The organism is Synechococcus sp. CBW1004 (assembly GCF_015840715.1).
Lineage (GTDB): Bacteria > Cyanobacteriota > Cyanobacteriia > PCC-6307 > Cyanobiaceae > Cyanobium.
The window spans coordinates 2,024,015-2,081,685 of record NZ_CP060397.1; the positions used below are offsets into that span (position 1 = coordinate 2,024,015).

At 67.6% G+C, this 57,671-nt stretch carries 44 protein-coding genes and 1 pseudogene (2 of these 45 running past the window's edge); 18 read left to right on the forward strand and 27 right to left on the reverse strand.

What is annotated here, in order from left to right; genetic code table 11:
* The 6 genes from H8F25_RS09725 to H8F25_RS09750 form a co-directional block, all read right to left on the reverse strand.
* On the reverse strand, window positions 1-340 hold the 5' portion of the coding sequence (locus H8F25_RS09725) for a GGDEF domain-containing protein (protein ID WP_197210248.1). Its footprint begins 266 nt before the window's first position; only the first 340 of its 606 coding nucleotides appear in the window; it begins with the start codon at window positions 338-340; its stop codon lies off the left edge, out of view.
* 128 nt (window positions 341-468) lie between these two features.
* On the reverse strand, window positions 469-1,980 hold the full coding sequence (locus tag H8F25_RS09730; protein ID WP_197210249.1) for an IS66 family transposase: 1,512 nt from the start codon (window positions 1,978-1,980) through the stop codon (window positions 469-471).
* A gap of 45 nt (window positions 1,981-2,025) precedes the next feature.
* On the reverse strand, window positions 2,026-3,054 hold the full coding sequence (locus H8F25_RS09735; protein WP_197210250.1) for a PAS domain S-box protein: 1,029 nt from the start codon (window positions 3,052-3,054) through the stop codon (window positions 2,026-2,028).
* 23 nt (window positions 3,055-3,077) lie between these two features.
* Window positions 3,078-6,140, reverse strand: a complete 3,063-nt coding sequence (locus H8F25_RS09740; protein ID WP_197210251.1) for an EAL domain-containing protein — start codon at window positions 6,138-6,140, stop codon at window positions 3,078-3,080.
* Window positions 6,141-6,421: 281 nt separating this feature from the next.
* A complete protein-coding gene (locus H8F25_RS09745; protein WP_197210252.1) occupies window positions 6,422-7,048 on the reverse strand; it encodes an HD-GYP domain-containing protein in 627 nt (208 codons plus the stop codon).
* 47 nt (window positions 7,049-7,095) lie between these two features.
* On the reverse strand, window positions 7,096-7,623 hold the full coding sequence (locus H8F25_RS09750; RefSeq protein ID WP_197210253.1) for a GAF domain-containing protein: 528 nt from the start codon (window positions 7,621-7,623) through the stop codon (window positions 7,096-7,098).
* Between the two features lie 906 nt (window positions 7,624-8,529).
* Here H8F25_RS09750 and H8F25_RS09755 point away from each other — a divergent pair.
* The 3 genes from H8F25_RS09755 to H8F25_RS09765 all read left to right on the forward strand — a co-directional run bounded on the left by H8F25_RS09755 (window position 8,530) and on the right by H8F25_RS09765 (window position 16,887).
* Window positions 8,530-11,307: an HAD-IIIC family phosphatase gene (locus H8F25_RS09755; RefSeq protein ID WP_231596743.1), complete on the forward strand. Its 2,778-nt coding sequence runs from the start codon at window positions 8,530-8,532 to the stop codon at window positions 11,305-11,307.
* A gap of 119 nt (window positions 11,308-11,426) precedes the next feature.
* On the forward strand, window positions 11,427-16,361 hold the full coding sequence (locus tag H8F25_RS09760; protein ID WP_197210255.1) for a thioester reductase domain-containing protein: 4,935 nt from the start codon (window positions 11,427-11,429) through the stop codon (window positions 16,359-16,361).
* Complete coding sequence (locus tag H8F25_RS09765) at window positions 16,354-16,887, forward strand: beta-ketoacyl synthase N-terminal-like domain-containing protein (RefSeq protein ID WP_197210256.1); 534 nt, start codon at window positions 16,354-16,356, stop codon at window positions 16,885-16,887. The genes H8F25_RS09760 and H8F25_RS09765 overlap by 8 nt, the downstream gene beginning before the upstream one ends.
* A 178-nt stretch (window positions 16,888-17,065) precedes the next feature.
* On the opposite strand, the gene H8F25_RS09770 is transcribed toward H8F25_RS09765, so the two are convergent.
* Complete coding sequence (locus tag H8F25_RS09770; protein WP_197210200.1) at window positions 17,066-18,049, reverse strand: IS5 family transposase; 984 nt, start codon at window positions 18,047-18,049, stop codon at window positions 17,066-17,068.
* Here H8F25_RS09770 and H8F25_RS09775 point away from each other — a divergent pair.
* The gene (locus H8F25_RS09775) at window positions 18,021-24,098 is read left to right on the forward strand and encodes a type I polyketide synthase (RefSeq protein WP_197210257.1); all 6,078 of its coding nucleotides are present in this window, start codon (window positions 18,021-18,023) and stop codon (window positions 24,096-24,098) included. The two genes, H8F25_RS09770 and H8F25_RS09775, sit on opposite strands and share 29 nt — an antisense overlap.
* A gap of 24 nt (window positions 24,099-24,122) precedes the next feature.
* On the opposite strand, the gene H8F25_RS09780 is transcribed toward H8F25_RS09775, so the two are convergent.
* From H8F25_RS09780 to H8F25_RS09790, 3 genes are read right to left on the reverse strand one after another with little or no spacing between them, the layout of a single operon-like run.
* Complete coding sequence (locus H8F25_RS09780; RefSeq protein ID WP_197210258.1) at window positions 24,123-24,809, reverse strand: ABC transporter ATP-binding protein; 687 nt, start codon at window positions 24,807-24,809, stop codon at window positions 24,123-24,125.
* A gap of 42 nt (window positions 24,810-24,851) precedes the next feature.
* Window positions 24,852-26,036, reverse strand: a complete 1,185-nt coding sequence (devC, locus tag H8F25_RS09785; protein WP_197210259.1) for an ABC transporter permease DevC — start codon at window positions 26,034-26,036, stop codon at window positions 24,852-24,854.
* Window positions 26,033-27,043, reverse strand: coding sequence for an efflux RND transporter periplasmic adaptor subunit (locus H8F25_RS09790; protein ID WP_231596744.1), 1,011 nt, complete (start codon window positions 27,041-27,043; stop codon window positions 26,033-26,035). Before H8F25_RS09790 ends, devC begins: the two co-directional genes overlap by 4 nt.
* Window positions 27,044-27,159: 116 nt before the next feature.
* On the opposite strand from H8F25_RS09790, the gene H8F25_RS09795 reads away from it, so the two are divergent.
* Together H8F25_RS09795 and H8F25_RS09800 are read left to right on the forward strand one after the other, a co-directional pair.
* Entirely contained in the window at window positions 27,160-28,602 is a 1,443-nt protein-coding gene (locus H8F25_RS09795) for a hypothetical protein (RefSeq protein WP_197210261.1), read from the forward strand.
* Between the two features lie 57 nt (window positions 28,603-28,659).
* Entirely contained in the window at window positions 28,660-29,751 is a 1,092-nt protein-coding gene (locus tag H8F25_RS09800) for an IS630 family transposase (RefSeq protein ID WP_197210262.1), read from the forward strand.
* 74 nt (window positions 29,752-29,825) lie between these two features.
* Here H8F25_RS09800 and H8F25_RS09805 read toward each other — a convergent pair whose 3' ends face one another.
* Window positions 29,826-30,035, reverse strand: coding sequence for a transposase (locus H8F25_RS09805; protein ID WP_197210263.1), 210 nt, complete (start codon window positions 30,033-30,035; stop codon window positions 29,826-29,828).
* A 238-nt stretch (window positions 30,036-30,273) separates the two neighbouring features.
* Here H8F25_RS09805 and H8F25_RS09810 point away from each other — a divergent pair, with 238 nt between their 5' ends.
* Window positions 30,274-31,785 (forward strand): IS66 family transposase, encoded by a 1,512-nt coding sequence (locus tag H8F25_RS09810; RefSeq protein ID WP_197210264.1) that lies wholly within the window; start codon window positions 30,274-30,276, stop codon window positions 31,783-31,785.
* Between the two features lie 608 nt (window positions 31,786-32,393).
* Here H8F25_RS09810 and H8F25_RS09815 read toward each other — a convergent pair.
* The 4 genes from H8F25_RS09815 to H8F25_RS09830 form a co-directional block, all read right to left on the reverse strand.
* On the reverse strand, window positions 32,394-33,287 hold the full coding sequence (locus H8F25_RS09815; protein WP_370525714.1) for an ABC transporter substrate-binding protein: 894 nt from the start codon (window positions 33,285-33,287) through the stop codon (window positions 32,394-32,396).
* 360 nt (window positions 33,288-33,647) lie between these two features.
* Entirely contained in the window at window positions 33,648-34,124 is a 477-nt protein-coding gene (locus H8F25_RS09820; RefSeq protein ID WP_197213686.1) for a redox protein, read from the reverse strand.
* A 324-nt stretch (window positions 34,125-34,448) separates the two neighbouring features.
* Window positions 34,449-35,726, reverse strand: a complete 1,278-nt coding sequence (locus H8F25_RS09825; protein WP_197210266.1) for a diguanylate cyclase — start codon at window positions 35,724-35,726, stop codon at window positions 34,449-34,451.
* On the reverse strand, window positions 35,723-36,730 hold the full coding sequence (locus H8F25_RS09830; protein WP_197210267.1) for an ABC transporter substrate-binding protein: 1,008 nt from the start codon (window positions 36,728-36,730) through the stop codon (window positions 35,723-35,725). Before H8F25_RS09830 ends, H8F25_RS09825 begins: the two co-directional genes overlap by 4 nt.
* A 298-nt stretch (window positions 36,731-37,028) precedes the next feature.
* On the opposite strand from H8F25_RS09830, the gene H8F25_RS09835 reads away from it, so the two are divergent.
* Both H8F25_RS09835 and H8F25_RS09840 read left to right on the forward strand, forming a co-directional pair.
* Entirely contained in the window at window positions 37,029-38,888 is a 1,860-nt protein-coding gene (locus H8F25_RS09835; RefSeq protein WP_197210268.1) for a GGDEF domain-containing protein, read from the forward strand.
* A 108-nt stretch (window positions 38,889-38,996) separates the two neighbouring features.
* Window positions 38,997-39,863 (forward strand): CsgG/HfaB family protein, encoded by an 867-nt coding sequence (locus H8F25_RS09840; RefSeq protein WP_231596745.1) that lies wholly within the window; start codon window positions 38,997-38,999, stop codon window positions 39,861-39,863.
* Between the two features lie 22 nt (window positions 39,864-39,885).
* Here H8F25_RS09840 and cobA read toward each other — a convergent pair whose 3' ends face one another.
* From cobA to H8F25_RS09855, 3 genes are all read right to left on the reverse strand, one after another.
* Window positions 39,886-40,686: a uroporphyrinogen-III C-methyltransferase gene (cobA, locus tag H8F25_RS09845; RefSeq protein ID WP_197213688.1), complete on the reverse strand. Its 801-nt coding sequence runs from the start codon at window positions 40,684-40,686 to the stop codon at window positions 39,886-39,888.
* A gap of 485 nt (window positions 40,687-41,171) precedes the next feature.
* Window positions 41,172-41,933, reverse strand: a complete 762-nt coding sequence (bchM, locus tag H8F25_RS09850; RefSeq protein ID WP_197210270.1) for a magnesium protoporphyrin IX methyltransferase — start codon at window positions 41,931-41,933, stop codon at window positions 41,172-41,174.
* An 81-nt stretch (window positions 41,934-42,014) separates the two neighbouring features.
* Entirely contained in the window at window positions 42,015-43,811 is a 1,797-nt protein-coding gene (locus H8F25_RS09855; protein ID WP_197210271.1) for a glycosyltransferase family 39 protein, read from the reverse strand.
* Between the two features lie 154 nt (window positions 43,812-43,965).
* Here H8F25_RS09855 and H8F25_RS09860 point away from each other — a divergent pair, with 154 nt between their 5' ends.
* Window positions 43,966-44,280, forward strand: coding sequence for a hypothetical protein (locus H8F25_RS09860; protein ID WP_197210272.1), 315 nt, complete (start codon window positions 43,966-43,968; stop codon window positions 44,278-44,280).
* Window positions 44,281-44,361: 81 nt separating this feature from the next.
* On the opposite strand, the gene H8F25_RS09865 is transcribed toward H8F25_RS09860, so the two are convergent.
* The 3 genes from H8F25_RS09865 to H8F25_RS09875 are packed head-to-tail and all read right to left on the reverse strand — an operon-like array spanning window position 44,362 to window position 46,074.
* Window positions 44,362-44,574 carry a hypothetical protein gene (locus H8F25_RS09865; RefSeq protein ID WP_197210273.1) on the reverse strand — a complete coding sequence of 71 codons (213 nt, stop codon included), beginning with the start codon at window positions 44,572-44,574 and terminating at the stop codon, window positions 44,362-44,364.
* A complete protein-coding gene (locus tag H8F25_RS09870) occupies window positions 44,571-44,831 on the reverse strand; it encodes a type II toxin-antitoxin system Phd/YefM family antitoxin (protein ID WP_231596746.1) in 261 nt (86 codons plus the stop codon). Before H8F25_RS09870 ends, H8F25_RS09865 begins: the two co-directional genes overlap by 4 nt.
* 46 nt (window positions 44,832-44,877) lie before the next feature.
* A complete protein-coding gene (locus H8F25_RS09875; RefSeq protein WP_370525715.1) occupies window positions 44,878-46,074 on the reverse strand; it encodes an N-acetylglucosamine-6-phosphate deacetylase in 1,197 nt (398 codons plus the stop codon).
* A 192-nt stretch (window positions 46,075-46,266) separates the two neighbouring features.
* On the opposite strand from H8F25_RS09875, the gene purE reads away from it, so the two are divergent.
* From purE to H8F25_RS09895, 4 genes are all read left to right on the forward strand, one after another.
* Window positions 46,267-46,761: a 5-(carboxyamino)imidazole ribonucleotide mutase gene (gene purE / locus H8F25_RS09880; RefSeq protein WP_197213694.1), complete on the forward strand. Its 495-nt coding sequence runs from the start codon at window positions 46,267-46,269 to the stop codon at window positions 46,759-46,761.
* Window positions 46,762-46,927: 166 nt separating this feature from the next.
* Window positions 46,928-47,323 (forward strand): HEPN domain-containing protein, encoded by a 396-nt coding sequence (locus tag H8F25_RS09885; protein WP_231596747.1) that lies wholly within the window; start codon window positions 46,928-46,930, stop codon window positions 47,321-47,323.
* Window positions 47,223-47,618 carry a nucleotidyltransferase domain-containing protein gene (locus H8F25_RS09890; protein WP_231597352.1) on the forward strand — a complete coding sequence of 132 codons (396 nt, stop codon included), beginning with the start codon at window positions 47,223-47,225 and terminating at the stop codon, window positions 47,616-47,618. Before H8F25_RS09885 ends, H8F25_RS09890 begins: the two co-directional genes overlap by 101 nt.
* A gap of 192 nt (window positions 47,619-47,810) precedes the next feature.
* Window positions 47,811-48,890 (forward strand): AI-2E family transporter, encoded by a 1,080-nt coding sequence (locus H8F25_RS09895; protein WP_197210274.1) that lies wholly within the window; start codon window positions 47,811-47,813, stop codon window positions 48,888-48,890.
* Window positions 48,891-48,958: 68 nt separating this feature from the next.
* Here the strand turns inward: H8F25_RS09895 and H8F25_RS09900 are convergent, their stop codons facing one another.
* The 3 genes from H8F25_RS09900 to H8F25_RS09910 form a co-directional block, all read right to left on the reverse strand.
* A complete protein-coding gene (locus H8F25_RS09900) occupies window positions 48,959-50,065 on the reverse strand; it encodes a hypothetical protein (RefSeq protein WP_197210275.1) in 1,107 nt (368 codons plus the stop codon).
* 95 nt (window positions 50,066-50,160) lie between these two features.
* On the reverse strand, window positions 50,161-50,823 hold the full coding sequence (gene cysC / locus H8F25_RS09905) for an adenylyl-sulfate kinase (protein WP_197210276.1): 663 nt from the start codon (window positions 50,821-50,823) through the stop codon (window positions 50,161-50,163).
* A complete protein-coding gene (locus H8F25_RS09910) occupies window positions 50,820-52,298 on the reverse strand; it encodes a ChaN family lipoprotein (RefSeq protein ID WP_197210277.1) in 1,479 nt (492 codons plus the stop codon). Before H8F25_RS09910 ends, cysC begins: the two co-directional genes overlap by 4 nt.
* A 281-nt stretch (window positions 52,299-52,579) precedes the next feature.
* Here H8F25_RS09910 and H8F25_RS09915 point away from each other — a divergent pair, with 281 nt between their 5' ends.
* Window positions 52,580-53,245 carry an SDR family oxidoreductase gene (locus H8F25_RS09915; RefSeq protein ID WP_197210278.1) on the forward strand — a complete coding sequence of 222 codons (666 nt, stop codon included), beginning with the start codon at window positions 52,580-52,582 and terminating at the stop codon, window positions 53,243-53,245.
* Between the two features lie 67 nt (window positions 53,246-53,312).
* Here the strand turns inward: H8F25_RS09915 and H8F25_RS09920 are convergent, their stop codons facing one another.
* The 3 genes and pseudogenes from H8F25_RS09920 to H8F25_RS09925 all read right to left on the reverse strand — a co-directional run bounded on the left by H8F25_RS09920 (window position 53,313) and on the right by H8F25_RS09925 (window position 54,817).
* Window positions 53,313-53,648 (reverse strand): translation initiation factor, encoded by a 336-nt coding sequence (locus H8F25_RS09920; RefSeq protein ID WP_197213700.1) that lies wholly within the window; start codon window positions 53,646-53,648, stop codon window positions 53,313-53,315.
* Window positions 53,649-53,753: 105 nt separating this feature from the next.
* Window positions 53,754-53,813 (reverse strand): annotated as a pseudogene (locus H8F25_RS18155) (hypothetical protein); the annotation flags it as partial.
* Window positions 53,810-54,817, reverse strand: coding sequence for a methyltransferase (locus H8F25_RS09925; protein WP_197210279.1), 1,008 nt, complete (start codon window positions 54,815-54,817; stop codon window positions 53,810-53,812). The pseudogene H8F25_RS18155 and the gene H8F25_RS09925, both read right to left, overlap by 4 nt.
* Window positions 54,818-55,067: 250 nt before the next feature.
* Here H8F25_RS09925 and H8F25_RS09930 point away from each other — a divergent pair, with 250 nt between their 5' ends.
* The 3 genes from H8F25_RS09930 to trpB form a co-directional block, all read left to right on the forward strand.
* Window positions 55,068-56,918 (forward strand): iron uptake porin, encoded by a 1,851-nt coding sequence (locus tag H8F25_RS09930; protein ID WP_231596748.1) that lies wholly within the window; start codon window positions 55,068-55,070, stop codon window positions 56,916-56,918.
* The gene (locus H8F25_RS09935; RefSeq protein WP_197210281.1) at window positions 56,813-57,286 is read left to right on the forward strand and encodes a hypothetical protein; all 474 of its coding nucleotides are present in this window, start codon (window positions 56,813-56,815) and stop codon (window positions 57,284-57,286) included. Before H8F25_RS09930 ends, H8F25_RS09935 begins: the two co-directional genes overlap by 106 nt.
* 61 nt (window positions 57,287-57,347) lie before the next feature.
* On the forward strand, window positions 57,348-57,671 hold the 5' portion of the coding sequence (gene trpB, locus H8F25_RS09940) for a tryptophan synthase subunit beta (RefSeq protein WP_197210282.1). The gene runs 951 nt beyond the window's last position; only the first 324 of its 1,275 coding nucleotides appear in the window; its start codon is at window positions 57,348-57,350; its stop codon lies beyond the right edge, outside the window.

A 57,671-nucleotide genomic window follows, 5' to 3' on the forward strand; every position in this document is an offset into this window, starting at 1 on the left:
GCAGCGTCTGCCCGATGCGCCGACAGAACTCGATCAGCACCTGATCGCCCACCGGATGGCCGTAGCGATCATTGATGCTCTTGAATCCGTCGAGATCGCAGAGGATCAGGCTGAGCGGTTCGCCATAGCGACTGGATCGCTCGATCGACGCCTGGATCACGGTCTCCAGGTGACGGCGGTTCCAGATCCCTGTCAGACCATCGGTGGTGGCGAGCTGCTCAAGCTGCTGATTGGCGGCCATCAACTGGCGTTCAAAACGCTTGCGTTCGCTGATGTCGCGGCTCACGCCGAGCAGCCGTTCAAAGCGCCCGTCGCGATCGAACAGGGGCAGCGCATTCACCTCGGTCCAGATGGTGGAGCCATCTTTGCAGGTAAGCGTTCAGGGGTCGGGACACCCCAGTGCGTCAGTCAATCTCCGATCTCTCCTCTGAGAGGGGCCATCTGTTCCTTCCACGTGTGATCGCTGCCTCAGCGATCCGGCACCAGCGATGGCATCACGCCGCCGAGGCGATGGGCAATCCAGGCCTGCTCCAGGAATTGCCAGACATCGCGGCCCTGCTGCCGCAGGGTGGCGGTGACGGTGAGCAACCGGCTGCGGCAGATGGCGCCGCCGGAGGACTGGACGCCATGGCTGATCTTGCGGTGAATCACCGATTGCCGCAGTGCCCGCTCGGCAGCGTTGTTGGTGGGCTCGATCCCTGGCGTTTCCAGAAAAGTCCAGAGCGCCTGCTTGCGCTGCAGCAACTGGCGACAGGTTCGCACCGTCTGGGCCCAGGGCGTTTGCTCGCCCCGCTCACAGCCCAGATCCACCACCCGCTGCAGCGTGGCCTCGAACGCCAAGCGGAGGGGGTGGCATCGATGCAGGAGCTGGGGCCGGTCGATCGCTCCGCTCTTCCACTGGTGCCAGTGAGCGAACAGATGCTGCTGCAGAGCCAGCATCTGGGCTCCGATCTCCCTGCTGGCGCCCTGGCGTTCAGCGATGGCCGCCAGATCCCGGATCAGGTGGGCCCAGCACAGCTGCCGCTGCTCCACGGGCAGGTGGTTGTAGGCCGAGAAGCGATCACTCACCACGATCCCTGCAAAGGTATGGCCCAGAAGCTCCATTGCCGCTGCACTTGAGCGGCTCAGGCCCTGCAGGAACACCGTAACCAGTGGTGTGACCATGACCCACTGCCAGCCGCGCCTGCCAGCAGGATTACAACCGTCGGCGTTGCCGGTGGGGGCGCCGGTTTCATCCACGTAGGCCACCGGCTGCTGCCGGGCCACCTCCAGGGCTTCCTCCACCGCCTGCTGCAGGGCTGCGCTCAGACGTGCCCGGATGGTGGCGATAGCGCCGCGGCTGATTTCCACACCCAGCAGCTGATCCAGCAGCGCCTGGGTTCGGCCGAAACTCAGGGGAAAGGCGCTGCCCAGCAGTCCCACCAGGCCGCTCAGGCGTGGGCCGTAGCGGCTGGGCTCCACATCCGCCGGCAGCTCGGCGCAGGTGCTGGTGGAGCAGCAGGGGCAGACCAGACGGTGCAGACGGTGTTCGATCACCACCGGGCTGATCGGTGGAATCTCGATCACCTGATGGCGCAGCGGCTCCGCATCCTCCCCCTGTAGCAGGGTGCCGCAGCGGCGGCAGGCGTCCGGGTGGTGCTCGAGCACCTCATCCACACGCGCGATCGGCAGCAGCTCCGGCCCTGCTCCCGGGTGCCCCTGCTGACCACCCCGCTTGCGACCAGTGCCTTTGCAGCGGGTGGGCGGCTTAAAACCCGTGCCGTCACTGGAGGGCGGCTTGGAGGAGTTGCGGGAGTTGCGGCCGATCCGCTCGCGCAGGCTGGCCAGTTCCGTCGCCAGGTCGGTGAGCTGCGCTCGGAGCTGGTCGTTCTCCTGCTGTTGTCTCTGGAGCTGTGCAAGAACCTCAAGGAAGCCAGCCCTCACGCCCACCGGAGTGGAAGCCCAGTCCGCTTCTGAAATCCCGGCCGGAGGGGTGGTCATCGCAGGAAGTCTCTGCCTGAGATGCAACCGGGATTCAAGCCGACGTCAAGGGTTCAGTCGTATCGATGTTCGCGATGAGCTGTCCCGCCCCCCTGAATGGGTACCTATGCAGTAATACTCGAGCTCGCCCCGAAAGGTCTGCGGTGTCCGGCCGGCGGCGATGTCCTCCTGCAGCTGCTGGAAGAAGGCGCGGGAGCGTCGCAGCGAATCGGGGGGATGAATCTGCTCGAGGGGATGGACGATCGCCTCTTCGGGCGTGTAGCCGCGCAGCAGCTGGATCGAGGGGCTGACATAGCTGATGCTGCCGTCGGGCTCCATCGTCCAGATCACATCGCGGGCGTTTTCGGCGAGGAGCCGATAGCGCTGTTCGCTGATCCGCAGCCGTTTTTCGGCCGCCATCTCCTCGTCGATGACGCGGAAACTGGCGACGATGCCGTCGATCTCTCCGCGGGCGTTGCGGTAGGGGCCGGCGTGGGTCTCGACCCAGTGGACGCTGCCGTCCCGGGCGAGCACCTGATCGCGGGCCACGGTCGTCTCCTCTCCCTGGCGCAGCCTCTGCAGGTTCTGCTGGTAGTGATCCGCCTCGCCGCGGTGAAGCAGGAACCTGGTGCCCGGCTGGCCGATCCACTCCTCGGGCCGCCAGCCCAGCGCATGGGTCAGTGAGGGGGACACCCAGAGCACGCGGCCGTCCTCCGCCAGCCGGAACACCACGTCGCTGGAGTTCTCGGCCAGCAGCCTGAAGTGTTCTTCCGAAGCCTCCAGGTCGGCGAGGGTCCGGCGCAGGGTGGTGATCTCGGTGGAGAAGCCGATCAGGCAGTCCTCCTGTCCGCGCTGGTGGAAGAGCAGCTTTCTGGAGAGGAAGATGCGGTCGCTGCCGTCGGCCTGGGGAAGGCGCTCCTCGCGCAGCAGCGGTCCTCCCTGCTCGAACACCTGCTCGTCGACCTCCTGGATCATTCGCGCCGTGTCCGGCGGCAGCAGCTCGGCGTCGGTGCGGCCGATGACGCCGTCCTGGCCACCAAGCAGCTGTTCAGTGCTGGCATTGGCGTAGAGATAGCGACCCTGCCGGTCTTTCATGTAGACACTGGCATCGATATGCGTCAGGCCGTGTTCAGCAGGGTGCGTTCTTTCTCCAGCTGCAGCAGTGCCTCTTTCTGCGCCGTGATGTCGATCAGTACCCCCTCCCAGACGGTGCTGCCATCGGGAAGATCGCGCGGCACCGATTCGGCGCTGATCCAGCGGACCTCGCCCTCAGCCACGACGCGGCACTCGCCGTAGAACGGCTTCTTGCGTTCAAAGGTCTCGACATTGAGCTGAACCCAGGCGTCGTAATCATCGGGATGCACACAGGCGAAGGCCTGCAGCGGATCGGCGGCCGCCGCCTCCCGCTCGAGCCCGCAGATCTGCAGGAAGCGATCGCTCATGAACGAGAACGACGCCAGACCCCCGTCCGGCGGCTGCACCATGGTGTACGTGCCGACAGGAATGGCGGCGGTGATCGCCAGGGCGGAGTCCGCCAGGGAGGCCCGCGCCGCCGCCAGCTCCCGCTCGGTCTGCCGCAGGGATGTGATGTCGAGCACGGAGATCACCATCTCGTCGCCCAGCAGCACGGCGCTGAACAGCGCATCCCGCTCGCGCCCATCGCCGGTGGTGATCCTGGCCTCGAGCGGTTCGATGACGCCATCGCTCTGGCGGGCCCGGGCGAGGCTGTTGTCCCACGCCTGAAAGACCCGCTCCCGCTGCCCGGGATCGGGATAGGCCAGCCGGGCCCAGTCGGAGAGGTGGGGGATGGTGGTCAGGTCGTAGCCCAGGCTGCGGACGAACTGCTGATTCACGAAGGTGATCCGCGGGTCGTCCTCGCGCAGCTCCTGGATCGCGATGGCGATCGGGGCTTCATCGAGCAGGCGGCGCAGGTGCAGTTCCTGCCGCTTGCGGGCGGTGATGTCGCTCATCACCCCCTGCCAGATCCGGCTGCCGTCGGCCTGCTGCAGCGGCGACGCCTCCACCAGAACCCAGCTGTTTTCCCCATCGCCCTGCAGCCGTCCCTCCCAGCTCAGGGGCTGGTCGAGGTGTGCGTGCCGCCGCCACAGCCGGATCAGGCCGCGGCGATCGCGCGGGTCCAGGCGCGACAGCAACAGAGTCGGATCACCCATCACCTGTTCGCGCTCCAGCTGCACCATCTCCAGCCAGCGGCGGCTGACGAACTGCAGCTCCGGAGGTCCGGCCGGGGGCAGGCGCAGCGCGAACAGCCCCACCGGCACGTTGTCGGTGACGGCCAGGGCCCAGCTGCTGCGGCTGGCGGGGGCCTGCAGGGTCGCCGCGCCGATCGCCGGACCGGGACGTGCTGCCCCCGGGAGGTATCTGCCTTCCGGGGGGGGCGAGCTCTGCCAGTGGCTGAGCGGAGCGGCCCGACCGAAGTGGTAGCCCTGTCCGCAGCGCCAGCCCAGATCGCGAAGGGAGGCGGCTTCCTCCGCCGCCTCGATGCCTTCGGCCACCGTCTCCAGCCCCAGGCCTTCGGCCAGGCCGCCGAGGGCCTGGGCCAGCCGCACGCTCTTCTGGTCGCCATGGCGCAGCCCCTCGCTGAATGAGCGGTCCAGCTTCAGGCCGTGGATCGGCAGGTCCCGCAGGTGACTGATCGAGGAGAAGCCGGTGCCGAAGTCATCGACCACCCAGCGCACGCCCAGCTCGGACAGCTCCTGGATCGTGGCGGTCACCCGCGGCTCCAGGTTGAGCAGCGCCGTTTCGGTGATCTCCAGATGCAGGCGCTGGGGTGACACGCCCGCCTGCGACAGCCATTTCCCCACCTGTTCCACCAGGCCGCCCTGGCTGAGGGTGTCGGCGCTGAGGTTGGCGCTGACACACAGGCCGGCGGGCAGCTGGGCCAGGGCCGCGATGCTCCGGCCCAGGACCAGCAGGTCGATCTCCCGGGCCAGGCCCGCGCTGCGGGCGATCGGTAGAAAGGCGTCGGGCTGCTCCAGCGCGCCATCGGGCCGTCGCCAGCGCACCAGCGCTTCGTAGCCATGCAGCTGGCCCCCGCTGAGCGTCACCAGCGGCATGAACCAGCTCTCCAGCTCGCCGTTCTCCAGGGCGCCGCGCAGCTCCTCCTGCAGCACCAGCCGCTTCCGGGCGCTGACCGCCAGGTGCGGGTCGGAGAAGGCGAAGCGATCGCGCCCCTGGCTGGTGGCCTTTCGCATGGCGAGGGTGGCATCGCGCAGCAGTTCATCCGCCGTCACGCCCTCCATGGCGGGGAATGCGGGTGCCACCTGGCTGGTGGGCGACTCTTCCGGAGCTGGCGGGGCGATCGCCACACCGATGCTCACCGACGGCTCGATCGCTTGGCCGCCGTAGGTGATCGTGCCCTTGACGGCCAGCCGCAACCGTTCGGCGATGGCGCCCGCCTGTTCCGCCGTCTCCAGTGGATCGAGCAGCACGATGAAGGTGTCGCCGGTGCCCCGGGCGGCCAGCTCGGGCTGCTCCAGGGCCTGCACCAGCCGTTCGGCGACGCTGGCGAGCAGCTGGTCGCCGGCCTGGTGCGTGAGGGCATGGTTCACCGCGGAGAGACGGTCGATGCCGATGCTCAGCAGGGCCGTGACCCCCTGTCGGTCACGCCGTGTCAGGGCTGCGTTGATGCGGCTGAGGATGGCGGCGCGGCTGGCCAGGCCGGTGAGCGGATCGGTGTGCAGAGCCTGGTCGAGCCGACTGACCACGTCGGCGGCGTTCTCGGCCAGCAGGCGGACCTGCTGCTCCTGCTCGGCCAGGGCCAGGCGCTGACGCCGGGCCTCGCTGATGTCGACGATCTGGACGATGAACAGGCACTCCGCACCGCGGCGCAGGCAGGACACCGAGACCTGCCCCCAGATCAGGTGGCCGTCGGCGTGGACGTAGCGCTTCTCCCGTTGGAAGGGCTCGCGGCTGCCGCTGAGGATCTCCCCGACCAGGTGCAGGCTCTCGGCGAGGTCGTCGGGGTGGGTGATGTCGCGCAGCAGGAGCTGCCGCAGCGTCGCTTCGTCGCGGCCCAGCATCCGGCAGAGGGCGGCGTTCACCTCCAGGAAGACGCCTTCGGCGGTGACCAGGGCCATGCCGATGGCGGCGTGGCGCATCGCCTGCTCGAACAGTCCCTGATCCCTCAGGGCTCCCGGTCCTGGTTGTTGGGAGGACGCCAAGCGGAAAGGGCGGAACGCGGCAAACAACAAATCTAGGCCGTTGTCCTGCGTTTTCCGTGGGTCTTGCGCTGCCGCTCCTCCTGCCAGGCGGTCGCTCCGTCCGTAGGCCCTCGGTCCGGGTTCGCACGGATTCCTGGAGCTCAGTCCCGCTTCCTTGGAGCCGATTCTCTAGAGCCAATCTCCCCTGCCCTGCTGGTGAACCGAAGGCCATGGATGCGGCTGCAGATCCGCGGTGCGGTGGCCTTGCGGGTGGCGGGAGTGATGGAGCGTGGGGCGTCTGCCTAAGTCCGGCTCACATGCAGATCGGGCCGCGGGCCGACGCCTTCCTCGCTGGCCCACCAGGCCCCCGCTCCCTGGAGGAACGGATCGATGTAGGCGGCGGCGATCGCCTGCCGCTGTTCGCGGCAGTCGAGCAGGATCTCCAGGCATTCCGGATCGATCTGGCCGCGATCCGCCATGCCCTGCATGATGTCCTCCACCTCCTGCAGTGGCAGGGCGGGTTTGTAGGGACGCACGTTGGAGAGGGCGTCATAGATGTCGGCCACCGCCACGATGCGGGCCTCCAGGGAGATCTCCTCGGCCGTCAGACCCAGGGGATAACCGCTGCCATCGAGCTTCTCGTGGTGGCCCGCCACCACATGGCGCAGCATCTCCACCTTGGAATCGGCCACCAGCCGCAGGCCGCCGATCATCTCCTGGATCAGTTCGCTGCCGCGCACCACGTGGGTCTCCATCTCACGCCGCTCCTGCGGATCGAGGGGGCCGGGCTTGAGCAGGATCTCGTCGGCGATGCCGACCTTGCCCACATCGTGGAGGGCGGCGAACAGATAGATGTCCTCGGCGAAATCGGAGCGCAGCGCACGGCGCTTGCCCAGCTCCATCGCGATCAGGCGGCTGTACAGCGACACCCGCTCCACATGGGCACCGGTCTCCGGATCGCGCAGTCCGGTGAGCTTCAGGGCCAGCTGCAGGCCACCCGCAGGCTGTCGCCGGTGCTGAGTTCCTGGTTGAGCACCGCGCCGAGCAGTTCCAGATGGGGATCGATCCGCTGGCGCAGCTCCGGGGTGAACAGGGCCGGCTTCTGGCCGTTGACGAACAGGAAGCCCAGCAGGTGCTCCTCGCGGAACAGGGGCACGGTGTAGGAGCTGCGCCAGCCGTGCTCCAGCAGCCAGCGGCTGTGGGCCGACTGGCGGGGCAGCTCGGAGGCCATGTCGTCGATCACGCGGCAGCTGCGTGAACCGGCCAGGGCCTGCAGCGAGGGGATCGCCGCCAAGGGCGCGTCGTAGAAGCTGAGGTTGGCCCCGTGGCTGTTGTGGCTGACGAAGGTGCTCAGCAGGTCGTTGCGGGGCTGATAGACCGCGAAGGCCAGCCGCTCGAGGCGGTCGTCGATCGCCAGCAGCCGCTCGTGGACCCAGCGCAGCCGGTCCTGGATCGGCTGGCGCTGGTCCAGACAGCGGAACGGGTTGGGATGGGTCTGGGCCATGGCGGATCGGCCGGTCTGGCGATGGCTCCCCGAACTGGCGAGGGGGCCTTGATGGGCGGTTGACGTGGTTGCAACAGGCTCCATGGCCATTCTGGCCGAGTTGCCTCGACAGGGCTTTCCGGGAGCAGGGCTCCAGAACACACGCCCATGCCGTCTGGCCTGCCTCGGCTTGCCTGGGCGGTCCGCAGCGATCCAGGCGCCCCACCCCTGAGGTTGCCGGCGAGAGCGTGCGCCGGCGCTGAGGTGCTCCCTTCCCTCCGGATGGCCGCTTGTTGTCGGGCTCGTGCAGGAGTGCGAGATCTGCCGCCGCCGCCAGGATTGCCGCGCCTGATCAACCGTTGGGCCGGTGCAGGCTTGCGGCGCTGACGCAGGCCACGCTCGCTTGCGGAACTCTGGCTCCGCGTGATGCACCGCCTGGCTGGGGCGGGCCGGGCCGGGGGCGCCAGCCCAGGTTCCGGCCCCAGTGCTGAGCTGGCTCGGGAGCCCCCGAGGCCCGCTCGGTGGGCTGCAGAGGGGAGCGAACTCGCAGGGGAAGGCTGTTGCCGGCGGGAGTGCGGGCCCTCAAGGGAGCTGCCGCTCATGGCCCGGGACCGGCATGGACGGCCGGGATCAGGCCGGGACGGCTGCCACGGCGCCCCGACATGGCCAGGGAATGGCTTGAGTCATCGCCCCGTTGTCCTCAGGGGCTGGTGTCGGGCCGGTGCGCCTGACATCTTGCCGCGCTCCGCAAGCAAAAAGCCGGCTGAAACGGGACGTCTTGCACCCATCAGCGCATGCTGCTGCCTGTATCCGATCGCCCATCTTGCGTTGTGGATGGCGAGCTAGGATCACTTTCCCCCCAACGCTGGCCGGAGTGTGAGACCCGGTTTTCACATGGTGTTCAAGTTGAGGCCGCAGCCTGGTCGGTTGGAGAAATTCAAGATGGTGAGAGAGAAAATCGTCGCCATCTTGTTGCAGTGTTTTTTGCTTTTCAGTGTTCTTGTCCCGTTCTCGCTCGCGGCGGGACTCGTGGCGGCTCTGCTGGCGAGCATCGGATTTCGTGCGCTGCCGCTGCTGATTCAGGGGGCGCTGCTGCCTGTCGTGCTGCTGGCCTGGCTGGTGCTGCTGATGCTGATTTATTGCGGCATCACCACGATCGCAGGCTTCTTTGTCTCCAAGCCTCGCCGGGCCACCGGTAGCTTGCATTCAATGTCGCCTGGGATGGCTTTTCTTTTTTATCAATATGCGGTGTACAGCCTGCTCGAGGCGACGCCATTCCTGGTTAATTTGTTGCGGGATATCGCCCCCCTGAGGCTGCTCTTTTTCAGGAGCTTCAGCACACGCTGCAGGCTGCCTCTTTCGACTGCGGGAGCTGCCGGAACCATTCAGGATCCCGACATCATTCATATCGACCGTTCGGTGCTTGTCGGTCACGGTGCCCGCCTCGTGGCCCATTCGCTCGTGGTCGACGATTCTGGTCGCTACGTTTACCAATCCGCGCCCATCCGCATTCACAGTGGAGCGACGATCGGGGGCGACACGTTGGTCGAGCTGGGGGTCAGCATCGGTCGCAACGCCATGATCGAGCCCTTCAGCAGGGTGCCTGCTTACACAGTGGTTCCCGATGGTGAGGTGTGGGGTGGTGTGCCGGCCCGATTTCTGCGCAGGCGATTCGAGGACCTCCCCGTCTCTGTTCAGGCGACCAATGCAACAGTGCTGCCCACATCATCCGATGAAGAGACGCTGCAACTGATCGCCACAAGTCTTGGGGTGGATCGCGGCAAGATTGATGCAAGCGGTGGATCGAATAACTGTGATGAGTGGGATTCGCTTGGTCAGATGTCGATCGCGGCTTCTTTGCAGCTTCGCCACGGCATCAAGCTGTCTCCGGAACAGATCTTTTCACTGAACAGCGTCCAGGATGTGCTGGCCCACCTGCAGCATCCCAACGGCATCCAGCCATCGGATCTTCCGTTGCAGCTCTCTCTGCCTCGCGATCCGGAATTGCTGCCCCTGCTGGATCATGGACGCGTGACATCTGCCCTCTTGGCCAGGGGCCAGTCACCCGACCTTGAGGGTCAGGATGGTTCCATTCATGTGGTTGTTGCCGCGACCTTCGTGGCGGAGCCCTTGGCACAGGCTCTGCGGCTGTGGAGCCGGGCTTTTGGTGTCGCCGTCAGCATTGAATTCGCTGGCTTCAACCAGGTCACGGCCTCCCTTCTGGATCCCGGCAGTCCTTTCGGTCGCAATCGCGATGGAATCAATCTGGTCCTGGCAAGGCCGGAAGACCTGATGACCCTGAATGATGTGCGTGGCGAAAAAGTCGTCGATGCCATCTTCAGCGCTGCCCAGAAGTTTATGGAACGCGGAGGTAGCCTGATGCTGGCGAATCTGCCAGCGGCTGTCTCCCCGTTCTCTGCCATTGCGGCGGCTGATTTCAACTGCCTTCTCAATGACTGGAGCGAGCGGATGAATTCCCTGCCTGGTCTGATCAGCTTTGATTTTGCTGCCATCGTCAATGCTGTTGGCGCCGATCACGCCCCCGATCCTGACCTGGAGATCGCGGCGTCCACCCCCTACAGCAGGGAAGTTTATGATCGGCTTGGAATCGCGCTTGCGCGTGTCGTTCGGCGTCGCCGAATCGCTGCGAAGAAGGTCATCGCACTGGATGGTGATGGAACGCTCTGGCAGGGTGTTCTCGGTGAAGATGGTATGGAAGGGGTGCGACTTTCTGAGGGGCATGCCTGGTTTCAGAGGCGGCTCATTGAGCTCAAGGAAAAAGGCGCTCTGTTGGTGATCGTCAGCAAGAATGAGCCTGAAGATGTCTGGGAGCTGCTAGAAGTCCGAGCTGATTTCCCGCTGAACAAGCAGGACTTTGTCGCTCACAGGATCGGTTGGAAGCCCAAGTCTGAGGCGTTGCGTGAATTGGCCGTTGAGTTGAATGTCGGGTTGGATTCCTTTCTGTTCATTGACGACAGTCCAACCGAGCGAGCGACGGTCGAGGCCGGCTGCCCGGAGGTGACGGTTCTGCCGCTTCCTGCGGATTCCAGGCATTACGCTTCGCAGCTCAATCGTCTGTGGTGTTTTGATGCCCTCGGCGCAACGATGGAAGACGCCAGCCGCCATTCCATGGTCCAGGCAGAAGCCAGGCGCCGTGAGCTGGCAGCGAAGAATGATGACCTCGAGGCTTATTTGAAGTCGTTGGGCCTTGAAGTCAGGTTTTCTGTGGCCGCATACCAGGACGTACCAAGGTTGGCGCAGCTCAGTCAGAAAACCAATCAGTTCAACCTTTCACTCAGGCGGCGAGACGAGGATGCCTTCAGGGCGCTGCTTGCAGATGGTGCTCATCAGGTCTGGAAGATTTCGGTGGTTGATCAGTTCGGGGAGTACGGAATTGTCGGGCTGATCATTGCGAGATTGGTTGATTCTCGGTCCCCTGTCTGCCTGGAGATCGAGAGCTTCATGCTGAGTTGCAGAGCGTTGGGACGGGGTGTGGAGGAGGCGGCCCTGCATGCCTTGTGCTGTTGGTGTCAGGATCTGGGTGTGGAAACGGTTGTGGCTCCCTACGTCGTTGCTCCCCGCAATAGTCCTGTGCGCGACTTCTTCAGGCGTCAAGGTTTTTCTGATGCCTCCCAGCTCTTCCGGCGTCCGCTGTTGCCGCTGCCTGTCCGGCCCGGTCATGTGAATCTGATCGTTCAGATGTGAGCGCAGGAGGGATGTTTTGGTGCCTGCCCCGCCGCACGCGACTCGCGTGATGCTACAATTGGGGTCTGGAACACGTTTAGTCAAGATCCTGTCATCGGCGCCCAATAGAGCGATTCACCGTGCCCACCCTCACCGCCCTGCAGCTTGCTCTTCTCAATCAGAAAGCGGCTCGGGAGCGGTCCCTGCAGGCTGCCGAGCCCATTGCTGTGATCGGCGTGGGCTGCCGCTTCCCCGCTGGTCCCGGTCGCCCCGATCTGGCATCTCCTGATCAGTTCTGGGACTTTCTCTGTTCCGGTGGTCACGCGATCGGTACCGTGCCCGCCAGTCGCTGGGCGCTTGATCGTTATTACGATCCAACCCCAGGCACCCCCGGCCGTATGCATTGCCGTCATGGGGCCTTCCTGGCTGAGGTGGATCAGTTCGACCCCGTCCGCTTCGGGATCTCCCAGCGTGAGGCGGAGGCCATGGATCCTCAGCAGCGCCTGATCCTCGAGACGGCCTTGGATGCTCTGGAGCGCTCCGGTCTGGGCGAGCGTCAGCTCAGGGGCAGTTGCAGCGGCGTCTACATGGGGATCAGCACCTCCGACTATGCGCTGCGGCAGGTGGCCGACCAGCCCCCTGACAGTCGTTACGACCTTTACTTCGCCACCGGAAACACCTACTCCATGGCGGCCGGAAGGCTGGCTTATGTGATGGGGCTGCAGGGCCCGGCCATGACCGTGGATACCGCCTGTTCCTCGTCGCTGGTGGCGGTGGATCTGGCCTGCCGCAGTCTGCGCGACCGCAACACCGACCTGGCCCTGGCAGGAGGTTCCAATGTGATGTTGTCGCCTCTGAACAGTCTCTGCTTCTCGCGCAGCGGCATGATGGCCAGCGACGGTCACTGCAAGACCTTCGATGCCGCTGCCGACGGCTACGTCCGCGGCGAAGGCTGTGGCGTGGTCGTCCTCAAGCGGTTGGCCGACGCGCTGGCGGCTGGTGATCCGATCCTGGCTGTGATTCGCGCCAGTGGTGTGAACCATGACGGGGCCAGTGCGGGTCTGACCGTTCCCAACGGAGAGGCGCAGCATGGTCTGATGCGTCGCACGCTTGCCCAGGGGCAACTGGACGGGGACCAGATCGATGTGCTCGAGGCGCATGGCACCGGCACCGCTCTCGGTGATCCGATCGAACTCAGGGCCCTGGCGCCGGTCTATGCCCGTCCGGAGCGCGGCACCGCACTGCAGCTCGGCTCCGTCAAGACCAACCTCGGGCACCTGGAAGCGGCGGCCGGCATCGCCGGTCTGATCAAGTGCGTGCTGATGCTCCAGCACGGCCGGATCCCCCCCCATCTGCACCTGCGCCAGCCGACGCCCTACATGAACTGGGGCGACTGGAAACTCCAGATCCCTACGACGCTCACGCCCTGGCCGCGCCAGGGGGGAGAGCCGCGGCGCGCGGCGGTGAGCTCGTTCGGCTTCAGCGGCACGAATGCCCATGTCGTGCTGGAGCAGGCCCCGGTGGAAGCCGTGCTGCCCTGGCCCCGCCCGGCAGCGCCTCTCGCCGGGGGCGACTGGCTGGTGTTCAGCGCCCTCGACAGTGAAGCCCTGCGTCGCTTCGCCCAGGACTTCGCGCGCTGGCTGCCCGATCAACCCGAGCAGGCCTGGGCCGCCCTCTGTGCCACGGCGCGCCGGTCTCGCAGCCTCCTGCGCTGCCGTCTGGCGCTCCGGGCCGCCTCGGCCGCCGAGGCGGCTCAGCAGCTCCGTCACTGGCTCGAAGCCGATAGGGGCTGCGACGCGGTCCACACCGCCGAGATCCCCAACCAGCCGCCCCGGCTGGCGCTGCTCCTCTCCCCGCTGAGTCGCGCCGAGCACTGGCAGGCCTGGCAGCAGATCGGTCTGCGCCCTTCCGCTCTGGTGTTTGATCCGGGCGAGGCGGCCCTGGCGCACGAGCTGGCCGGCACGCCCCCCCAGCTGCGCCTCATCCCCCGTGAGGCCGGTAGCGAAGCCCTGCTCGCCGAGCATGGCTACGGGGCGCCCCTGCCCCTGGAGGCCCCGGCAGCCGAGACGATGGTGCGGCTCTGGCTGGCCGGTCACGCCATCAGCTGGGATTCGCTCGATCCCGCCGGCCTCTGGCCCCGCCAGGCGCTGCCCACCACGCCGTTCAGCCGCACGCGCTGCTGGATCGACGAAGCCTCCGCAGCTCTGGATCCAGGGGCTGACGCTGGCCTGATTCACCTGCCGAGCTGGACGGCGATCGAGCCCGGGGATGGCCGGGCGGCGCCGGCGGGCGCCGAGCTGCTGCTGCTCGGTGGGCCCTCGGCATGCCGCGATGCGCTCGTGGCCTCGCTGTCCGGCCGCTCCGTGATCCCCTTGGCGGACCTGCAGGCGCTCGAGGCCCATCTCAGCCTCAGGCGGGACCAGGGAGCCGACGCGAAGCCCGAGCTGGTCGTGCTGCAGGGGCTGGCGAGTGCTCCTGGGGGGGAGCCGGTTCGGCTCGATCAGCCCTTCTGGCAGGAGTGGCTGCCCCTGCTCCAGCAGCTCACCGGCCAGGCGGCGCAGCTGGATGGAATCCACTGGGCCATCGACGCGACGGCCACCGCCGGCTCGGAGGCCCTGGCCGCACTGCTGCGCTGCTGGGCCCGCGAACTCGGTGCCCAAGCCGGCGGCCTGCTGCGCTGCGGCGCCGAGGGGCAGGGTCTCAAGGAGCTGCTGCTCGCCAACCGCCGTCCCAGCGCCGGGGACGACTGGCGCTGGGACGGCAGCCGCATCGTGCGGCGGGCGCTCACGCCCCAGGCCTCCGCTCCGGCCGGGCCTGGCCTGCGGCTGCCATCCGGCGCCACCACGATCATCAGTGGCGGCCTCGGCGCCCTGGGTCTGGCGACCGCCCGCTGGCTGCAGCAGCGCGGCGCCACCCATCTCACCCTGCTCAGCCGGCGTTCTCCTCAGGCCAGCCAGCAGCAGGTTCTCGACGAGCTGCGGGCCGCCGGTACGGAGGTGGTGGTGGAGCCGGTGGATGTCTGCGCTGCCGACCAGGTGCGAGATCTGACCGACCGGCTGCTGCAGAGCGGCCGGCCTCTGGCCGGCGTCATCCATGCCGCGGGCGTGCTCGACGATGGCCTGGTGACCAACCAGACAGCGGACCGCTGCGCCGCGGTCGCGGCCCCGAAGGTGCTCGGTCTGGTGCATCTCGATCGCTGCACGCGTGAGCTGAAGCCCTGCTTCTTCATCACCTACTCCTCGCTCGCGGCGACGCTGGGCTCACCGGGACAGACCGCCTATGGAGCCGCCAACGGCTGGCTCGATGGCTACATGCAGCAGCGTCAGCGCGAGGGGCTGTCCGGGCTGTCGGTGAACTGGGGGCCCTGGGCGGGCGGTGGCATGGCGGCACGCTCCCCGCAGCATCTCGATCTGCTGGAGCCGGATCTGGCCCTGCAGGCCCTGGGCCGGTGCCTGGAGGACTCCGCCGGCCGTGCGGACACGACCGTCGTGATCGCCCATCTGGGAGCGAGCAGCGCCAGCAACCCGCTTGCGGACCGTGTGCGCCAGCTGGCAGACCAGCTCGCCAGCCTCGAGCAGCCTGGCGGGGAGCGCGGCCTGGCGCTGATCGAAGCCTGTCTGGCCGAGCTGCTCGGAGAGCTCAGCGGCTTCAACGCCGGCAGTCTCGATCGCGATACGCGCCTCGAGGCCCTGGGGCTCGATTCCCTGATGGCCGTCGATCTGGCCACCGCCGTCCAGGCGGGGCTCGGGGTCAGCCTCGGCCTCGGGGCCCTCAGCGGTGATCCCACCCTCGGGAGCCTGGCCAGCCATCTGCACGGCCTGCTCCACAGCGATGGGCAGGACCCGGAGGACGCCCTGGATCTGGGCGAGGAAGCCACCCTGCCCGGCGACCTGCTCTCGCTGCTCGGCTCGGCGTCGCAGGAGCCGCCGGCTGAAGGGCCGGGTGAGGCGATTCTGTTCACCGGTGCCACCGGCTTCCTGGGCGCCTATCTGCTCGCGGACCAGCTCAACCGCTATCCCGATCTGTCGATCTATTGCCTGGTGCGCGCCGACGGCCCCGGCATGGCCCGCAGCCGGGTGCGCAGCAACCTCGAGCATTACGGGCTCTGGCAGGAGAACTATGGCCAGCGCCTGATCGGCGTGCCCGGCAACCTGGCCGAACCCCGTCTGGGGCTGGATCCACAGGCCTGGGAGGCGCTCACTGAGCGCCTCAGCGGCATCCTGCACAACGGCGCCCAGCTGAGTTATGTGGCCCCCTATGGCCAGCTCAGGGCGAGCAATGTGCTCGGCACGCTGGAGGTGCTGAGGCTCGCCGCAGCACGCTGCGACGGCTCCCGCCAGCCTCTGCCGGTGGAGTTCATCTCCAGCACCTCGGTCTACGAGGCAGCCGCTTACCGGGGGCGCGACCTCGACGAGACCAGTGACCTGAGTGAGTGGCAGGGCATTCACCTCGGCTATTCGCAGACCAAGTGGGTGAGCGAGCGGCTGGTCTGGAATGCGGCTCTGCAGGGTCTGCCGGTGCGGATCTACCGGCCGCCCCTGATCGCCGGCCATTCGCTGACGGGGGCCTGGCACGAACAGGATTTTTTGCACCGTCTCATGCGCGGTTGCCTGCAGATGGGCCTTGCCCCTGACCTGACGATGTCGCTCGACCTCGTGCCCGTGGATTACGTGGTGGCTGCCGTGGGGGCGATGGCCTGGCGCTCCAGGCCTCAGGCGTCGATGCCGCCGGTGTTCCACCTGCACCATCCCGAGCCGGTCCTGTGGACCGATCTGCTGGACGGGATGATCGCGATGGGAGCCCCCCTGCGCGCCGTGCCGCTCGACCAGTGGCTCAGCCGCCTGGCCACCGAGCCCGGCAATCCGCTCTATCCCCTGCAGCCCTTCTTCACCCACCGCTGGGGTCCGGAACAGCTCACCTATCCGGAGCTCAACGCTCCCGCCCATCGAGCCAGGCCGGCCTGCCGGATCACCCAGACGGCCCTCAACGATGAAGGTCTCCGCTGCCCGGCCTTCAGCGACTTGCTGCAAACGTATGCTCGCACCTTCTTGGCGGATCTCCTTCGTCATGGCTGAGCAGCCGATCCCCCCTGAACCGATTGCAATCGTCGGGATCGGCTGCCGCCTCCCGGGCGGGGTGTCCGGTCCCGAGGATCTCTGGGCACTGCTGCGTGAAGGCCGCGAAGCCATTGGCGAGATCCCAGCTGATCGCTGGGATCTGAACCATCATTTCAACCCCGATCCCCAGGTCCCCCTGCGCCAGCATCTGCGCCGCGGCGGGTTCGTGGATGGGATCGATCAGTTCGACCCCTCCTTTTTCGGCATTTCCCCGCGGGAGGCCGTCTGCATGGATCCCCAGCAGCGTCTGCTGATGGAGGTGAGCTGGCAGTGCCTGGAAGATGCCGGGCAGCCCGCCGAGGACCTGCGCGGCAAGCCGGTCGCCGTGGTCATGGGGATTTCCAGCGCTGATTACAGCACGCTGCTCTGGATTTCACGATCTGATTATGGCCTGCCGGATAACGAGCCGTTCATTCTGCCGGGAAACACAGGCTGTATTGCCGCCAATCGCCTCTCCTATTTCTTTGATCTGAGGAAGCTCTGATCAAGACCGGGAATTGAGCGCAAGCGTGTCTCATTCTCGCCAATGAGACACAAGTGGGGTATTTTGTCCTTGGCTACTCGCCAGGTACTCCAATCCAGGGCCTGACTGGCTTATTTCTCGTGAGTTCCCCGATCATTTTTGGCTGCTCACCCTCAAGATGGCACACTTATTCTGTCATTTACGCTGTAGAAGGACAACGTTCGCGCACCATCCAGAGATTGGCGAGGGCAAACAGCATCGTCAGCTTGAGGTTGTTCTTGCGGATGCCTCGGTAGAAGACCTTCCGAAATCCAAACTGGCACTTGATGATCCGAAATGGATGCTCCACCTTTGCCCTGACATGTGCTTTCGCCGCCTCCATCAGATCCAGCAGTCTTCCCTCTGGGGTGTCCGGTAGAACTCGGCGCTGTCCGGGCTTCATGGCGATGCGCATCTCTGCTTCGCAGTCCTTGAACGCCTCACGCTTTTCGATGCCGATGTGGCCAGAGTCGCCGTAGATCACGCGTTCCTCGCCATGGACGCGATCGGGTGCCGTGTTCAGCTCATGGACGTTGGCAGCCGTGCTCACCACGGAATGGACCAGACCCGAGGCTGCATCCACACCGATGTGGCACCGCATCCCAAAGAACCACTGGTTGCCTTTGGCCACCGAGTGCATTTCAGGATCCCGCTCGCCCGTCTTGTTCTTGGTTGAACTGGGAGCGTTGATGATTGTGGCATCGAGGATCGTACCCTCCTTAAGCATCACGCCCTTCTCCCGCAGGCTCTGGTTCACCGTCTCCAGGATCTGCTCTGCTATCCGATTCTCTTCCAGGAGGTGGCGGAAGTTCAGGATCGTCGTCTCGTCAGGGATCCGGTCCTCAACCATGTCGATCCCAGCAAAGCGGCGGAAGCAGGGGGTATCGATCAGCATCTCCTCCATCAAGGGATCGGAAAGCGTGAACCACTGCTGCAGCAGGTGGATGCGCAGCATCACCTCCAGCGGAAACGGTGGGCGCCCGCCCTTGGCAGAAGGCCTGTGGTACACAGGCGAAATCAAGGCCAGGAAAGGATCCCAGGGCACTGTGGCTTCCATCTCATCGAGGAAGCGCTGCCGGCGCGTTTTCTTCTTGGCGTAGGTCTGCTCGTAGTCCGTGAAACCCAACTGGAGGGGGGCCGCCATCCGCTGCCAGTCTCATTATTGGAACTGTACTGATTCTATCGGGTTTTTCAGGGGTTCCCTGAAGGGTCCCAGTTTCACGGTCGACACCGCCTGTTCGTCCTCGCTCGTTGCTGTTCATCTGGCCTGTGAAGCCATCTGGCGTGGTGAGGCCAGCGCGGCCCTGGCCGGCGGTGTCCAGGCCCTGCTGCAGCCAGGCGTTCACACCATGTTCTGCAAGGCGGGCCTGCTGGCTCCCGATGGTCGCTGCAAGAGTTTCGATGCGGCAGCCAACGGCTATGTGCGCTCGGAAGGCGCTGGCGCGGTGTTGCTCAAGCCGCTCAGCGAGGCCCAGGCGGACGGCGACACGGTCTACGCCGTGATCCGGGGCACGGCGGTCAATTCGGATGGCCGCAGCAATGGCATGGTGGCCCCCAATTACCGCGCCCAGGTGGCCTGTCTGAAGGCTGCATTCCGGCGGGCCGGTGTGGATCCTTCCTCAGCCCAGTATGTGGAGGCCCATGGCACCGGCACCCGTCACGGGGATCCGATCGAACTGCGGGCCCTCGGCATGGTGCTCGGGCAAGGCCGCAGAGACGATCGCCCCTGCCGCGTTGGATCGGTGAAGACCAACCTGGGTCATTCCGAAACCGCCGCAGGCATCACCGGTCTGATCAAGGCGGCCCTGTGCGTGCACCATCGCCAGATCCCCCCCAGCCTGAACTTCCGCACCCCCAATCCCTCGATCGATTTCCAGGGCCTCAAGCTCAGGGTGCAGACGGCACTGGAGCCCTTCCCCCAGCCCGACGCGCCGGCGGTGGTGGGGGTGAGTTCGTTCGGCTTCGGCGGCACCAATGCCCACGTGGTGCTCGATGAAGCACCCCGGCAGCCGGCTCCAGCCCGCTACGGCCAGCAGCTGCCCCTGCAACTGCTCTGCCTCTCGGCCCGCACCGAGCCGGCCCTGCGCGCCCTGGCCGTGGCCACGGCAGATCAGCTCGAGCGGCAGCCCCAGTCGGGCTTCGAGGACCTCTGCGCCACGGCGAATCAGTGCCGCAGCCCGATGGTGAAACGGCTCACCTGTCTGGCTCCGGACCGGGCCAGCCTGATCCAGCAGCTGCGGGCCTTCAGTCAGGGGCAGGAGCTGCCGGGACTGCGCCACGGCCAGGCCTCCCGCCAGCCCGGTCGGCTCGCCTTCCTGTTCACCGGCCAGGGTTCCCAGGCCCCGGGCATGGCCCAGGGCCTCTACCAGGCCCATCCGGTCTTCCGTGAAGCCTTCGATCGCTGCACGGCCCTGCTCGATCCGCTGCTCGGTCAGCCCCTGGCGGAGCTGATCTTCCCCACCGAGGACCGGCGTGAGCAGGCGGCGGAGCTGCTCTCCCAGACCCGCTTCACCCAGCCCGCCCTGTTCGTGGTGGGTTATGCCCTCAGCCAGCTGTGGCTGAGCTGGGGGGTGCGCCCCGACCTGCTGATGGGCCACAGCGTCGGTGAGGTGGTGGCCGCTCACCTGGCCGGGGTGTTCAGCCTTGAGGACGCCCTGCGCCTGATCGAGGCCCGCGGCCGTCTGATGCAGGATCTGCCGGCCGGCGGCGGCATGCTGGCCCTGCTCACCAGCCAGGAGCGGGTTCAGCAGCTGCTCGCCACGCTCGCGGACGAGGCGGGCGCGTTGCACCTGGCGGCCATCAATGGCCCCACCAACATCGTGGTGGCCGGTGCCGTGGGGCCGCTGCAACGGCTGGAGGCCGCCGCCGCCGCCGCCGGTGTGCAGGCCCAGCGACTGGCGGTGTCGCATGCGTTCCACACCCCGGCCCTGCGGCCGATGCTGCCGGCGTTCGAGCAGGTGCTGCTCCAGATCCGCTTCAGCCCCCCGCGGATTCCCCTGGTCAGCAATGTCACCGGGCAGCTGATCGGCGCCGAGATCGCCACGGCCGAGTACTGGTGCCAGCACGTGATCAGCCCCGTGCGCTTCGGCGACGGGATGGCCGCCTGCAGCGGCATCTCCACGTTCATCGAAATGGGGGCCCGGCCCACCCTGATCGGCATGGGGCGTCACTGCCTGCGGGAGCCCTACCTGAGCTGGCTGCCCAGCCTGCGCCCCGGCCAGGAGGATCTGGCCGTCCTGCTCGACAGCCTGGCCCGGCTGCACGAACTCGGCCACAGCGTCGACTGGCGGGCCTTTCACCGCCCCTTCCCCCATCGGCGGGTCAAGCTGCCGGGCTATCCGTTCCAGCGGCAGCGCTACTGGTGGTCTCCGGTGGGGCAGGGGGAGGCGCCCAGCACCCTCTGGCGACAGTTCATCCACCCCGGTGGTTCCGGCGCCGCGCTGACGACGCTGCAGTCGGCCGCCGTCGCCGGCAGTCCCGCGACCGGCCTGCCGGCTCCTGCGCTGGCCGGCGCGGCGGCGGCCCTGGAACCGCTGGCCCTGCCCGGGGGGACGGAGCAGCGTCTGCAGACCTGGCTGTCGGCCGCCGCGCCGGAGGATCTGAGCGATCACCGCATCCGCAACCAGGTGGTGTTCCCGGCGGCGGGTTTCCTGCTGCTCGCCCTGCAGGCACTGCAGCAGCTGGAACGCCCCCTGGCACTGGCCGATCTGGAGCTGGACACGCCGCTGCGGCTCAGTGACGCGGCCACGACGCTGCAGCTGGTGCTGGGTGAGGCCATCGAGTTTCACAGCGCCGGCCCCGAGGCGGGCGCCGGATCCCCGGCCTGGCGTTGTCATGGCCGGGCCCGCCGGCCGCACGGCAGCGACGCCTCGGCCATCCCGCCCCCCTTCGCCCCGTTCGAGGCGCCGGCCGACGCCGCCGAGCTCGACCTGGACCACTTCTATGCGGCCCTGCGGCAGTTCGGGCTCAACTACGGGCCCAGCTTCCGTGGGTTGATCAGCCTGCGCCGCGCCGGCGGCGACCGGCCTGACGCGGACTCCCCCGGCGTTGGTCAGGGGGCTGGCCGGGCCTGGGCCACGCTGCAGCGTCCCCCTGGCGCCAGCGACTGGGCTCTGCTTGATGCCTGCTTCCAGGCGGTGGCGGCCACGCTGGATCCCGAGGCGTCCGCGGGCCAGCTGCTGCTGCCGGTGGGCCTGCAGGAGCTGAGCCTGGCGCGGCTGCCGCTCCCCGATCGCTTCGAGTGCCAGGTGCAGCTGCGCCACAGCGATGAGCCGGCTCTGGTGCTGGCCGATCTGCTGCTCTGCTCCAGCGGCGACGCCGCGAGCGCCCCCGAGGTTCTCGGCTGGCTGCGGGGCTTCCGGCTGCGGCGCCTGCCGCGCCAGGCCCTCGAGTGGCTGTTCCCGCAGGCGGAGGCGGAGCCGGCGGCTGGGGAGTCGCCGCAGGCCCTCAACCGTGATCTGGTGCGCCATCACTGGATTCCCTTGGCGACCGAAGAGCACCGCGACGGCGACGCCGATGCGCAGGGCCCTCCCGCGGAGGCGGATGTGCTCTGGATCGAGTCGGCCGATGCCGACCTGGAGACAGGGATCGCCGCGCTGCTGCAGCTGGCCCAGAAGGCCAGCGCCGGCAGCGCCACGACGATCTGGCTCGTGCTGGAAGGACAGTCCGCCACGGCCCATGCCCTGGCGGCCATGGCCCGGACCGCGGCCCTGGAGGCGGGCCGCAGCACCTGGTTCACCCTGTGGCTGCCGGCTGGGGCGCGCCGCGACAATCTCAGCATTCCCTGGGGCGCCATCCAGTGCCTCGCCCAGGAGGAGGCCACGCTCGCCTTCGATGGTGCGCAGCTGCAGCGGGGCCGGCTGCTGCCGGTCCATCCCGAGCGGTTCCGCTACGGCACCGCCAGCTTCGGCCTCCTGGAAAGCCTGCACCCTGCTCCTCTCCCCCCCCAGAGCCCGGCCCGTGGCGAACTGGAACTGGTGGTGGAGGCCACCGGCCTCAATTTCCGCGATGTGCTCAACGCCCTGGGGCTGTTGCGCGAGTACAGCCGTCAGCTGGGCATGGATGAGGCGGCCCGGGTTCCCTTCGGTGGCGAATGCGTCGGCCGTGTCGTCGCGGTCGGGGAGGGGGTGGATCCCGCCCTGATCGGCCAGCGGATGCTGGCGGCGCTGGCGGTGGGCAGTCTCGCCAGCCATGTGGTCACGCGCGCCGAGCTGTGCGTGCCTCTGCCCGAGGCGATGTCCATCGAGGTGGGCGCCAGCCTCAGCACAGCCTTCCTCACCGCGGTCTATGGACTGGACACCCTGGCTCAGCTGAAGCCTGGCGAGACGGTGCTGATCCACGCGGCGGCCGGTGGCGTCGGTCAGGCGGCGGTTCAGGTGGCCCAGCGTCTCGGTGCGCGGGTGTTCGCCACGGCCAGCGATGCCAAGCACGCCCTGCTGCTGGAGCAGGGCGTCGAGGCGGTGTTCGATTCCCGATCCACCCTGTTCGCCGAACAGCTGCTCGCCCGCACCGATGGCCGTGGCGTCGATGTGGTGCTCAACAGCCTCAAAGGCGAGTGGGTGGACGCCAGTTTCCGCGCCCTGGCCCGGGGCGGCCGCTTCGTCGAACTGGGCAAGATCGAGATCTGGAGCCGCACCGAAGCGGAGCAGCGCCGCCCCGATGCCCGCTACCTGCCGTTCGATCTGCTCGAGGTGGCTGCGGCCGATCCCGGCCTGATCCAGCAGCTGCTGCGCGACATCCTCACCCGCGTCGACAGCGGAGCGTTCCGACCCATCCCGCTGCAGAGCTTCCCGATCGAGCGGACCGAGGAAGCCTTCCGGCTGATGGCCCAGTCCCGGCACATCGGCAAGGTGGTGATTCAGCTGCAGCCGCGCACGCCGACCGGTCTGGCCATCCGCCCGGCGGGCACGTATCTGATCAGCGGCGCCTTCGGCGGCATCGGTCGCCTGCTCTGCTCGTGGCTGGCCGACCAGGGGGCCGCTTCTCTGCTGTTGCTGGCCCGTCCCGGTGGCCGCGATCCCGAGCAGCGGCGGGAGCTGCTGGCCTCCCTCACGGCCAGGGGCCTGGCCGTGCAGGTGCTGGAGCTGGATCTGGGCTGCGCCGGCGAGGGCGGCCACCGGGTGGTTGATGCCCTGCGCGCAGCCCTGGCCGGGCTGCCACCGGATCAGCCGCTGCGGGGGGTGTTTCATGCCGCCGGCGTGCTGGATGACGGCCTGATTCCCACCCAGACGCCGCAGCGGATCGCGGCCGTCATGGCTCCCAAGCTGGCCGGCTGGCAGCAGCTGGATCGGGCGCTGCAGGCCAGTGGCGCCGATCCGGAGCTGGTGGTGATGTTCAGTTCGATGGCCTCCCTGATCGGTTCGCCCGGCCAGTCGGGGTACAGCGCCGCCAACGGGGCCCTCGACGGACTGATGCGGGCTTCCGCGCGTCCTGGTTGGCTGTCCCTTCAATGGGGGCCCTGGGCCAGCGGTGGCATGGCCGCAGCCCTCGATCCGCAGCAGCAGCAGCGCCTGCAGGCCTTCGGCCTGCGCCTGCTGGAGCCTGCGCTCGCCCTGGAGCGCCTGGAGCGGGCCATCCGGCAGGAACTCGCCGGCCCGGTGGCTGTGATCGATGTCGACTGGCAGACCCTGGCGCGCCAGGCACCGGAGCGCCAGGCGAGGGCTCTGGAAGCGCTGGTGCGTTCCTCTGCGCGGGACGAGGAGTCGCCAGAGGCGGCTGAGCCGGCCTATTTGCTCACCCTGAGACAGATCCCGGCGGCGGAACGCTTGTCGACCCTGATTGCGTTCATTCAGAAGCAACTGGCGACGGTGATGGGCATCGTTGACAGTGACCAGATCGACCCTGGTGAGCCGCTGTTCAATCTGGGCCTGGATTCATTGATGGCCCTGGAACTGATGGTCCTCCTCGAGAAAAATCTGGGCATCAAGCTGACTGAATCGCTGGTCTTTGAATATCCAACAATCGAGGCGCTTTCGGGCTATTTCATGCAGGAACTGTTCCGTGATGATGGCTCCTCTGCGACCAGCATTCCGACTGAATCGCTGAGCAGTCACCAGGTCGAGCAGGCGACCGACATGCCTCCGCAAGATGGGTCTGCGGTTGATGAGCACGTCTCTGAATCGCGCATTGAGCAGGAACTGGAGGAGATCGGTTCGCTCGATGCCAGTGAGCTGCTGCGGCAGCTCAGAGGTTGATGAGGGCGCTGATCAGCACCGCCATCAGCTGACGATCTGGCCGTCGTCAATCTTGATGACCCGATCCGCCATGTCGATGACGCGCGGATCATGGGTGGCCATCAGCACAGCGATGCCGTGCTCCCGAGCCCTTGACTGCATGGTGAGCACCACATCGCGCCCCGTGGCCCGATCCAGGGAGGCTGTGGGCTCATCCGCCAGGATCAGTTTCGGCTCACAGGCCATCGCCCGTGCGAAGGCCACCCGCTGCTTCTGGCCACCGGACAGCATCGATGGGTAGGAATGGATCTTGCTTTCCAGGCCCAGGTCAGCCAGCAACTCGGTGGCCCGACGGGAGCGTTCCTTGTGGGTATGCCTGAGAGTCACCTCCATCGCCACCTGTACATTCTGAAGTGCCGTGAGAAAGGGCATCAGATGGTGGGCTTGAAAAACAATCCCGATTTCGGATCGCAGTCGCAGCAGCTCCTGATTGCTGCAACCACGCAATTCCCTGCCCAGCACCCGTAGAGAGCCGCTCTGTGTGGGCTTGAGACCGCCGATGAGGGTCAGCAGTGTTGTCTTGCCACATCCCGAAGGCCCAACCAGAGAAACGAACTCTCCAGCGGCCACGGAAAAACACACATTCTTGAGTACAGAGGTCGCCAGATCTCCAGCCTGGTAGACATGGCTCAGATCATTGGCGATGATCGCATAGCCGTCTGATTCCTGCATGAATAAGGTGGCATTGTCGGTGGATGAGTGGGCTCGATCTGCTTAGCCAAAGAGCTCCGAAGGATCGGCGTCATTCAGTTTTGACATCGCAAACAAGGAAGAGGCGCAGCACATGGAAACAATCAATAGGAATGTGGCAACGACCGTCTTAAGGGGCAGATCCATGGGCAAGGAGGTGTTGGCTGTGATCAGCATGCACAGGATTGAACTCACCAGCCAGGCCACTGGGAAACCCAGCACCGAAAGGATCAAGCCTTCGTTAAAGACGATCCGTTCCAGTCTCAAGCGCCGATAGCCGATCGACATCATCAGGGCGTAAGCAGGAAGATGAAAGGTGACATCCATGCTCAGCAGTTGATAGACCATCATGCTGCCAACGGACAATCCCATGACCGCACAAAAAGCGAACACTGTCCCAATGGGTTTGCTGGTTGACCAATAACTTTTTTCGGTGGAAACAAGGTCATCCCTAGTCATGATGGTCACGTCAGGGGACAGAGATTTTCTGATCCGGGATGCCGTTTGCACGGGATCCGCGCCCGGCCTGAGTTTGACCAAGCCAAGCTCGATGATTCTTTCTTCCTTGGGTGGGAAGATAGCATTGATGGTGTTGATATTTGTGATGAACGACGCGTCGTATCCAAAGGAGGGTCCCAGTCGCACCAAGCCTGCAACCCTGAGCCTGTGATCATTGACAAAAGCGTTAACCGTCTTTCCAGAGTTGAATAACTCTTTGACGGGCCCAAACTCAGGTCTTGACAATACATCGTAGAGCACACGGCTCTCCACCGTCAGCTTCCCTTGCTGTTCCTTCACGGCGGGGTCATTAAAGACCGGCTGGCTGGGATTGATTCCAATCCCAATGGACCATCTGCTCATGTCATCGCCTGGGAGGCGCCACTTCACATATCGCCATCGAACTGGGTAGATATCATCAACGGATTTGTCTGCGTAAACATCTGCGAGCCGCGATTCAGGAAAACCGGCAATGCCTGTCAGGCTTGCTGATTGAGGATTCAGGACAACAAGATCGGTGTTGAACTTGTTGAAGATAGCGACACTGGAATTGTAGAGGGCATCCTGAATAGCAAGCTGCATCAAGATGAGAATAGAGGCGAACGCCACCCCAAGCACGGCAACCAGGAGCTTTGTTGGTTGCTTCTTCAGCAGCAGCCAGGCGATGGGGATTCTGCGCTTGCTGAAAGGATCAAAAGAAAATCTTTTCATTTCTGGAATATGGCCACCACTTTGGCGCCAGTCAGTTTAGAAACAATCGCAGATTGATCGGGTTGGATTCTGACTTCCACGTCAATTGTCCGGGCCTCCCAGTCCGAGTCATCCCGCGGGTCCTGGGATAACTGTTTGCGGTTTCCAATCTTCTGTGAAATGCGGCTTACTGTCCCATTCAGCCTTTGCGGAAAGCTCATGTTCTCACTGCGGAGAATCACGTCTTGGCCAAGGTGAATCTGGCGAATATTGTCTTCATTGACTTGGATGACTGCCATCATCTGGTCAGTGGCCCCAAGTTCCATGACACCTCGTGGACTGGGTCGCTCGCCTGTGCGAACAAGAACCTTAAGAATGGTGCCTGAAATCGGTGCTCGGAGAAACGAATACTGACGTTCGGTCTCGCTCTTGTTCAGTTCCGCAATGGCTTCGCGAAGCTGAGATTTCAATTCCAGGAGCTTGAGCTCCTTGATTTCCAGCTCCGCTGCCGGGAAAACCCCTTGCTTGGCGAGTTGTCGATACCGCTTGGTTTCGTTTTCGAGCAGGCGGGCCTGAGATTTGATCGAGGCAATCCGTGCGATGACGAGTTCTTTTTGGCTATCGACGCGTTGGAGAGTATCAAAGACGGCTAGAATCTGACCCTTTTCAACCTGTTGCCCCTCGTCGACATTGAGAGACTGAATTCTTGGAGCGCCTTCGGTGACCTGGATGGGAGCGGCCAACACACGAACCTTGCTGACCGGCTCCAGATAACCCAGCGCCGAAAAGTTGCCGGATCGGGCTGGCTGGATTGAAGCCTGGGGCCTGGGTGTCGTGCCAGCGACAGGGGTTGGAGTTGTTTTGGACGCCGCAGTGAAGAAACGAAGCAAGGCGACCGCGCCCAGTGCCACAACCAGCAACGGGAAGATAGGTCGTAAATGTTTGTTCATTAACGCGACATTTGAATGAGAAAAATCAAGCAGCCTTTCGGAATGCTCCTGGCGTGGCGCTGGTGCGCGCCCCGTCAACTGCAATGGATGTCTGGATCACTTTACCCGAATGGGGACAATTTCTGCGGCGTCTTGTTTTGACACACTCATGCTACGATCGGGGCCGGTCGGTCGGTTGAGCTGCCCAATCCACGATGGTTGAGGAGTCCCGGGTCATGGGCAGCGGTCTGGAGCGGGGATCCTCGCGCCCCCTCAAGCTCAACGGTGTTGAGCAGTACATGCATGCCGATCATCGGCGCGACTATCCGATCTTTTATTATCACGTCGTCGCTCTGAAGGCCTCGTTTTCAAGGCAGCAGCTTGAGGCTGTGATTGAGTCCGTGAGTCGCTCCGATCCGCGTGTGACAGCTCTGTTGGCGAGGGGGCCCGATCGCAGGGCTCGGTTGGAAGTGTCCGACTCGACTGTGTCAGGGCCCAGTCTGGATTGGGTTGAATCGGATGATCCTCAATCAGAGAGTCAGTCTGAATCAGCGCGTCAATTCTGGGAAAGCAGGCATTGCTTGCCGCGTCCTGCGGTCCGATTCCTGGCCATCAGGACCCGAGGCAATGGCGCAGTCGTCACCCGGCTTTTTGTGGAGGTCTATCACGCTCTCTTTGATGGCTTGTTCACACTGCAGTACATGGGTGAGATCATCCGTGGTGTGCTGTCCTGCTCATCGTCTGATCAGGATGGGTCTCTCCGCAGGCAGGCTTCTCTGGATGAGCCAGCGGATCTCAGTGAGGACGCCGCGAGAGCGTCCTCTCCCGGTCTGTTGGCCTACGTGAAGACCTTGTCTCCGTTCCTCGGGAATTCATCCGATCCCTTGGTCAGGCACCGCAATGCCAAGGCCGGACAATGGCAAAGCGTGCTGATCGACAACAGTTCTCTGTGGCCGATTCATGGTGCCCAAGTGCTTGAACTTCGCGGCCCCCAGCTCCGAAGCCTCAAAATTGCTGCGGCCAAAATGGGCAGCAATCTCAATGGCCTCTTGATGGCAGCAATTTTCTGTTCGATCAGGCAATTCTGGGAGCAAGCAGGCTCGCGCAACCACAGGATCTGTTTTTGCATTCCTGTCAGCCTCAGATCGCGTCGAGGCCGTTTGCGCCCAGTCAACAGCATCAGTTATGTGTTTCTGAGGCGCAGTACTCGACGTGCTGAGTCCTTGTCCGAGTTGGCGCAATGGGCGACCCAGTCGCTGGCTCTGAAGTCAACTTCAGAGATGGCCCAAGTGATGACAAATGTGTTCGAACTGATGGCCAGGTCCCGCGTGTTGTTGCCCCTGGTGACGCGTTTTCCCGGTAGCATGTCCACGGTGATTGTCTCCAATGTTGGCAATATCAATCAGGCGATCCATGGGTCAGCAAAGCTGCGGCCGTCAAAAGCGGAGTCGCCTGTGTCGATTTACACGGGAATCACCTACCTCCGTCCGGGTAGTCAGGCAGGTTTCGGGATCTCGGAGTTGGATGGGAATCTGACCATCAGCGGGGTTTTCGATACGCTCAGTTTGGCTCCTGCCGACTGTGAAGCTGTGATGAATCATCTGCGCCATCGGCTCGCTGAGGTCGTCGCCGGAAGCACGAATGATGTGCTTCCCTAGTGTGCCGTCCCGCAAATAGCCGCTACAATATGAAGTGTCTCCCGAGGGGGTCGTTTCATGCCAAGCGGGCGCCCCATGGCTCCTCTGGAGCTGTCGGCTGATGAGGCCAGCCAGCTCCAGAGCCTGGCTGGATCAAGGTCCTTGCCCCATTCGATCGTTCAGCGGGCGCAGATCGTCCTGGCCTGCGCAGCTGGTGACACCAACACCTCAGTTGCCAAGCGATTTGGCGTTCGCAGCGCAACGGTGGGCAAATGGCGGCAGCGCTACCTCGATCTGGGGATCGAGGGGCTGCACGACGAGCTCCGTTCAGGCCGCCCGCGGACCTATGAGGACGACACGGTGGCGGAGGTGATCAACCGAGCCCTGCAGAGCAAGCCAACCGATGGCAGCACGCACTGGAGCGCTCGGACTTTGGCCGCAGAAACAGGGATCTCCAAGTCCACGGTTCACCGCTGGCTGCAGACCTTCTCGCTCCAGCCCCACCGGCAGAAATCGTTCAAGCTCTCCACCGATCCGTTCTTTGTGGAGAAGGTTCGGGACATCGTTGGCCTGTACCTGAACCCGCCCGACAAGGCGATGGTGCTCTGCGTCGACGAGAAGACGCAGATCCAGGCCCTCGACCGCACCCAACCGCTGCTGCCCATGGGGCTGGGCTACGTGGAGGGTGTGACGCATGACTACATCCGCCACGGCACCACGACCCTGTTTGCCGCGCTGGACGTGGCGACCGGTGAGGTAATCACTCAGTGCAAACCCCGGCACCGCCACCAGGAGTTCCTGGGGTTCCTCAGGCAGATCGAGAAGTCCGTCCCCGAGGATCTGGACCTGCACTTGATCGTGGACAACTACTGCACCCACAAGCACGCCAAGGTGCGTGCCTGGCTGGCCCAGCGTCCCCGTTTCCACGTCCACTACACCCCCACCTACGCCTCCTGGCTCAACCAGGTGGAGCGCTGGTTTGGACTGATCACCCAGCGGGCAATCCGGCGCGGCAGCTTCTCCAGCGTCAAAGAGCTGATCGCCAGGATCGAGCAGTTTGTGGCCGCCTACAACACGACCAAGGCCCCGTTCAACTGGACGGCGACAGCTGACTCAATCCTGGAGAAGCTCCAGCGGCTTTGTGCGCAAATCTCTGGGACGGCACACTAGGAGGTCGTCGCACGTTGCCCACCGACCCAAGGGGCTCGGTCGAATTGCCGTCAGGCATTACAAGGGATGCCCCCTCATGCAACTGCCAACGAGGCCCTGAACAGCTTGAGGATGTTGTGGGTGGTGGCCATCAGGCTCCATTCCCCATTCACCTTCTCCAAACCGCGTAGCCAGAACCGATCCAGCCCTCTCGAGCTCTTGATCTGACCGAACACCGGCTCCACGATCGCCTTGCGCAGCGCATAGATCGCTTGGCCGGTCTTGGAACTGATCTTGCGGTCCATCCGGCCGCGGGTATCCAGATCTTTGGGGGCTCGCCCCCGTGTTCGCCTTGGCCATTGGCCATGCTGTTTCCTGCTTGTGGCATGTAGGCCTCCAGTCCTCGTTGCTTGTAGGCTTCCAGCTTCGAAGGATTGCCGTACCCATTCAGGGGGGCGGGACAGCTCATCGCGAACATCGATACGACTGAACCCTTGACGTCGGCTTGAATCCCGGTTGCATCTCAGGCAGAGACTTCCTGCGATGACCACCCCTCCGGCCGGGATTTCAGAAGCGGACTGGGCTTCCACTCCGGTGGGCGTGAGGGCTGGCTTCCTTGAGGTTCTTGCACAGCTCCAGAGACAACAGCAGGAGAACGACCAGCTCCGAGCGCAGCTCACCGACCTGGCGACGGAACTGGCCAGCCTGCGCGAGCGGATCGGCCGCAACTCCCGCAACTCCTCCAAGCCGCCCTCCAGTGACGGCACGGGTTTTAAGCCGCCCACCCGCTGCAAAGGCACTGGTCGCAAGCGGGGTGGTCAGCAGGGGCACCCGGGAGCAGGGCCGGAGCTGCTGCCGATCGCGCGTGTGGATGAGGTGCTCGAGCACCACCCGGACGCCTGCCGCCGCTGCGGCACCCTGCTACAGGGGGAGGATGCGGAGCCGCTGCGCCATCAGGTGATCGAGATTCCACCGATCAGCCCGGTGGTGATCGAACACCGTCTGCACCGTCTGGTCTGCCCCTGCTGCTCCACCAGCACCTGCGCCGAGCTGCCGGCGGATGTGGAGCCCAGCCGCTACGGCCCACGCCTGAGCGGCCTGGTGGGACTGCTGGGCAGCGCCTTTCCCCTGAGTTTCGGCCGAACCCAGGCGCTGCTGGATCAGCTGCTGGGTGTGGAAATCAGCCGCGGCGCTATCGCCACCATCCGGGCACGTCTGAGCGCAGCCCTGCAGCAGGCGGTGGAGGAAGCCCTGGAGGTGGCCCGGCAGCAGCCGGTGGCCTACGTGGATGAAACCGGCGCCCCCACCGGCAACGCCGACGGTTGTAATCCTGCTGGCAGGCGCGGCTGGCAGTGGGTCATGGTCACACCACTGGTTACGGTGTTCCTGCAGGGCCTGAGCCGCTCAAGTGCAGCGGCAATGGAGCTTCTGGGCCATACCTTTGCAGGGATCGTGGTGAGTGATCGCTTCTCGGCCTACAACCACCTGCCCGTGGAGCAGCGGCAGCTGTGCTGGGCCCACCTGATCCGGGATCTGGCGGCCATCGCTGAACGCCAGGGCGCCAGCAGGGAGATCGGAGCCCAGATGCTGGCTCTGCAGCAGCATCTGTTCGCTCACTGGCACCAGTGGAAGAGCGGAGCGATCGACCGGCCCCAGCTCCTGCATCGATGCCACCCCCTCCGCTTGGCGTTCGAGGCCACGCTGCAGCGGGTGGTGGATCTGGGCTGTGAGCGGGGCGAGCAAACGCCCTGGGCCCAGACGGTGCGAACCTGTCGCCAGTTGCTGCAGCGCAAGCAGGCGCTCTGGACTTTTCTGCAAACGCCAGGGATCGAGCCCACCAACAACGCTGCCGAGCGGGCACTGCGGCAATCGGTGATTCACCGCAAGATCAGCCATGGCGTCCAGTCCTCCGGCGGCGCCATCTGCCGCAGCCGGTTGCTCACCGTCACCGCCACCCTGCGGCAGCAGGGCCGCGATGTCTGGCAATTCCTGGAGCAGGCCTGGATTGCCCATCGCCTCGGCGGCGTGATGCCATCGCTGGTGCCGGATCGCTGAGGCAGCGATCACACGTGGAAGGAACAGATGGCCCCTCTCAGAGGAGAGATCGGAGATTGACTGACGCACTGGGGTGTCCCGACCCCTGAACGCTTACGGATTGCCTTAGCCCACATCTGTGATCAGGGCATCCGGCAGCCTACCGGTATTCGCCTGGATCTGTTCCATCATGGACCGCAGGGGCATCGCATTGCTGGGCTGCTAGCTGGCACCGATCGCCACGATCGCCATCGACTGCTTCATGGCAGTTGTTGCCCTGGAACCAGCCCTTGTATCCCCTGAGGATTGGGCTTGTCGGAGTCGCTGTAATTCCTTTGTGTGCTGGGCTTTGGGTGGCCTGCTGCATTGCTCGGGAGTGTTCGAGATGGCGTCGATTTCGGCCAGGAGAAGTGCGGGGTCTTCGATTGCCGTCAAGACAGCCATGACCCTATTTGACATTGTCTGGTGAGGCAATCTATCGCATCCCCTCTGGTGGACGAGGTCTGCGGCCCTGATCTATGCATTTCGTTTCATCTGCGGATTTCTGTGGCTTGCTCGTGCAGGCGTCTTCGCGCGGATCTTTCTCGTGCTTCAGGCCTGGCCCCGCGGCTGCCGAGCATGGTCGTGCTTCACGGCGCAGCCTTGCTCAGGGGTACGTCGTTCACCGCCGGCAGGGGGCTGCCCGGCTTGATCAGGTCAAGCTGAATCTGCACCTGCTGCACGGCTCTGAGGTTGCGGGCCACCGGTCCGTCGGGGGCCAGCAGGGGTCGCTGCTGGGGAAGATCGAAATACACAAGGCCTTTCTCCACCTCGCGGAAGGCCTGCGGCGAGAGTCCCTCCCGGCTCGCCACCACCGGGATCGCCAGATCGGGCTGGTGACGCCGCAGGCGGTGGGCGGCCTGCCAGGCCCGGAGCAGCTTCGGCAGGACCTCTCCCCACCGCTCCAGTGCCTTGGGATCCACCACGAGGATGTCGAAGATCTCCCCGGGGATCTCGCGGCTGTCGAACAGCCTGATGGCCGCGGCCTGTCGCCTGGCCTCCTCGCTGTAGGGCGGGAACAGGGCGGCGGCGTCCACCCTGCCGGCGGCCAGGGCGGCCGGGATCTCCGCCAGGGGCAGGTGCAGCACCTCGACGTCCCGCAGGCTGAGCCCTTCGCGTTCCAGCGCTCGGCTCAGCACGTAACTGCCGAGGGTGGACTGGGTGACCGCCACCCTGCGGCCTCGCAACTGGGAGATGCTGGTCACTCCAGGCCTGGCAAGCAGCTGATCCCCGCCGCGGGATTCATCCAGCACCAGCACCACCACCGGACAGCGGTCGGGGGCGCGGGCGCAGATGTCAACCGCCTCCACGGTGGTGAGCGGGGCGATGGCCAGCTCGCCCTGCAGGTAGGCATGGACGATCCCCTGGGGATCGGCGAACTCCTCGGTCTTGAGCGTGAAGCCCTGCGCGCCGTCCAGGCCCTGTTGCTCGGCGAGATACAGGTACTCGTATCCCGGCCAGCTGGAGACCGGCACGGTCAACACGGCCGGACGTGATGCGCAGCCGCCGAGGAGGGCGACCAGCAGGGGGAAGACGCGGACCCGGCCGGGGCGGAAGCCCGCCTGAGTGTGAGGGTCCTGAACGCGCTTGCGAGTGGATCTGTGGAGGGGCGAAATCCACAGCACGGAATCAGGCAACCACCTCATGCCGCCAAGGTAGGTGCGGGTATGGACGTTGTCCGGAGGTTGAGGCCGCCGAGAACGTCCCGCTCAGGCGGTCCATGGGGTCGCATCGGAAGGGCCTTCTGTGCACGCGCGGGCGACCCGCAACCGGATGGGGGGCTCGGCCTCTGGAGGGACCTGGCTGTCTGATGCGGCAGACGGCTCGGTCCCTGCCCGGGGGACTCACCAGCTGACGCCGTGCAGCTTGGGAAGCGGTGCGGTCTTGAAGGTGATGGCGAACAGGCGCGGAATCAGGCGGCTGTTGTAGACGCGGAACTCGCGCAGCACGCTGGCGCCTTCCTCACGCACGGCCTGGTTGAGCACCACCGAGCCATCGGGATCGGAGACGGAGCGGTGGAAGGTGCCGGGGGGAATGCGCAGGATGTCGCCGCCGGTTTCGAGACGGACGATGTGATACGGATAATTCCAGCCGAAATTGACCAGATAGAAGGTGCGGCCGCCGTTCAGGGCCAGCAGGTTGTCCTCCTGGTGGGGGTGCAGATAGAACTGCCAGGCGCCGGTCTTCTCCTCGTTCGGCGGGCTGACGGCCGGTCCGCTGTGGATCACCAGATCGCGGGCGTTCGACGTGGCAACCGTGATGTCGAAGAAGCGGACGGCGGGGGTATCGCGGAACTTCTCGTAGGGCAGCAGCTCGAACATCGGCGCCCGTTGTCGGCTTTCGTGCAGAGGTTCGCCGGAGGGCAGGCTGGCGGTCATGGCGGAGGCTGCGACGTCGCAGGCCGGGGCTTGGGAATGGGCCAGTGAACAGAGCCCGGGGGGCGCTGATCGTGCTCACGGCTACGAAAAGCCCGTTTCCACAGGCCAGTTCCGCGGCTGTTTGTCCGCTGCCCTGTCTGGAGGGTTCACGCGGTTACACCACCGCCCTCCGGCGCTCGAGGAGCGACCGACGGCAGAATCATTCCTGGCTCGCTCGTGGTCGCGTCCGGCCGGTCAGTCGCTCAGTCGATCAGTCGATCAGCGCACTCAGATGCCGCGCACCTGCCATTCCCCGGCCAGGGGGCGTGAGGCCGGCACGAGCCGGGCTCCCTGGGCCTCCAGCTCCAGATTCACCACCTGGGCGCGACCCCGGTCCTTGGCGACGTAGAGGGCGGCGTCAGCGCTGCTCATCAGCTCACTGAGTCCGAAGCCGCCGGGGCCGGCGCTGGAGGCCGCCCCGATCGACAGACTCACCCGCACCGGCCTGTCGGCTCCGACCTCCATGTCGTGACAGGACACCTGGGCCAGGGTGCGGCGCAGCATCGCCATCGCCCCCTCGGCGGGGAGCTGCACCAGGATCACGAACTCATCACCGCCGAGGCGGCCGACCAGGTCGTTGCTGCGGACCGACGCGCGCAAGACATCGGCGACCCGGCGGATCACCTCATCGCCGGCGTCGTGGCCGTAGGTGTCGTTGATGCCCTTGAAGTGATCCACGTCGATCAGAGCCAGGGTCATCGGTGCGCGCTCCGGCTCGGCGCGGCGCAGCAGGTCGGAGGCGGTTTCCAGGAAGGCGGCACGGTTGAAGATGCCCGAGAGGGAATCCACCTGGGCCAGCTCCAGAAGCTGGGGAATCAGGCGCTGCCGCAGCCGCAGCATCAGTCCCACACAACCGGCCACCAGGGGCAGCAGCCCGGCCAGGAACACCCACACCATGAACCGCAGGGCGTCGGGGCCGGCCTCACTGGCGTCGATGACGGTGATCAGCGTGGCCTGGTCGCCGAAGCGTCGGTTGCCCTCCAGGGCCAGGGGGTACTGGCGGCGGCTGCTCAGGGTCTCCCCCCCGATCCAGGGCAGGGCTCCCTGGAACTGCTGGGCGTCGCGGCTCAGGCAGGCGAGCAGGGCGGAGGCCGACGGGCAGTCGGCAAACAGCTGCCGCAACGGCTTCTGCCGTGGCATCGCCAGCACCGAAGCGAGCGACATCCCCACCATGGCGTTGTTGGAGGCGGCCAGCACGATTCCGCGTTGATCGACCACCAGGGCTGAGGTTTCCTGCGGCCGCGTCGAGGTGATCTGCTGCAGCTGTCGCTGCAGGTTGTACATGGGCTGATAGCTGGTGAGCCCCACGCTCAACTGGCGCTGCAGATCCTGGGCGTCGCGCTCCAGCATCCTGGCGCCCTGGGAGAGCACCAGCGCGCCCGCCAGGACGGCCATCAGGGCTGAGGCTCCCGTCGCCACGAGGATCACCTCCAGCCACAGGCTGCGGTTCACCCTTCCCTGCAGCAGCGGCGAGGTGCCCAGGAGTGCCAGCCGGCTGCGGATCATGGTTTCTCCAGAAAGTCCGTGCTCAGCTCAGGCCGGGGGGCATCGGGACGGATGCGGCCCGCCCTCTGCATCAGTGCACTCATCCGAGCCATGGAGCGCGCCAGCGGACCATCGGCCGCCAGCAGGCGGCGCTGCTGTTCGGGCCCCGGGTAGCGCAGACCCTCTTCCGTGCGCCGGAATTGCTCGGGCGTCATGCGCTGGCGGCCGGCCATCAGCGCCACAGAGGGCCCCGGGCGTTGCCTGGCCTCCTCATGGGCGGCCCACCAGGTGTGCACCAGAGCCCTGACCGCGTCCGGATGGCGACGGGCGAACTCCGGATCCACCGCCAGCACATCCACCACTTCTCCAGGCAGGGCGGCGCTGCTGAACAGCTCCTGGAAGCGCGGGTCATCGCGCAGCGGGAGGTCATGGGGCGCGTAGGTGACGATTGCGTCGAGCCTGCCGGCCTGAAGGCTGCGCACGAGCGCCTCCGGACCGTCGTAGATGAGCGTCATGCCTTCGAGGTTGACCGGTCGATCCCCGAAGCTGCTCAGCAGCAGGTACTGACCCAGGACCGAGGCCTCCAGCCCGACGCGACGGCCCAGCAGCTGCTCAGGACGCTGGATCTCCCGTCGGGCGATCAGCCGATCGGCCCCCAGCGATTCGTCGAGGACCAGCACCAGCAGGGGACAGCGTCGGGGGCTCTCCTGGCAGATGGCGATCGCCTCGGGAACGGTGGTGGCGATCACGTCCACATCGCCGTTGCTGTAGGCGCGGCGCTGGTCCTCCAGGGAGCTGAACTGCTCGATGCGCAGATCGATCCGGTCGCGGCTGGCCAGCTCCTTCTGCTCGGCCAGATAGAGGTATTCGTATCCCGGCCAGCTGGTGATCGCCACCATCACCGGGCGCGGTCTTCGCGCATTCAGCCCCAGGGCCAGGGCCCCGGCTCCGATCAGACCCACCACTGCCGCCGTCAGCCAGGGCAGCAGGCGGGACCGGGCGGCCGCGGCAGGTTTCAGAGGCATCGGACGATCACAGCGGCAGCGGACCGGTCAGAGGTGCTCCGGGCGGCTGGGTGGACGGGGTGAACGAGACAGGCACGCCGAAGGCTGCGGAGGATGCCAGGAGCGAGGGCGAAGGCGGCAGGGCTCGACTGGGGTGGCATACCGGTGATCTCAGCCTGACTTCTGCAGCAGGAGGACTGGCCCTCAGGCTGGCGGAAACCCCGGTGCGTGTTGCAGGGTTCTGAGTTTTCTTGAGGTTGAGGCCAGCGGAGGGCCTGCTTCGTCATCCTGAAGCCCCATTGGCCCTCAAGCCCTGTCGATGCCCCTGCCACCCGTCAGCGACCGTCCCGAGGAGGTCATCGCCGACCGGAATGAGCTGAAGCCGGGGCACCGATCCCACCCCTGGCGGCGTCAGGGGCTGCTGCTCGCCCTGTTGACCGGCCTGGCGGTGCTGCTCAACAGCCTGCCTGTGCCCCTCTACTTCGGGGTGCAGGTGCTGCTGGGCTCGGTGCCGCCGATCCTGGCGCTGCTGCTCTGGCGCACCTGGTGGGCCGTGCCGATGGCCTTTCTGGCCAGCCTGCAGACCTGGACCCTGTGGGGGCATCCCTGGGCGGTGGTGATCTTCACGCTCGAAATGGTCTGGCTCACCGTCGCCATGCGCCTCTTCAACGGCCTGGCCCGCAACGACGGCAATGGCCGCGTGGTGCTCTTCTCGCTCGCCTACTGGCTGCTGCTGGGCGCCCCTCTGGTGTTCGTGTTCTACGGGCTGGTGCTGCGCTTCGACGCGGCGAATGTCCTGGTGGTGGCGGTCAAGCAGAGTTTCAACGGGGTCTTCAACACCGGCCTGGCATTTGCGGCCCTGATCGTGATCCGCGTCGTCCAGGCCCGGCGCGGGCAGGGTCCGGGCCTGTCGCTGCGGGGGGTGATCGTGGCTCTCGCCCTGCTGGCGATCACCGTGCCCACGCTGGTGATCAGCCTGCTGGCCGGCCAGCAACTGGAACTCGCCGTGCAGGAGGGCGTCCTCGATGGCCTGCGCACCGTGAACCTCGCCGTGGCCCGCGCCGGCGTGGAGGATCCCACCCCGGATCTGCTGATGCGCGAGCTGGGCAACGATCTGGCCTACCGGCGCCTGGAGCCCGACGGGCAGTCCTCCAGTTCCGATCCCGCCCTGTTCCAGCGCCTGGATGACGCCTTCCAGGACAGCGGCCGCACCTATGTGCGCAACAGCGACCTGGCGCTGCTCATCCCCCGGGGGCGTCTGCCGCTGCTGCGCAAGTGGGTGAACGGCTACTGGAGCTACAGCTCCCAGATCAACAGGGGCGTGGGCGAGACGGCGCTGGTGCAGGTGGTGGCCCCGGCCCGCGCCATCGTGACGCGCATGCAGGACCAGAGCACCTGGCTGCTGGCCACGAGCATGAGTGTGATGACGCTCGGAGCGCTGATCGGCTACTGGCTCGGGGGCCTCTTCGATCGCGAATTCCAGCGGGTGATCTCCCCCCTGCACCTGCAACAGGGTTCCGTCTCGATGCCGCCGCTGCAGCTCTCACCGGTGCTGGAGCTGCGCAATCTGGCGTTGTTGATCAACCACCGCATCCGCCAGGTGAACCGCCTGGCACTGCAACTGCGCCAGGCCTACAGCCGTCTGCGCCAGTCCAGGAATGATCTGCAGCAGCATCTCAACATCGATCCGATCACCGGTTGCGGCAACCGTCAGGCCCTGAAGGCGCGCCTGCAGGAAGAGTTTCACCGCTGCTGTCGCAGCGGAGAGGCCCTCAGCTGCCTCTGCCTGCGGGTGGACAACCTGGTGGCGATCAACCGCACGTTCGGACCCCAGGTCGGTCACACCCTGTTGCAGGGCCTGACCCAGGCCGCCCGCCCCCGCCTGCGCATCACCGATCACCTCTTCCGATGCGGCGATGCGTTCCTGGTGGTGGCCATCGGTTGTTCCGCCGCGAACGCCCGTGACCTCGCGGAGAGCCTCAGGAGCGCGATGGAGGGGATCTACCTCGCCAGCAGTGAGCCCGGTGGCACCACCCAGGAGTTGCGCACCCGTCTGAGTTTCGGCATCAGCAGCCTGAACGCCGAGGAGGCCGACGCCGAGGATCTGCCTGCCAGGGCCCGCCAGGACCTCGACCGTCGCCGCCCCGCTCCGGAGGAGACCTTCGGGGGCGACAGCTGAGGCGCCTCAGGCGGGAGTCCGGGCTTCGCCGGCTGCGGGGCCGTCACCCGGTCCGTGCCCGCTTCCGGAGCGGCAGGCCTTGAATGGAACGCACCCTCCGTGATGCCGATGGCTTCCCAGGCACGATCCGGCGGCCTGCTTCTCGCCGCCCTGCTGCTGCCACCGCTGGCGGCCCCGCTTCAGGTCCGGGCCCAGTCCATGCCCCCTCTGCCGAGGCAGCCCGTCGCCAGGCCGACCGTCTCGGTGCCCGACTTCAAGAACACCGTCACCCAGCCCGCCTGGTGGTGGCAGGGGCCGGTGGCCACCGACCTGGCCGCCGCCCTCGCCAACGAGCTGGCGGCCACCGGCACGCTGCAGGTGGTGGAGCGCAACAAGATCGGCGCCGTGCTCAGCGAGCAGGAGCTGGCGGAGCTGGGCCTGGTGCGCCAGGGGCCGACCGCCGCGACCCGAGGCAATCTCACCGGTGCCCGCTACATCGTGCTCGGCACCGTCACCTCCTACGACTCGAATGTCGAGGAGAAGAGTTCCGGCAGCAATTTCGGCCTGCTTGGCTTCGGCAAGAACCAGCAGCAGCTGGAGACCAAGGACTACGTGGCGATCGATGTCCGCGTGGTCGACAGCAGCACCGGTGAGATCGTCGGCCAGCGCACCGTCGAGGGGCGTGCCACCAACGTCGCCAGTGCCAATCAGCAGGGGGTGAGCCTGCTGCCGGCCGCCGGCGCCGCCCTGCTTCTGTTCCCCAACATGGGACGCACCGGCCAGGTGCTCACCGGGGCCGCCGGCACGCTCAACTTCGGCAACAACAGCTCCCAGGCACAGCGCACACCCGCCGCCAAGGCGATCCGCGCCGCCCTGATCGATGCCGCCGGGTACGTCAGCTGCGTGCTGGCGCCCCAGGGCGACTGCCTGGCCCGCTACCAGGCCCAGGATCAGGAGCGCCGACAGCGCACCCAGGGGGTGTTGCAGCTGGAGTGAGGGTGGGGAGGGCCGGACCCGCTCAGAACGGAATCGGCATCGTCACGGTGGCGGGCTCCGGGGCGCAGGCGGCCACCCGCTGGGCCACCACCTCACCGATCACCACCACGGAGGGGGAGGCGAAGCCCGCGGCGGCTGCCTTCTCGGCCAGCTCCGCCAGGGAGGCCAGCAGCAGCCGCTGGCCGCGCACCGTGCCCTGCTGGATCACCGCGCCCGGGGTGTTCGGCGCCAGCCCGCCGGCCAGCAGTTCCTCGGCGATGCGGGCCAGGTTGTGCAGACCCATGTAGATCACCAGGCTGCCGCCGCTGCGGGCCAGGCCCTGCCAGTCCACGCCGGGCCGGCCCTTGTCGATCTCTTCATGGCCGGTGACGAAGGTGACGCAGGAGCCGGCCCTGCGGTGCGTCACCGGGATGCCGGCGTAGGCGGGAGCGGCGATGCCGGCGGTCACCCCGGGCACCACCTCCACCGGGATGCCGCGGGAGGCCAGGTGGGCGGCCTCCTCGCCGCCGCGGCCGAACAGGAAGGGATCGCCGCCCTTGAGCCGCACGATGCGCTGATGGCGGCCGGCGAGCTCCACCAGCAGGGCGTTGGTGCTGGGCTGGGGCACCGAGTGGTGGCCGCGGCGCTTGCCGACGAAGTGGCGCGCGCAGGAGGCCGGCACCAGATCGAGCAGATCCTGCGGCACCAGCGAGTCGTACACCAAGGCGTCGCAGCTCTGCAGCAGCCGGTGCGCCCGCAGGGTGAGCAGCTCCGGGTCGCCCGGGCCCGCCCCCACCAGATACACGGTGCCCGCTCCGCTGGCCTCCCGGGCGGGCTTGGTCACGGCGGCGTCCGCGTCGGGGCTGGTGGCGGGGACGGGCAAGGCGGAGGAACCGGTGGCGGGGACAGGGGTGGCAAGCAACCGGCGCTGTCGCCGGCCGTCTCGCAGGGCCCGCGAGGACGGGTGCTGGGAGCAGGGGGGCGCGAACACGGAGGCCGCGGCGCCCCTCGGGCCTGTCTGCCCGTGGCCGGCAGCGGCAGACGCCCGACTGTAGGGAGAGGCCGGCGCTGGGATCCCCGCCGCGGCGGCCGTGGGCCCCGATCCCTGCCTCGGGCGCGGCCGCTCACGACCCATCAGCCGGGCAGGGGGCCGCAGCCGGCGGATCCGGCCCCGGCCGATCGTGCCGGCGGGATCGCCCGGTGGCGCCGGGTTTCGTGTCCTCCCTCCCCCGGCCCGCTGCGCTCAGCCGGGTTCCTGGGGGGCCGCCTGGAACCAGCGTGCCAGCACCGACACGACGGCATCGCCGTCGCCATCCCTGTGTCCCAGGCTCAGCCGCGCTCGAAGGCGATCAGGCGTGAGAAATAGAAGGGGGCCTGGTTGAGGCTGCGGTGCACCGGCCGGAAGCCGCAGGCGGCGGCGGCGGCGACGATGCCGTCCTCGCGCAGCTGGTAGGCGCGGGTGGTCTTGCTGGGGCCGGGGAACAGCTGGCCGATGCCCTTGAGAAGCGCCAGCAGCGGCGTGTAGGGGGCGAAGCTGACGATCAGCCGGTTCTCAGCCAGCGAGGCCAGGTGGCGCACCATCTCCTCGGCGGCCTGCTGCGGGTAGTGGATGAACACATCCAGGCAGACAACGGTGTCGTAGCGGCCCTCCAGACTTTCGAGATCGGAGGCGTGGAAGCTGAGGCGCTCCGGCGCAATGCCGGCCTCCGCGGCGCGGCGGCTGGCCTCGCTCACCATCGCCTCCGACAGGTCGCTCGCGGCCACCGAGCCGGCGCCGGCCAGGGCCAGGGGGATCGCCAGGCTGCCGACGCCGCAGCCGGCGTCGCAGAAGCTGCGGCTCTCCAGACCGCCGCGTGCCTGCAGCCAGGCCAGCACCTCATCGACCGTCTTCTGGTGGCCGATGCGGATGTTGCGCTGCACCTTGTTGACGTCGTCGCTGTCGCTGTAGATGCGCTTCCAGCGCTCGAAGCCGGTGGTCTCGAAGTAGCCCTTCACCTCCTGCTTCTCGGCGGCCTTCTCGGCCTGCTTGGCGTCCAGCGAGCCCGTTGCCGCGCTGCTGGCGGTGGTGCTGGTCTGCAGGTCGGCGGACATCGGGAGGGGGCTGGGGTGGCGCGGATCCTAGGGAGTGGAGGCGGTTGGGTTCCGGGGGGTGGAGCACCCGGGCCCGCGGTTTCAGAAGCGCTCGGGCCGTGGATCCATCCAGGTAAGACGCTCGCCGCGAGCGGCCAGCTGCCCGGCTCGCTGCTCCAGCCAGCGGCGGTCGAGTCGCAGCAGCCTGTAGGGCTCCGCCACGGCCAGCTGCTCGCCTCTCCAGTGCTGCCAGTGCGGGCGCCGGGCGGTCTCCCGGTCGATCACCACCAGCACCGTGGCCTCGCGCTGCGATGTGGAGGGCTGCAGACCCGGACGCTGTTCCCGCCGCAGACGATCCGCCAGGTTGCGCAGCGCTGACGCGGAACGCCCCTCGAAGATCACCGTGGAGCCGCTGTAGAAGTGAAGCGACGGCTTTCTCATCCCCACCATCGCCAGGCTTTCCCCTGCCCGCTGCTCGCGGGAGGCCGCGGCGGCCAGGATCCGGATCGGCGCTCCCCGCCGCTGATCGAGCCGCACCGTCAGGGGCAGCAGCAACAGCGGCACCAGCGGGAGCAGGGCCAGCTGACTCTGGAGCAACCGCTGCTCCGGACGGCCTGAGGCGAGACCGAAGGCCAGCAGGGAGGACAGCAGGGCCAGGCCGGCCCCGCACAGCATCCAGGGGCCGTTCAGGATCGCCCCGGGGAGGTCCGGAACGGAGGGATCCTCGATCCAGCGCACCCACAGCGGCGCCGCGCCAAGGCCAACGGACAGCAGCAGCAGCAGCAGGGCCGAGCTGATGAGGGCCAGTCTCCCGTTTCTGTCGGCCGCCCCAGGGCGCCCGCCGAGTGCCAGGCTCACGAGCAGGGCGGCGGCCGGAGTCGCTGGCAGCCAGTAGCTGGGGAGCTTGGTGGCAGAGAGGGAGAAGAACACCAGCACCGCCAGCAGCCAGCCGGCGGCGAAGCGGCCCAGGGAGGCCTCGGGCGCGGCCGGTCTCGGTTGCAGCAGGGCACGCTTCAGGCCGAGCAGCAGCAGAGGGGTGTAGGGCAGGCTCGCCACGAGCAGCAGCGCCCCGAAATACCACCAGCCCTGCTGGTGGTTGTTCACGACCCGGGTGAAGCGCTGCAGGTTGTGGTAACCGAAGAAGCTCTGCCAGTAGGCATTGCCCTCGCGGAGCAACACCACGCCGTACCAGGGGGCCGCCGCCACCATCGCCAGCAGCAGCCCTCGTCCGGGCCTGAGCCGTTGCACCAGTCGGGGGGCATCCCCCTGAAGTGCTGCGAACAGGCCCAGGGTGAGGGCGCCCAGCACCAGGGCCACCGGCCCCTTGGTGAGGGTCGCGAGTGCCAGGGGAGGCCACCAGTGCCAGGAGGGCCCATGCGGGCAGGCATAGGTGCGCCAGGCCAGCAGCAGTCCCACCGCCAGCAGTGCACTGAAGAGGGCATCGCTCACCTCGGTGCGGCCCCAGATCAGGGCCAGGGGGCCGAGCGCGAAGGCCAGGGCGCTGCTGAAAGCCACGCTTCTGGTGTTCTCGGGCGAGGCGGAGGACGGGGGCCAGCGCAGCACCGTGTCGGCCAGGAGCAGCATCACCCCGATCGAGGCGATGGCGGAGGGCAGCCTCGCGGCCAGGCTGCCGGCGGGATCCCAGAGCATCCGGCCCGGCAGGGAATACACCGTTGCCATCAGCCAGTAGACGAGCGGCGGCTTGTCGTAGCGGGGCAGGCCGTTCACCCAGGGCACCAGCCAGTCGCCGCTGTCCCGCATGCGCCGCGCGGAGGCGGCGAACAGCGCCGGGGTCTCGTCGATGACACCGGTCTGCCCCAGTCCGACCAGGAAGACCAGGGCTCCTGCCGCGAGGGTGATCAGGAGCAGCCTGCGCCGGTCACCACGTCGTCGGCCCATGGGGCGGTGCTGCAGGGGAGAGGGGATCCATGCTCCCTGCCTTCCAGGTGCCGGGCGATGTCGGCTGCACGACCAAGGGGCGTGTTGGCAATCGCGCTCTTAAGAGGCCATTAACAAGGATCGGTGAAGGTGAGGTATCGGTCCTCTCCCAGCCATGGTCCGTTATCTGCCGCCCGAAGACCAGGCGATCGTCGCGCAGGCGCGTGGCTGCGGACTGCTCGGCGGGGGGGACTCCCCCGGCTACCTCTCACCCGATCTCTGCACCGCCCTGGCGCTGCTGCTGGCCGTGCCGACCCTGGGCTATTCCCTGCTCTTTGTCCCGATCGCCTGGGTCGCCCAGCATGAGCGCACCAACCACCGGCTCGCACGGTTGCGAGGCCAGCTGGAGCGGGTGTCTGCCCATGGGGATGCGACGCCGGAGCCGCCGCTGCCCACCAGCAGACCGATGACGGCGCTGCGGCGAACCTGAGGGACCTGGCGGTCGCCGGACTGTGCTGCACCTCTTCTGCCCCACATGCCGTCCAGGTGGCGGCTCCCTCAGGGAGTGTCTTCAGAACACGATCACGGTTGATCCATATCGCTCCAGCTGCCTGTCGGCGGTGAGCAGCAGCATCGGCTCCACCCTGCTCTGGCAGACCAGCAGGCGGTCGAATGGATCGCGATGATCGCCACCGCTCTCCAGCTCCGCCACCGCCAGCAGATGGGCATTGCGCAGCGGCAGCCAGCGGAGCAGCAGATGGGTGTCGAGCAGCAGGCGTGTCACTGCAGCGCTTCAAACAGGTCGTCCAGTGGGGCGTCGAAGTCCTTGGCCAGCGTGATCTGGCCCCGCATCGCTCCCGGGGCAGCGATCGTGGCCTGTGGGTTGCGCCAGGGCACCAGGCGTGCAATCGGCACCCCCGAGCGAGCGATCACGACTTCTTCGCCAGCCTCAACCTCCAGCAGCAGCTGTGACAGGTGTGCCTTGGCCTGGTGCACGTTGACCTGATGCACCGTGACCTGATGCACCGTGACCTTGGCCATGGCAACCGGGTGCAGCTCCTGGACTAAGTCTTGGTTTGGTCGTGATTCAGGGTTCTCGCTCTGAATGGTCGCCCTGCCTCCACTGCAGCCCCTCCTTGCCCTGCCTCCAGCGCAGGGTCTCCCCCAGGGGCCGGCCCACCAGCAGCTGCGGCAGCGAGCGCTGCTCCCCCAGCACCCGCCGCGGCAGCACGGTGGCGGCGGCGATCGCCCGCTCCGGCCTGCCGCTCCAGCGGGCCAGGCGCACCGCCCCCTCCAGCAGGGGCAGGGTGACGCCCGCCAGGGTGCCGTCGGCCAGGCGGCAGCTGCCGCCGCTGACGTGCAGTTCACGCTCATCCCAGCGGTGGACGCCGTCTTCGAGGCCGTAGGGGGCCAGGGCATCGCTGACGATCACCACCCGGTCGGGGGCGAGGCGCTGCAGCAGCACCGCCATGGTGGGCGCCACATGCACGCCGTCGGCGATCAGGCCCAGGGCCACGTCGCCTTGCAGCAGTGCCGCCGCCACCGGGCCGGGGGCGCGCCGGTGCATGTCGGGCATGGCGTTGAGCGCGTGGGTGAGCATCGACACCCCGGCGTCGAAGGCCGCCTGGGCCTGAGCCTCGTTGGCGGCGCTGTGACCCAGGCTCACCACCGCGCCGCGGTCCCGCAGCGCACGGATCACCGCGTCGCTGCCCGCCAGTTCCGGCGCCAGGGTCACCAGGGCGATGTCGTCCGGCTGCTCCCAGCCGGGGCCGCAGCGCAGGCCGCCGATCCGTTCCGCGAGAGCCTCCAGACTCGGAGCCGCCAGGTGCTCGGCAGGGTGGGCGCCGCGGCGCTCATAGGCCAGGAACGGCCCCTCCAGGTGGGCTCCGAGCAGCCGGCAGCGACCGCTTCGGTGGCGACGGCGCGCTTCGGCGAGCACCGCCAGGGCCTGGCGCAGCGGCTCCACGCCACAGGTGACGAGGGTGGGGCAGATCGCCTCGACGCCATCGGCCCAGAGGCGCTCCAGCAGCTGCTCAAGCCGGGGCAGATCGGCGGGCGTGAGTTCGGGGAAGGCCAGCCCCAGGCCGCCGTTGATCTGCAGGTCGACGCCCATCGGGCTGAGCCAGTCGCCGCCCCAGTCGATGCCGGCGGCATGGCTGCCGGCATCGAGGGGTTCGAGCGCGGCGATCACGCCCGCGTCATCGACGCCGATGCGCCAGAGGCGGTTCCTGTCGTGGCCGCAGGCCCTCTCCAGCGGCAGGCGCACATTCGTCAGCCAGGGCACGGCAGGGCGGGATCGGGGTGCAGCCTTGAGGATGCCACCACAGGACGGCCTGCAACACGCTGGTTGCCGCCGGCCCCCCGGGGGCGATCGGCGCAGGGAGGGGAGAATGGCCGGCCTTGCCGCGACTGAACCGTGCCCGAGAGCGCAGCGTCCTCACTGTCGCCCCAGTCGCCGCCGCGCGTGGCCGTGATCATGGGCAGCGACTCCGATCTGCCGACGATGGCGCCGGCGGTGGAGCTGCTGCAGCGCTTCGGGGTGAGCTGCGAGGTGCGGGTGCTCTCGGCCCACCGCACGCCGCTGGAGATGGTGGCCTTCGCTCAGGCCGCCGCCGGACGGGGCCTGAAGGTGATCATTGCCGGAGCTGGCGGTGCCGCCCACCTGCCGGGCATGGTGGCCTCACTCACCACCCTGCCGGTGATCGGTGTGCCGGTGCAGAGCAAGGCGCTCTCCGGGGTGGATTCGCTGCATTCGATCGTGCAGATGCCCGGCGGCATTCCGGTGGCCACGGTGGCGATCGGCGGCGGCCTCAACGCCGGCTTGCTGGCGGCGCGCATCCTGGCCACGGCCGATGCCGAGCTGGCCGCAGGCCTGGCGGCCTACGCCGACGATCTGCACGATCAGGTGGTGGCCAAGGACCAGCGGCTGGTGCAGCTGGGGGCGGCGGCGTACCTGAAGGGGATGGGGTGAGTGGATCGGTGGGTGAATGGGCTGAGGGTGATTGGCAGGAGCCTCCCCGGGTGTCAGTTGTAGGCAGCTCCTAAGTTGATCAAGCTGGCGTTGAAGGCATTGGCGGATCGCTCGACCGACTTGGCTGGATCAGGCACAGAGGGATCTTGAGCAGGCCGATGAGTCGATGCGCTCGGGACGGCATGAGTGGGCCTGTTTCGCGGCTCACCAGGCTGCCGAGAAAGCCCTCAAGGCCCTGAACCTGGCGCAGGGGCAGCAGGCCTGGGGCCACACCCTCAGCCGTCTATGGTCAACTTTGCCCACACAGGTCTGGACGCCTGCGCCGCCAGTGGGTCTGGAAGACCGGCTGCGGCTGCTGGATGGTTTCTACATCCCCACCCGCTACCCGGACAGCTACCCGGAGGGCACGCCGGGCGAACATTTCGGCAGACTGCAGAGTGAGCAGGCTCTCCTCCATGCCGATGCCATCCTCCGCTGGGTCGGTGCTGCGTTGGCCCAGCTTCGATCAAGTGATCGATCAGGCGACCCGTTGGGCGACGACGCAACAGCAACAGAACCCTGATCTGCTGGCTGTTGGTGTGTTCGGCTCCTACGGCCGCGGTGATGCCGGTGTGGGCAGCGATCTGGATCTGGTGTTGATCCTTGAGTCCTGCGCCCTGCCGATCTGGGAGCGCCTGCGCCGCTGGGACACCGGCGCGCTGCCGCTGGCCTGCGATCTGCTCGTCTACAGCCGCGAGGAATGGCAGACCCTGCCCAGCTGGAATCCCCGGCTGGCCGAGGTCCTCGGCCGCGACGCGCGCTGGCTGGCGGGCCATCCCCCTCATCCCTCCTCATCGCCGGCCATCTTGCGGAGGTAATCGGCCTGAGAGAGCCGGCCACAGCGCTGCGGCCGGCTCTGGCTGAGCTGCCCCAGTCCTCTGAGCTGCTGCTCCGCTTCATCCTGAAGGGATCCCCCAACACGGAGCAGGGGCATTCCGTCCTCCCTCGCCGCTCCCTCTACATTCAGCTTCAAGCCCGTCTCACCGCCGCCCGCAGCGCGGCCCGTCTCCATGCTCGAGCGGTTGGTGCTGCCCCCCTGGCTGCGTTTCAGCCTGGCCCTGCCGCTGCTGGTGCTCAACCTCTGGGTGCTGCGCCAGCTGCTGCTGCCGCTGGCGCCGTTCCCGGCGTTGTTCCTGACGGCGGCGTTGCTGGCCTTTCTGCTCGACATCCCGACGCGCTGGCTGGTGGGCCGTCGCCTGCCCAGACCGCTGGCCCTGCTCCTGGTGCTCGGTCTGGGCTTCGGCGCGGTGGTGCTGGCGGCGCTGTGGCTGGTGCCGCGCCTGATCAGCCAGCTGGATGATCTGATCACCGCCCTGCCGGGCTGGCTGGCCCAGGGGGAGACACTGCTCACCGATCTGCAGACCTGGGCCCAGGGCAAGGGCCTGCCGTCGGAGTTCGGCGATCTGAGCAGCGAACTGATCAGCCGCACCAGCCGCCTGGCCAGCCAGCTCAGCCAACAGCTGCTCAGTCTGCTGGGGGCCACGGTCGGCCTGACGGTCAACACCGTGATCGTGCTGGTGCTGACGGTGTTCCTGCTGCTCGGGGGGGAGCGCATCGCCGCCGGTCTGGCCGCCTGGTTGCCCCCGGGCGTGCGCACCCTGGTGACCACCACCCTCTATCGCACCTTCCGCGGTTACTTCGGTGGGCAGGTGCTGCTGGCGCTGATCCTCAGCGGTCTGCAGATGGTGGTGTTCACCCTGCTGGGCATTCCCTATGGGGTGCTGTTCGCCGTGACGATCGGCTTCACCACCCTGATTCCCTATGCCAGTGCCCTGACGATCGTGCTGGTGAGCCTGCTGCTCGCCCTGCAGGATCCGCGTCAGGGCCTGGAGGTCCTGGTGGCTGCGATCAGCGTCGGTCAGGTGGTGGATCAGGTGATCCAGCCGCGCCTGATGGGCAGCATCGTCGGCCTGCAGCCGGCCTGGTTGTTGATCAGCCTCCCCATCGGCGCCCGCCTGGGCAGCCTGCTCGGGCTGGGCGAATTGCTGGGCTTGCTGCTGGCGGTGCCGGTGGCCAGCTGCGGCAAGACCTTTCTCGATGCCTGGGCGCAGCGGTTGCGGGCGGGGGAGCTGGCTCAGGCAGGCGGCTGAAGCGAGTCCCACCCTCCTCCCCAGGGCCAGCAGGGAAGGCTCCATGCCGAGTGCGGATCAGCCGGATGTCACCGGCGCATGGTGCTCTCAAGGGCGGCGGCACGGGTGCCCCTGCGCCTGGCCAGCATCTGCCAGCCCGCCGTCGCCAGGCCGCCGCCTAGGGCCAGCACCAGCAGATCGCGCAGCCATCCGGGAAGCTCGCCGGCCAGGGCTTCGGGGAGCGGCGTGCCCTTCGGGTCGGGCCCGTAGGCCACCTGGCAGGCCGCATTCAGCAGCTGGGCCTGGGCCGGGGTGCTCGGCACCTGCCCATCGAGCAGGCCCTCCTGGCAATTGGCCGCACCCTTGACCGGCGGACTGTCGGCGACGGCATAGCTGAAATCGGCGCCGCTGCTGCCGACCGAATCGACGGTGGCGTAATTCAGCTCATAGTCGCTGTCCGGCACGTCGATCACCGTCGACTGCTGACTGGTGGCGTCGTTCACAAGGTCCGTGATCACCGCGGCACCGGCCAGGGCCGTGAGCCCCCAGCCGGGAGAGGCGGATCCCCACCAGCTCCAGGTGCCTGGATTCCAGCTGTACCAGCCGTATCCCCAGGGACGGCTGCCCCAGTAGCCGCCGTTGGCCCAGATGTTGTTCCAGCCGCCGACGTTGCGGTTGTAGAAGTTGTTGGCAGGATTGTTCCAGGGCTGGTTGCGACCGTCGTTCCAGCGGTTGTTCCCGTTGTTGTTCCAGCCGTTCCTGTTGAAGCGCTGGAACTGGGCCTGCGAGATGTTGTGACCCGTCCATGGGCTGCGGCTGCCGGGGCCGTAGAGGGGATGGCTGCCGCGGTAGCCCTCGTGCAGATCGCGGTCGGCGACTTGGTCCGTCCAGCTGCGTCGGTCGTCGGGCTCGGTGGCTGGGGCTGGGCGTTCCTGGGGAACTGCTCGCTCGACTGAAGCGGACTGGGGTGCAGGAGCTTGAGGCTCAATGGGGGCTGCCCGCTCGACGGGCGCTGCAGCGGGCTCGGGAGCTCGGAACCGATAGGCACCGCCACCACCCCCGCCCCCATCCCAGTGCCCCCCACCGCCGCCAACGTGGCCGCCACCACGGGCCAAGGCCGCTGGGGGCAGGGAGCTGGCTCCCCACAGCACGGCGGCACTCAGAGCCAGGACAGGCAGACGGCAGGGGAAGTGCATGGAAGTTTGATGAGGTCAAGAGGGCTGACCGCAGAGCGGTCGGGCGAGGTCGGTGTCGGCTTCACGCCACGCAGGCGACCCGTGGCTTCGCGGCCTCAGGCCTCGCCTGGTTCCGGGATCACCCCCTTGCTCTGCAGATAGGCCAGCACCAGGGCGACGCAGGCTTCCAGGTCCTGCGCACCGGTGTCGATGCGCAGCTCGGGGTTCTCGGGTTCCTCGTAGGGGCTGGAGATGCCGGTGAACTCCTTGATCTCACCGGCGCGCGCCTTGGCGTAGAGCCCCTTGGTGTCGCGTTGTTCGCACACGCCTAGATCGGCGGCGCAGTGGATCTCGATGAAGTCGCCGGCTTCCACCAGGGCCCGGGCCCGGTCGCGGTCGCTGCGGAAGGGCGACACGAAGGCAGTGAGCACCACGACGCCGGCATCGAGGAACAGCTTGGCCACTTCGCCGATGCGGCGGATGTTCTCCTCGCGATCGGCGTCGGAAAAGCCCAGATCGCTGCAGAGGCCGTGGCGCACGTTGTCGCCGTCGAGCACGTAGCAGGCCAGCCCCTGCTCGAACAGGGCGGAGTTGACGGCGTTCGCCAGGGTGCTCTTGCCGGCGCCGCTGAGGCCCGTGAACCAGAGGATGGCGCTGCGGTGGCCGCGCTGGTGCGCCCGCGCCGCCCGCGTCACGGTGGAGTGGTGCCAGACGATGTTGGTGGCGGCCCCCTGGCTGGTCATGGCGCCATAGGGGGAACCGGTGGGGCTGGCGGTCATGGCGGGCTCAGGGCGAGAGGGTGAGGCCGGCTGAAGGGCCGGGGCACGGGGCGGCTCCTGTCGCCACTCCGATTGCCATTGTCCCTGCTGGCCTGCCTTGATTCCGTGCTGGTGGGCAGGTCCAGCTGCAGCTGCAGGCGCCGGCCCTCCCGTTCGATCGTCAGCCTCAGCGGCACGCCATCGGGCTGCAGGCGCACGCCGCGGATCACCTGGCCGGCGTGGTCCACCGCCGTGCCATTGCATTCAAGGATGCGATCGCCGGGGCGGAGGCCGGCCGCTGCCGCTGCCGATCCCACTGCCACCCGCCGCACCCACACCGAGCCGTTGGCGCTCTCCAGGTAGGCGCCCAGCCGGGCCCGTGTCGGCGGTGGGCCGCAGCCGTCGGGCAGGGGCACCCGGGTGAGGCTGAGCTGCCGCTCCAGGCCCAGATCCGCGAGCTGGCGAGGCACCCCATCGCCGTCCTCCAGATGGCCGCGGCCGATCAGGGCGACCACCAGCCGGCCGGGATCTCGATGATGGGCGGCCCCGATCCGCTCGGCCATCGCCCGGTCGCGCAGCAGCTGGCTGTCGAGGAAGCGCTGCAGGTCACTGGCCTCGGCGGCGCTCAGGGAGGCATCAGCCACGCCGGTGGCCCTGGTCGCACCACTGGGGCCGTTCGAGGCCGGGGGGCGGGCGCCAGCGGAGGTCGCTCTGTCGGTTGCGCCTGGCTGAGCCACTGGCGTTGGGAGGCCGGGGATCCCGGGGGTGCCATGGGGTGGCTGGGGGGCGGTGAAGACCCGATGTCCCCGCCAGGCCATTTCCAGGCGCTTCCGGTAGGCCGGCCCGGCACTCACCGGCGTGCCGATCCCTTCACGCTCCGCGCCTGGGATGGCCGCCAGTCCCTGGCGCCGCACCCGCTTCACCAGCTCCGGTTCGGCGTTGAGCGCGAGCAGAGGCACGCCCTGCTGGCGGGCCCAGCGCAGCAGGGGCAGGTAGAGATCGGGATCATGGCCCCAGACCTCCTGCCAGCCCACCTGGTTGAGGAATGCCTCCTCGTTGATCTTGCCGGCGCTGTAGCGATCCAGGACCGCCTGACGGGCGGCCGGCACCATCTCCAGCCCCAGGCTCAGCCGCAGGCGGCGCTGACGGACGGCCTCCAGGGTGGCGAGCTGCCAGGCGTGGTCGGCGCGGCTGGTGTGGATCTCGCCGAGCAGCAGGGCGTCGAGCCCTGGCAGGGCGGACCGCAGGCGGGAGACCTGGGCCTCGATGGCGCCCTGGGCCGCGGCGCAGCGGGCGGACAGCGCGCTGGCGTCGGCCCCCTCTCCGGACAGGGGCCGCGCTGCACTGGCGGCGGATCCAGCCCAGCCGGGCCTGGCCTGAGCGGCCGCCAAGAGCAGCATCGCCAGGGTGAGGCCTCGCAGCTGTCGCCGCGCCGACCCTGCCCGCGACACAGCAGCGCGGTGGAGAGGAGCGGCGAAAGGGACAGCTGCCCTCATCGCAGTGATCCTTGCGGTGATCCGTCTCCAGTCGCTCAGCCCTTGGGGAGGTTGGGCGATGGCCATCGCAGCGAAGACTCCGAGCGACGGACAAGGCCGCAGATTAGGGAGTGCCCCGCCGTCCGGACTCAGCTCCATGGCAGCCTCCTGTCGGGGGCGGGCCGCCACGGATCAGCCGGCTCCGGATCGGGCCGCTGCGCTGGCACCTCCTGCGACGGTTGCCGCCGTTCGCAGCTCCCCCAGGCCAGACTCGCGGTCCCTGGTCCCGTTTCCCGTTCGCCATGGCTCCCTGGCTGATCACCGGTGCCAACCGCGGCATCGGCCTCGAGCTCTGCCGCCGGATCAGCGCTCGCGGCGATGCCGTGATCGCCGTCTGCCGCAGCAGCTCGCCGGAGCTGGACGCCCTCGGCGTGCGGGTGGAGAGCGGCATCGAACTCAGCAGCCCGGAGTCGATCGAGGCGCTGGCGGGCCGGCTGGCAGGCCTGACCCTCGCGGGGGCCATCCTCAACGCCGGCATCCTGGAGTCGGGCCGCCTCGAGGATCTCGATCCAGACAGCATCCGTCGTCAGTTCGAGGTGAATGCCCTGGCGCCGCTGCTGCTGGCCCGCGCCCTGCTGCCCTGCCTGGCCTCCGGCTCGAAGCTGGCGCTGATCACCAGCCGCATGGGCTCGATCGACGACAACACCTCCGGCGGGTCCTATGGCTACCGCATGTCGAAGGTTGCGCTGAACATGGCAGGCCGCTCCCTGGCCGTCGACCTGCGGCCCCGCGGCATCGCCGTGGCGATCCTGCATCCGGGCCTGGTCAGCACCCGCATGGTGAACTTCAACCCCCAGGGCATCAGCCCGGCCCAGGCGGCCGCCGGCCTGGTGGAGCGCATCGATGGCCTGAGCCTCGAGACGTCGGGCAGCTTCTGGCACGCCAATGGGGAGCTGCTGCCGTGGTGAGGCGGGCGGTCGCCAGTCCCCCGCCGCTGGAGCGCGATCGCAGGCTCTGGCAGGGCGCCGCCGGGGTTCAGCCGCCCGCCTGTTTCGGCCGGTAGCCCGCCTGCTCCAGCGCCGCCAGGGCCGCGGCCACCTGGTCGCCCTGCAGCTCGATCACTCCGTCCTTGAGGGTGCCGCCGGTGCCGGCCGCCGCCTTGAGCTGCTTGAGCAGGCCCTTGAGCTCAGTCTCCGGGGCTTCCAGTCCCGTGATCGCCGTCACCAGCTTGCCGCCCTTGCCCGCCTTGGTGCGCTGCACCCGCACCCGCTGCTGTGCCTTCGGAGTGCCTGGTCCAGCGGTGGTCGGCCGCTGCTGGGCGGCGGCATTGCTGAGGCCGCTGAACTCCTGCCAGCCTCCTTTCTTGGCCATCCACCCCGACTGCTGCTCAGGGGATTCTGGAGGGCCGCAGCCACTGCGCCGCGCGGCCGCCACCAGGCGTTCATCCGCGGTCAGCAGCACGGCCCCATGCCGCTGGGCCAGCGCCAGAGACGTGGCGTCGTAGACGCTCAGGCCCTGCTGCTGAGCGAGCTTCAATCCGCCCTCACCGCCTCCACCACGCTCACCGCCGACGCGGTGGGCACGATGCGGCTGAGCCGGAGCCCGGCGCTCTCCAGCAGCTGGGCGTACTCCCCGGGGGTGCGCTCGCGCCCGCCTTCGCTCATCACGAGCATGTTCAGATCCAGCAACTTGCCGGGGAACGGGCCATTGCCGGGAGGGATCACCTGCTCGACGATCAGCACCCGACCGGCGGGATCCATCGCGGCGCGGATGTGGCCGAGGATCGTGCGGCAGGCGTCATCACCCCAGTCGTGAATGATGTGCTTGAGCAGATAGGCATCGGCACCTGAGGGCACCGAGCGGAAGAAGTCGCCGCCCTCGACACGCAGCCGGTCGCTCAGCTCGGCAGGCGGCGCCACCGGCGCCACCACCTCCGGCTGATCGAACAGGGTGCCCTGCAGCCCGGGTGTGGCCCGCAGCACCCGCTGCAGCAGCGCTCCGCGGCCGCCGCCCACATCCACCAGCCGGCGGATGCCGCTGAAGTCGAAGGCCGCCAGCAGCGCCTCGGTCTCCTGGCGCGAGAAGTCCGTCATCGCCCCGTCGAAGATGGCGCCGCGCTCCGGGTTCTGCTGATACCAGGCGAACACCGAGCAGCCGTAGCGATGCTGGAAGGCGTTCTCCCCAGTGCGCACGCTGCGAAGCAGATCGGCCCAGCTGAGGTAGTGCTCCTCGCCGAGCATCCGTGCGAACTGCCGCAGCGACTGGGGGTGATCGCTGCGCAGCAGCTCTGCCAGTGGCGTCAGGGCGAAGCGGCGCGGGGCCGTCTCCTCGAAGATGCCCAGGCTGGCCAGGCCCCGCAGCAGCCGGAACAGCGTGTCGGCCTCGGCGCCGCAGGCCAGCGCCAGCGCCTCGCAGTCCCGCTCGCCGCCGACCAGCTGGTCCGCCAGACCCAGCTCGGCGGCCACGTGGATCATCTGTGTCACCCAGGCGCCGCTGGCCATCGCCATCAGCTGCTCGCCGGGGCTGAGTTCGGGGGGCATGGCGGGGGCTGCTGCGGGGATGGCCCGCTCTAGCGTCGCCACCACGCTCTGTCAGCCCGCCGGAGCACCTGCCTATCGTCGGCGCCATCCGGGCCCGCTGCGAGGCGGCCCCTGTGTCCGCCGGCCGCCGGCGCCCCGATGTTCCTCGGCAGTGTCTGACCTTCGGCCTGGTGCGCGGTTTGCTGCGCTGTCGCTGGCGGCCACCCTGCTGTCGGCGCAGGCCCTGCCTGTGCCCGCTTCCCACGCCGGCGTGACCCCCGGCCCGGAGGCGGCATTCTCGGCGCCGGCTGCTGCGCCGGCCCCGGTGGAGCGAGCGGTCCGGGGTCTGCCGGCAGCGGCGGAGCTGAGCCCGCAGGAGTGGCCCCACCAGGCCCTGCGCGAGCTGATCCGGACGGGGGGATGCACCGGGTCCGCGCTGCGCGACCTGCTGGATGCCGGTGTATCGATCAACCGCGATGAGGCGGCGCTGCTGCTGCAGGCCTGCCTGGCGAACCCGGAGCTGGTGGCCACGGAGCCGCTTCGGCGCCTGCAGTGGGAGTTCGCCCCGGAGCTGGCCCGCCTGCAGGGTCGTGTCGATGGCCTGGAGGCGCGGCTGGCGGAGCTGGACGCCACCCGTTTCTCGCCCATCACCAGCCTGCGCGGCGATGTGCGCTGGTGGCTCGGCGGGGTGGGGTACGGCGGCAATCAGATCAACCGCGCCGCCAACAGCTACGGCGGGCAGCCGCTGCGCGACGCCTTTGTCTTCAACACCGACGTCCGCTTCAGCTTCACCACCAGCTTCGACGGCCAGGACCTGCTCCGCCTGCGTCTGCGCAGCGGCAACGGCGGCTTTTCCGCCTTCCGCGCCGACCTGGCGCCGACCCTGCGTCTGAGTGGCCTGTCGCCCGGCTGCTCCGCGTCGAGGCCGGAGGCCTGCCGCAACGACCTGCTCCAGCTCGACAAGTTCTTCTACCAGCGGCCGCTGGGCCCGAACTGGCGGGTGACGCTGGGCAGCCGCGTCAACCAGAAGGACATGATCGCCATCTGGCCGGCGGCCTTCGACGACAACGAGATCCTGCTGTCGCTGTTCAGCAAGGGCGGGGCGCCCGGCGCCTACAGCGATGTCAAGGGTGCCGGCCTGGGCTTCTACTGGACCCAGCGCACCGATGCCGATGCCGGGGTCGGCTGGGTGGTGAGCGCCGTCACGGTGGCCGGTGCTCCCGCCAGCGGTGACCCCGCCGAGGGCGGTCTGTTCAGCGCCGGCTCGCGCGGGGCGAGCAGTCTGCAGCTGGGTTACCAGGCCGGCAGCTGGGCCGCGGCGGCGATCTACACCCTCAACCAGGCCGGAGCCCTCGACCGGGCCGGCCTCACACCGCTGGCGGCAGAGACCTGGCCCAGCAGCCAGCCCGGTCTCGGCGGCCATGTGCATGCGTTCGCCCTCACCGGCTTCTGGGTGCCCCTGCGCAGCGGCTGGTTCCCCGCCCTGACGCTGGGCGCCGGCTTCAATCGCGCGGTCTACAGCGGCGAGGATGGGACGGTGGGTGGACGGAGGCCACCGCAGCTCGCCGAGAGCCAGTCGTGGATGGTGGGGCTCAACTGGTACGACGTGCTGGTCTCTGGCAGCGAGCTGGCCTTCGCCATCGGCAGCCCGGTGTCCGTCAGTCGCTACCGCAATGCCGAGGGCCAGCAGGGGGCGGCCGACCGTTCGCTGCAGATGGAGCTCTGGTATCGCCTCCAGCCGACGGACTGGTTGACGATCACCCCGGGCGTCTTCTGGCTGCCCCGTCCCCGTGGTCAGCTCACGGCCGCCGGCACCGCCTGGGACACCACCCCCCTGCCCCGGGACAGGGCGCCACCTTCTCGGCCTTCGGGGCCGTGCTCAAGCTGCGCTTCCGCTTCTGAAACGCCATGCCCCGCCCGTTCACGCCACGCCTTCTGCCAGGGCGCCGTCGTGCCATCCCTGTGGCACTCGCTGTTCTGCTGCTGGCCGGTGGCGCGGCGGCGGCTCCGGCCAGGGTGTCGTCCGCCGCCGAGCGCCTGCGCGCCTGGGGGGATGGACAGCGGCTGGAGCTGCTGCCGCTGCGGCAGAGCAGCCGCGAGGTGCTGGCCCGCAGTCAGGTGATGCTGCTGATCCGTCCCCATGATCTGCCGCGCGCCTACGGGGAGCTGCTGCTGCTGCCGCCGCCCACGCTCGACGCCCTGGTCCTGTCACGGCAGCTGCGCCTCTGCCGCATCGAAACCCCCGGCCGGCGCGGCACGGTCCGCTGCCTCGAGCGGCTGCCCCTGGTCGTCGAGGTGCGTCGCGAACAGCTGCTGCTGCGGCCGCAGCAGCAGCTGGAGCCCGACGGGGCCTACGGCCTGGAGCTGCTGCTGCGCAATCCCCTCCAGCAGGGGTTTCATCCGCTGCGCCTGTTCGGTCTCACGCCGGAGCGTCCCGAGCCCACCTATGTGGGCACCTGGCTGCTGCAGACGGATGTCGTCACGGACTGAGCCGCTCCGCCCAGGCCTCCTGCCTACTGTGTGAGCTCATCAGCCGCCGCCGGACCGCGCCGTGACCAGCACCGTTCCTCCGCTCGCCTCGTCCGGCTCCGCCCCCGATCCCGCCGGTCTGGCACCCGCGGCACGCCCTGACGCTCTGGGGCGCTTCGGCATCTTCGGCGGCCAGTACGTGCCCGAAACCCTGATGCCGGCCCTGGCGGAACTGGAGGCCGCCGCGGCGGAGGCCTGGGCCGATCCCGCCTTCACCACGCGCCTCAACCATCTGCTGCGCGATTACGTCGGCCGGCCCAGCCCGCTGTACGAGGCCGAACGGCTCAGCGAGCACTACCGCCGCGCCGAGGGCGGTCCGCGCATCTGGCTGAAGCGCGAAGACCTG

What these genes read in the sequence shown, in the direction of transcription:
- H8F25_RS09730 (WP_197210249.1), bottom strand. Translation starts at nt 1,980, where the DNA reads ATGACCACCCCTCCGGCCGGGATTTCAGAAGCGGACTGGGCTTCCACT.
- H8F25_RS09735 (WP_197210250.1), bottom strand. Translation starts at nt 3,054, where the DNA reads ATGAAAGACCGGCAGGGTCGCTATCTCTACGCCAATGCCAGCACTGAA.
- H8F25_RS09750 (WP_197210253.1), bottom strand. Translation starts at nt 7,623, where the DNA reads ATGGCCCAGACCCATCCCAACCCGTTCCGCTGTCTGGACCAGCGCCAG.
- H8F25_RS09765 (WP_197210256.1), top strand. Translation starts at nt 16,354, where the DNA reads ATGGCTGAGCAGCCGATCCCCCCTGAACCGATTGCAATCGTCGGGATC.
- H8F25_RS09770 (WP_197210200.1), bottom strand. Translation starts at nt 18,049, where the DNA reads ATGGCGGCCCCCCTCCAGTTGGGTTTCACGGACTACGAGCAGACCTAC.
- H8F25_RS09780 (WP_197210258.1), bottom strand. Translation starts at nt 24,809, where the DNA reads ATGCAGGAATCAGACGGCTATGCGATCATCGCCAATGATCTGAGCCAT.
- devC (WP_197210259.1), bottom strand. Translation starts at nt 26,036, where the DNA reads ATGAAAAGATTTTCTTTTGATCCTTTCAGCAAGCGCAGAATCCCCATC.
- H8F25_RS09795 (WP_197210261.1), top strand. Translation starts at nt 27,160, where the DNA reads ATGGTTGAGGAGTCCCGGGTCATGGGCAGCGGTCTGGAGCGGGGATCC.
- H8F25_RS09800 (WP_197210262.1), top strand. Translation starts at nt 28,660, where the DNA reads ATGCCAAGCGGGCGCCCCATGGCTCCTCTGGAGCTGTCGGCTGATGAG.
- H8F25_RS09805 (WP_197210263.1), bottom strand. Translation starts at nt 30,035, where the DNA reads ATGGACCGCAAGATCAGTTCCAAGACCGGCCAAGCGATCTATGCGCTG.
- H8F25_RS09810 (WP_197210264.1), top strand. Translation starts at nt 30,274, where the DNA reads ATGACCACCCCTCCGGCCGGGATTTCAGAAGCGGACTGGGCTTCCACT.
- H8F25_RS09820 (WP_197213686.1), bottom strand. Translation starts at nt 34,124, where the DNA reads ATGTTCGAGCTGCTGCCCTACGAGAAGTTCCGCGATACCCCCGCCGTC.
- H8F25_RS09825 (WP_197210266.1), bottom strand. Translation starts at nt 35,726, where the DNA reads ATGATCCGCAGCCGGCTGGCACTCCTGGGCACCTCGCCGCTGCTGCAG.
- H8F25_RS09830 (WP_197210267.1), bottom strand. Translation starts at nt 36,730, where the DNA reads ATGCCTCTGAAACCTGCCGCGGCCGCCCGGTCCCGCCTGCTGCCCTGG.
- H8F25_RS09835 (WP_197210268.1), top strand. Translation starts at nt 37,029, where the DNA reads ATGCCCCTGCCACCCGTCAGCGACCGTCCCGAGGAGGTCATCGCCGAC.
- H8F25_RS09840 (WP_231596745.1), top strand. Translation starts at nt 38,997, where the DNA reads ATGGCTTCCCAGGCACGATCCGGCGGCCTGCTTCTCGCCGCCCTGCTG.
- bchM (WP_197210270.1), bottom strand. Translation starts at nt 41,933, where the DNA reads ATGTCCGCCGACCTGCAGACCAGCACCACCGCCAGCAGCGCGGCAACG.
- H8F25_RS09855 (WP_197210271.1), bottom strand. Translation starts at nt 43,811, where the DNA reads ATGGGCCGACGACGTGGTGACCGGCGCAGGCTGCTCCTGATCACCCTC.
- H8F25_RS09860 (WP_197210272.1), top strand. Translation starts at nt 43,966, where the DNA reads ATGGTCCGTTATCTGCCGCCCGAAGACCAGGCGATCGTCGCGCAGGCG.
- H8F25_RS09870 (WP_231596746.1), bottom strand. Translation starts at nt 44,831, where the DNA reads ATGGCCAAGGTCACGGTGCATCAGGTCACGGTGCATCAGGTCAACGTG.
- purE (WP_197213694.1), top strand. Translation starts at nt 46,267, where the DNA reads ATGGGCAGCGACTCCGATCTGCCGACGATGGCGCCGGCGGTGGAGCTG.
- H8F25_RS09885 (WP_231596747.1), top strand. Translation starts at nt 46,928, where the DNA reads ATGCGCTCGGGACGGCATGAGTGGGCCTGTTTCGCGGCTCACCAGGCT.
- H8F25_RS09890 (WP_231597352.1), top strand. Translation starts at nt 47,223, where the DNA reads ATGCCATCCTCCGCTGGGTCGGTGCTGCGTTGGCCCAGCTTCGATCAA.
- H8F25_RS09895 (WP_197210274.1), top strand. Translation starts at nt 47,811, where the DNA reads ATGCTCGAGCGGTTGGTGCTGCCCCCCTGGCTGCGTTTCAGCCTGGCC.
- H8F25_RS09900 (WP_197210275.1), bottom strand. Translation starts at nt 50,065, where the DNA reads ATGCACTTCCCCTGCCGTCTGCCTGTCCTGGCTCTGAGTGCCGCCGTG.
- cysC (WP_197210276.1), bottom strand. Translation starts at nt 50,823, where the DNA reads ATGACCGCCAGCCCCACCGGTTCCCCCTATGGCGCCATGACCAGCCAG.
- H8F25_RS09910 (WP_197210277.1), bottom strand. Translation starts at nt 52,298, where the DNA reads ATGAGGGCAGCTGTCCCTTTCGCCGCTCCTCTCCACCGCGCTGCTGTG.
- H8F25_RS09915 (WP_197210278.1), top strand. Translation starts at nt 52,580, where the DNA reads ATGGCTCCCTGGCTGATCACCGGTGCCAACCGCGGCATCGGCCTCGAG.
- H8F25_RS09920 (WP_197213700.1), bottom strand. Translation starts at nt 53,648, where the DNA reads ATGGCCAAGAAAGGAGGCTGGCAGGAGTTCAGCGGCCTCAGCAATGCC.
- H8F25_RS09925 (WP_197210279.1), bottom strand. Translation starts at nt 54,817, where the DNA reads ATGCCCCCCGAACTCAGCCCCGGCGAGCAGCTGATGGCGATGGCCAGC.